The following is a 57,671-nucleotide window of genomic DNA, read 5'->3' on the forward strand; positions in this document are numbered from 1 at the left end:
TGGTACTGGTAATATTGCTGGGGTTGCTTATGCAGTGTATCTTGGCGGTCCGGCTGCCTTATTTTGGATGCTAGTAACTGCTTTTATTGGTATGACAACCAAGTTTGTGGAGGTAACATTATCTCATAAGTATAGGGAGACTGCTGAAGATGGTTCAATTTCTGGAGGGCCCATGTATTTCATGAAAAAGCGACTGGATATAAAAATGCCTTCAGGAAAGGTGGTGAAAACGGGTAAGCTGATGGCGATTATTTTTGCTGTGGCAACTGTATTATCTTCGTTTGGAACAGGAAGTTTACCGCAAATTAATAGTATCTCCAATTCGATAAATTCTACGTTTGGCGTTCCTCATATGATTACTGGTATTGTTCTGGCAGTTTTATTGGCTATCATTATTATTGGTGGAATAAAGCGAATTGCTCAGGTTACTTCTAAGTTAGTTCCTACAATGGCTGTTATTTATTTTTTAGGTGCTATTGCAGTTATATTATACAACTATGATAATGTAATTCCTTCTATTGTTTCTGTTTTTGCAGATGTTTTTACAGGCTCTGCCGCTACAGGAGGTTTTTTAGGAGCAACTATTGCTTTTGCGTTTAATAGGGGAGTTAATAGAGGATTGTTTTCCAATGAGGCGGGTCAGGGTTCAGCACCAATTGCGCATTCTGCAGCACGAGCACACGAGCCTGTTTCTGAGGGGTTAGTAGCTTTGTTAGAGCCTTTTATCGATACAATTGTGATATGTTCAATTACTGGTCTTACCTTGCTGGCTTCTGGTGTGTGGAGTGAAAAGTTTCAAAATACTTTTCAGCGTTCAGACATGCAAATTGTAAATGGTATTTATGATGATACAAACGATAAGGATAGACTAACTCTAGGAAATCATATCAATGATGTTTCTTCTATTGCATTGTTCTCGGGGCAATTAAATATTGAAGAAGGTGAAATCAAATCTGATATTTCTATTTTACATTCTAGATCTTTAGCAGAAAATATAAAGGTGTATTCCGGAAAAGAATTATTTACAGGAAATTTAAGTGTAAAGGATGGAGTGGTTGAAAACAATAAAAAAATAAGTTTTCAAGGAAAATCATTAGTACATAGTGCTCCGCTAACCACTATTGCCTTTACTAAAAGTTGGTTTGGTGATTTTGGTAAGTATATTGTATCTGTAGGTTTGCTTTTATTTGCCTTTTCTACTGCTATTTCTTGGTCGTACTATGGAAGTAGAGCCATCATATTCTTATTTGGAGTAAAAGGGGTTAAATATTACCGTATTGTGTATGTGCTAGGGTTTTTCTTGGCCTCGTTTACGGATACTACAATTATTTGGACTCTTTCAGGTATTACTATAGCCTTAATGACCATTCCTAATCTAATTGGAATATTTGCGTTGCATGGAGAGATGAAAAGTGAAGTTGGTAAATTTTGGAAGGAATATGCCAAGCGATTTCCAAAGGAAAAATTACCGCTTTTCCATAAAGATAAGTAGTAAGGTGTGGATAATATGTAAACAAAACATAATACATGATGAGTGTTTTGTAATTATGATGTTTTTCTTTACATTATCTTTCTTTTTGCTTATGTTTGTATTGCTTCCTTGTAATTTAGTAAGGAGCATCGCAAAAGCTAGTAACAATGAAAAGTCTTAATCTATATTTGATACTGTTGTTCTGTTTTATAATAGGAAGTGGAGTTGATGCTAATTCTCAGGAATTATCTAAAGACGAGATAGAGCGGGCTTTTGTAGAAATAGATTTTAATACGATATACTATCCCGAAAAGGCAAAACAGCAATTTGATTCTATTAGAGGTGTTTTGACGAGTGACAAGCAATCTGAATATATTGGCTATATTAATTTTTTGACGGCAGAGATGCTGTTTAAAGATTTAAAAGTGGATTCTAGTTTGTTGTTGGTGGAGTCGTCTATTGGCATGTTTACATCTCAGGATAATCGGGTTTGGTTAGCTAAATGTCAACATTTATTAGGTCGAATTGCTGAAGCAACTGGTTTGATGGAGCAGGCTAAAATAAATTATTATGAGGCGATTAATTTATCTGATGAAACAAATGGCTGGGTTGGAAGTGCTTATATAGGAATTGCTAGGTGTAAGAGGGTGTTAGGTGAGTTATTTATGGAGGATCTTACCTTAGGGATTAAGTATATGTCAGAGTCTGATAGGAGGGAGTTTGTTCTGTATGCTAGGCTCATAAAAGAAATATTTAATCTAGGTGCGCAGGGTGCTCCTGATAGGTTGGGAGAAGTTGCGGACGAATACCTTGCTCTTGAAATGTATGATAGAGTTGCAAGTGTTTATAAAATGATTGCAAGTAGTTATAATATCCAGTCTGAGTTTGATTCTGCTCACGAGTATTGTGATAGAGCTATAGGATTGTGTGAGGTGAATGAGACTGGAGGTATGATACTTCCTGCTTTATATCAGTTTAAAGGAGTGTTGTATTTTAGGCAATCTAGGTTAAATGTTGCTGGGGTTTATTTTGAGAGATCTCTTAAGATGTATGAGATTAATAATCAACCTAATAGGATGTTGTATGCATATAATTATATACATCAAATAGATGTTGCTAAAGGTAATTATAAAAGAGCTTATCGGAATTTGCAGGAATATAATGATCTTGTTGAGAAAACGACATCGTCTGAGAAGGTTAGGATGGCTAAGGTGTTAGAGATTAATAATAAGGTGGCGCTTATGAAGGGGCAGTTGGCTCAGTTGAAGACTGAAAAAAAAGCCAGTGAATTTATGTTGTATCTAGTTTTAGTGATTACTATTGTTGTTTTGCTAGGGGTGGGTGTATATATATATCTATATCAGAAAAGTAAAAAAGCGAAAATTGAGGAACTAAATAAAGAGTTTCATAATTTACTGATAGGTATTGGTGAAAAGCAGTTGTTGGAGCATAGGTTAAATAGTAGTCAAAATCTATCAAGAAAGGATAGGAAGGAACTTAGTTTTGTTGATAGTTCCGGATTGTCGGTGGCTAGTGAAGGGGGTATCGGTGATAGTTTTGATAGTTGTTATATGGAGACGATTAATTTGTTTACAGACTCTTTTCCTCAGCTTACGAAAACTGAGGTGCGCTATTCGGTAATGATTTGTTTAAGGTTGCCTATTGAGGTGATAGCAAAAGTTCAAAACGTTCAGCCTGCTTCTATAAGGAAAGCGAAGCAGCGTATTCGGACAAAATTAGATGTAAAAGATAGTTTGGAGGATTATTTACAGGAATTCAGAGAACGTCAAATTTCTAGCCTAGCAGTTTAGTGTTGGTTGTGTGGAACATAATAATGATTTGCAGATTGTTCGATATCGATCACTTTTAGATGTATTCTTTAGTATTATGTTTTGTTCTGGATTGAGTTGTTTTTTAAGCTCATTTTTTTTGAGCTTGTAAAATGTTGTGCCATAGCGTTATGGATTTTGTCACGCTTTTGTCACGCCTAAAATTCGTATTTTTTTACCTCTCCTTAGATATTTGTGATAAACAATTCAAAAACAACGTTTATCATGAAAACTTCAAAATTATTTTTTGCAATTATAACAGTGTCTGTAATTTTTTCATTTTCGAATATAAATGCTAATGAAAAAAAGGATTTAATCGAATTTGAGAAGAGTAGTGTTGTGAAAGAAGACCCTATTATTATAATGATGGGCGAAAGTAAGGTTGTAAAAGAAGATCCTATTATTATAATGATGGGCGAGTAGGTTATATATGTGTTATTTTTAAAGATATTAATATGGTAACTGTTTCGGTATATGGAGATATAGTTGAGGTGGATTTAAACAGATTCATTACCATTGAAGATGTAATAGATTCAGTAAAGGAATATGCGGATGAGTCAAATACTCTACCGTCGAGCCATTTATTAGTTATAAATGCTACTAATTGTAGAACTAATATTGGACTTAAAGATTTAGCTAGGTTAGACCAGGTAAACGAATTGCTAAGTGAAAAATTTGAATTGCTTAAAGTGGCGGTGTTAATAAATGACCCCATGTATACTGCAATTTGCATGATATATCAAAAGTTGATTAAATCAAACCATTATCATTTTCAGGTATTTTCTACAAGAGGTGCCGCGCATAGATGGTTAAAAAGATAGTTTAGAAAGAAAATAGGTTGCTAAATATTCTTGTTGAAAATAGAGGCATTGAAAAAAATTGCGCTGATTCCCAAATTGTTGCAGTCCGTATGCCGCCTATTACTAAACAAGATGTAAGTCCGTCATGATATTTTATCTGGCGGACTTTTTACAATGTATAAAAATATGTTTGTTACATTATCGAAGGTGTTAATGTAAGGTTGTTGAGTTTGAATAGTTTTATTGCTGGTTTTTTTAATGAAGAAAAAAAACTAACTTTATATTCAATCGTTAAAATTTTGGTTTATCGAATGAGGAAAATAGGAGAGAACTATATAATCCAATATAAATTTGTAAATGATTTCAACTTAATTGTTGAAAAACATATTGGTTATGTGCAATTGGATGTTTTAAAAGATTCGATTAAATTATTGAGTTCTAAAAAGGAGTTTTCAATTAATGCCAATTATTTAATTGATCTGAGAGAGTCTGGTTTTAGTATGAATATTGATAAGGTTAAGGAATTTGTGAATTTTTTGGATGAAAACTACAGTGGTGCATTAGAGAATAGAATTGCCATGATTGCTGATGAATCGGACCAGGTAGCTATGGCTACGCTCTTTAAAATGTTACAGCCTAGAACTTCAAGAAATGTACATGTTTTTTCAACTTTAGAATATGCTCTTTTATGGCTTAATGTTGATTTAGAAGAACGTAGAATGGAGCAGATTATTGAATCTGCCAATTCGCTGGTCAAGTGTTAATTGTTCTAAACTTCTTTACATCTCCTGCGTCTGATAATACTCTAATAAGTCAGTAAGTTTTTCGCTTGATAACTGAAGCCCACCTTTTCTATTTCTTATTACCCAAAGCTTTTTATGATTGATGATTAATTCTTCCAGTTCTTGGGCGAGTTTTTTTCTTGTTTCACTATCTATATTTTCAGTAGCGTAATTTTCTGCTTCAAGTCTTGCTAATCCTAAGTTGATTCCATGTATGGCTAGATTGGCGGCTTGTTTTAATTCTTCCAATATTACTTCTGCTTTATACCCTTTAGGTTCTGATGAATCCAATAATTCTAAAGCTAATTTTATTTCTTTTTTGGCCTTTAATAGGTTTTCACTAGTTAGCATTTTCGTTTGGTAATGGCCTTTCATAGTCCATCTGTAACGCCTAAGCATTAAATGAAAAGCGTTTGCATTGCCTTCTTGAATATCGCATGCTAGATAAGCATTTCCCAATTTTAATAAGGCCTCCGAAAGTTTGTCGGTTTTATCTTCAAAAATATAGTTGGATAAAACAGGTGCTAATTTAGCAGTCGGATTACTTTCGCTATTCCATGAATAAGCTGATCCAACTGCCATGGCAGGATAACATACCGAAAGAGGTTGCCAGTGCCCCCAGTCGCCCCAATTGGTGTTAAGATAGCCTTTGGCTTTATTGGTGCTACCGTAAACGGCAGCTTGTTTTAAATTAATGAATGCATCTTTGTTTCGTCCAATTTCAGAACGCCATGTGGAAGTTCCAGGGCAAACATAAAAATCAAGCCCTGCATCTTTGAATTTAGGAAGGTTTTCTTGGAAAGGATAAGTGCTTTCGTAGCCCCAAACCATAGCTGTCATATTTTTAGGGATTTCCGAAATGAGCTCAGAGTGATTTAGGATGATGTCTCCCCAAAACTGCGCTTTTTTGCCATTGATATTGGCTTCTGAATTAAGCTTTTTTACATAGTCAAGATATACATTTCCAACGCCTTGCTTTTTACATGTTTTTTTTGACAGACCATTACCTAATTCAACAGTTTCATCACATCCTATATTAAAATATTCGCTACTGAAGTTGGGTAGTAGTTCGGTGTACAATTCCTTCATTAAGTCAAACGATTCGGGGTTTAAAGGATTTAGACTATGCCTGCTTCTTGTTCCCCATTTGGTATCGCAATCGGTTGGGCATTCTGCTAAATGAAGATATTCATCGTGTTTTAACCAGTTTTCCATATGTCCAAATGAATTCTGATTAGGCACTAAATCGATGAATTTAGCTTTGCAATACGCGTCAATTTGTGTAATTTCTTTAGGTGTCATCGGACTAGCCTCTTCCCAAACTTTTTTATGGTTTTGATAGGCGAATGTGTGTTCTGTGTATAGTTGGAATTCATTGATTTTCCAAGAAGCCAACAAGTCTATAATATGATAAAGTGTTTCCATGGTTGGAACCTTATCTCGGCTAATATCCAACATGTAACCGCGTCTCTCAAAATCTGGCCAATCATTAATGGTTAAGCAAGGAGTTGCTTGTCCTGTTTCTTGGCTGTATTTGATAATTTGAAGTAATGTTTGCTTTCCGTAATAAAGGGCAGCTTCATCTTTACCAGTAATAGTAATATTAGTTGAGTCAATAGTTAGTTTATATTGCTGTAGATGAGTTAAGGTGCTATCAATGGAAAGCTTGAAGGTATTATTTGTTAATGGTGATGAGAGTACTTTTAATTCGCCTTTAATATTAAAAGCCAATGATTTTTTTATAACCGAATAGAATTCGTTCGATGAGAATGTTGCGCCTTGTACTTCGTTGAAGTTGCCTGTGGCATATTTTACCTCTTTAGGCGCAGGAAATAAATAATCGTTTAACTCTTGTGCTTGAACTGAAATGCAAATAAAAAGAAGTATAGATAATGTGGCAAATATTCTCATCTTAATTGAATGTTAGATTGTAAGTAAACCTAATTGTTTTAACTGTTGTAATGTATAGCTTTTCCAGAAAATCGTAAAATCTCCAAGCTCATTTTTTTCAAATTCTTTTTGTGTATCTGCTATGGTTGGCTGAAGGACTTGGCTGATGGAACATTTACCCAATAGCTCTATAATCCACTGCCCTAATGATTCCTTCGTGTTTATGATTTCTGTGCTTTCTCGCAAATGAAAGATTAATTCGCACATCTTCGTTGATTTACCTTTTTTCTTTTTGGAATAAAGTCGCAGACTAGGAAGGTTTTCAGTCCATATAAGTTTTCTATTGGGCGAGTTATCCTCCTCGATTACGCTGATACTATTGTGTATTAAATCGTAAGGGATCTTTGTTCTAGGGATTTTAAAATCAAACCAGTCCTGTAAAGGAAGGTCGAAGCCAACATCTAGCATGTAATTGTATAACGATTTTTTTAACCCTTCGCTATATAAATGATGAGAAGCACCAGTTGAGTCAATATGTTCAAGGTCGTTATTGGCAAAGGAATTGGTTTCAGGATTTTTGGCTTCCACCTGGAACTTTTCTGGATTTTGTCCCACTGGACTATGAGCAGTCATAGCAAATTGGTGCCAAAAGCCAGAATTTACAATCTGGTTTTCAAATAATTGCCTAACAACTTCAAGCGAGTCAATGGTTTCTTGGTCTGTTTGAGTAGGGAACCCATACATTAAATACGCATGAGTTAAAATGCCTGCGCTGGTTAGGTTTTTACAAACCTGTGCAACCTTTTCAACACTTACCCCTTTGTTGATGAGGGATAAAATTCGGTTAGAGGCTACTTCTAAACCTCCTGAAACAGCTATGCATCCTGATTTTTTAAGTAAGGTGCAAACATCTGATGTAAAACTACTTTCAAATCGAATGTTAGTCCACCAAGTAAAGTTTAGTTTTCGTTTAATCAATTCTTTGGCTAACGCAATCATTAAGGCTGGAGGAGCTGCTTCATCTACGAAATGAAAGCCAGATTGGCCTGTTTGTTCGTAAATGGTTTCCATTTTATTGCATAGCACTTTTGCTGTTACAGGCTCGAAGCGAGCTATATAATCGAGCGTTGTATCGCAAAAAGTACACCTACCCCAATAGCATCCATGAGCCATGGTTAATTTATTCCAAAAACCATCACTCCACAATCGATGCATGGGGTTAGTTATTTCTATAAAAGAAAGGTAATTATCTACTTTTATGTTGTTATAGCTAGGGCTTATTTCTTGTTTTAGGGAGATATCCTTACTGCTAGAGTTGTCGATATATTCAACTTTGTTATCCGCTTTTATTAAAGTGCGTTTTAATGGTCGGCTATTGTCGCTGATGTGCTCTATCAGGTTCAATAATGGTGTTTCTCCGTCATCTAAAGTAATATAATCAATGAACTCAAAAATACGTGTGTCAGATAAAGAGCGGAGTTCTGTATTGGCATAACCACCTCCCATGCAAATTTTAATGTTGGGATAATTGCCTTTTAAATACTGTCCGCATTTTAATGCTGAAAACAAATTACCAGGAAAGGGCACCGTGATGGCTACGATGCTTGGTTGTTCTTGCTGAATGCAATCATCAATAATTTTGTGTTGATGCTGAATGATGAGTGAGTCCTCTTTTAGAACCTCCTCATAAATTGGAGTGAAACTAAAAGCTGAAGAGCTAAGTCTCTCAGCATATCTGCTAAATCCAAAGTGTGGGTCAATAGTTTCAACAATAAAATCGGATAAATCTTCTAATAATAGTGTGGCTAGATGCCGAGCTTTATCTCTAATTCCCATGTTGCCAAAACTCCAATCTAAATCTTCAGCTTGAGAAAAACGAGAAGCTTTGGGCAAATAGGCATCTGAGCAAATTCGGTAAGCCAAGGTCTCATCATTTCCCTTAAGAAAAAGGATGACGTCATCAATCACTTCAATATATGAATCTTTTAGGGCTTGTATCCTTTGGCTGTTATCTGAAAGTTCTTGAATATTTAGTGCTTGGTTAAATATTTCATTCAATCCATGGCTCGAGAATATTTTCAGAATTACTTCAAGGCCCAGATCAATTTGATAAGAAGGGATTTCTTTATGTTCTAGAAAACCCTTAAGATATGTGGTAGCAGGGTATGGCGTATTAAGTTGGGTAAAAGGCGGAGTTATTAAAAGTACTTTAGCGCTCAATGTTTCTGATTTTATAATGTGTTGCAAAAGTACTAAAAATGTCCACTAAGTAATTGTAAAAATACTGGAAGAAAATATGGTATGTTTTTAAGAGGAGTTATTAAATATATGTTTTCTAATTATTTGCTATATAATTCTTGCATCTTTCAATAAAATCATCGAATTTCACGCATCTAATTTCAAAATAACCGACTTTAATTTAATGAAAAAGATATTGACCATCTGGAGGTATTCTAGTACCTGTGTTTTTCTATTGTTATGCTTATCGATTGTATTTATCTCTTGTGAAGAGGTTCAAGAAAAACGACCTGTTGTAAAAACCGAATCTCCCATAGTTAAGGATGTGGCTTTGTATGGAGAATATGTAGGGCGTGTTAAGGCATACCGACATGTAGAGGTGAGAGCACGTGTTGAGGGCTTTTTAGAGAAGAGACTTTTCTCTGAAGGTAAGAAAGTGCAAGATAAAGAAGTACTTTTCATAATAGACCCTTCACAGTATGAGGCTAGGTTAAATGCATCTCGCGCTAAGCTTAAGCAGTCAAGGGCCGCAGCAGCTAAAGCTCAAAGAGATGTAGATCGATTGCAGCCATTATATGAACAAAATGCGGCTAGTAGGCAAGATTTGGATAATGCAATTTCGGCCTTAGAATTAGAAGAGGCGAGTATTGCGATAAGCGCCGCAGAGCTTCAGCAATCGGAGTTGGAGTTAAGTTTTACAAAAGTGAGATCGCCATTAAATGGATATGTTGGAGAACGTGAGGCTGATATAGGTGCTTTAGTTGGTGGATCCGGAATTTCTTTGTTAACGACCGTTTTTCAGGCAGATACAGTGTTTATAAGTTTTAGTCTTACAGCTCTGGATTACCTAAGAAGCAAGCAAAGAAATGTAGATATATCGCAATCGGATAGTACAAGAAAATGGAAACCAACTATTACGGTTACTTTGGCAGATAATTCGGAGTATCCAATTAAAGGTATAGTTGATTTTACGAATCCTGAGGTGGATACGGAAACAGGTACTTTTGAAGTAAGAGCAGAGTTAGCTAATCCGGATATGGCTCTGTTACCTGGCCAGTTTACCAAAGTTAAACTATTATTAGATGTAGTTGAGTCCGCTCTAGTTGTTCCACGTAAATCTTTAATCATTGAAGATGGAGGTGCATATATTTATGTGATGCGATCGGATAGTATAGCAGAAAAAAGATTTGTGGAAATTGGGCAGGATTTTGATAATGAAATTATTATTGAGCGTGGATTAATTGCTCATGATAAAATAGTTATTGAAGGTCAGCATAAATTGTCACCTGGCATTAAAATGTTGCCAGTAGCTGAAGGGGATACGATTTATCAAACAAAAAATGAGGAGGAGAATAAATGAAGCCAGGTTATTTTATAGATAGGCCTGTGTTGTCTATGGTATTGTCCATACTTATTGTTTTAATTGGAATAATTTCGGTTTATATATTGCCCGTGGATCAATATCCACAAATAACACCACCTTTGGTTCGTGTTAAGGCTAACTATTCAGGAGCCAGCGCTGTAACAGTTGCTGAGGCTATTGCAACACCCATTGAGCAGGAGTTGAATGGTACTCCTGATATGATTTACATGGAATCTAGTTGTACCAATTCTGGCGGTTTAACTATTAATGCAACTTTTGAAGTGGGTACGGATCCTGCCATTGCGGCGGTAGAAATTCAAAATAGGGTTAAGCTCGCGGAATCTCGTTTACCTGCAGAAGTAGTGCAAAATGGAGTAGAGGTAGAAAGACAAGCGGCAGGGCAATTAATGACTGTAAGCCTTACATCTTCGGATACAAAATTTGATGAGATTTACTTAAGTAACTTTGCCACCATTAATATATTAGATATTCTTAGACGAGTGCCTGGTGTTGGTCGAGTTTCTAATGTGGGTAGTCGATATTATTCTATGCGTATTTGGGTGTACCCAGATAGGTTGGCGGGTTACGGATTGACTATTGCTGATCTGCAAAGTTCTATTAAGGATCAAAATAGAGAGTCGGCAGCTGGAGAATTAGGACTTCAGCCCAATAACAGCATTGATATAACTATCCCAATTTCAACAGCGGGTAGACTTTCTTCAGTGGAGGAATTTGAAAAAATTGTTTTAAGAGCTAATTCTGATGGAAGTATTATTCGTTTGAGAGATGTAGCTAGAGTTAGCCTTGAGGCATCTAGTTATAATCAAGAATCGGGTTTTGATAATAAGAATGCAGCGATTTTAGCTATTTACCTTTTGCCTGGTGCAAATGCACTTGAGGTAGGAGATAATATTAAAGCTGCGATGAAGGATATTAGTGCAACCTTCCCAAAAGGAATTGATTATCATATCCCGTTTGATATGACCAATTACATTTCTACTTCTATCAAGGAAGTGTATGTTACTTTGTTTCAGGCTTTGTTACTTGTGATTATAGTGGTTTTCTTGTCCTTACAGAATTGGAGAGCCACTTTAATACCTATTATTGCTGTTCCAATTTCACTTATTGGAACATTTGGTGTGATGCTGGCGCTAGGGTTCTCTATTAATATGTTAACGCTTTTAGGATTGATTCTGGCCATTGGTATTGTGGTGGATGATGCTATTGTGGTAGTTGAAAATGTGGAACGTCTGATGGAGGAGAAAAAGATTCAAGCGCGTGAAGCAACGCATTTGGCTATGAAAGAATTGTCAGGAGCCTTAGTGGCAACTTCTTTAGTATTGGCTGCGGTTTTTGTTCCAGTAAGTTTTTTAGGCGGAATATCAGGAGAGTTATATAAGCAGTTTTCGGTTACTATTGTTGTTTCTGTATTACTATCTACCGTGGTTGCACTAACGCTTAGTCCAGCTATGTGTGCTATTGTGCTAAAACCTTCATCTGGTAAAGAAAATATTGTTTTTAGAAAAATAAACGAGTGGCTAAATATTGGGAATAAAAAGTATGTAGGCTACATAAGCGCATCGGTTGCTTGGCCTAAAAGGGTATTGGCTGGTTTTGGTTTGGTTTTAGTCGCTGTATTTGTGTTGGCTACCATTGTACCAGAAAGCTTTATTCCTGAAGAGGATCAAGGGCAGTTTACGGTAGAAATCGACTTGCCTGAAGGAGCAACCTTGCAACGCACTGCTGAAGTGGCTAAAAGAGCGGTTGATTTTCTTTTATCGGTACCTGGAGTTCGAACTGTTGAGCAAGTAGTGGGTACTAGTCCCCGCTTAGGAAGTAGTCAAGCACGCGCCAAATTAACTGTATTGCTAGATGATTGGGATGAAAGAGGAAGTGATGAATTATCAGTGAATGGTATTATTGAGCAGGTAAGAGAAGAATTTTATCGATATCCTGAAGCTCGGATATTTCTATCAAAACCACCATTGATTCCTGGTTTAGGAGAGTCGGGTGGAGTAGAACTTCAATTACAGGCACGCTCAGGAGCTTCATTTGATAACTTAGTGGATGCGGTGGATACCTTGTTGTTTTATGCCAATCAAGCGCCAGAATTGCAAGGTGTTTCGGCAAATATTCAGCCCAATGTACCTCAATTGTTTTTTGATGTAGATAAGGATGCGGCTATGTTTTTAGGTATTCCTTTATCAGATATATTTTCATCTATGAAAGCATATTTAGGCGCTTTGTATGTCAATGACTTTAATATGTTTAACCGTGTTTATAAGGTGAATATTCAGGCGGACGAAAATTATAGGATGTCCCAAGGAAACTTAAATATGTTTTTTGTGAAAGCCAAGAATGGTTCTATGGTGCCAATTACTGCTATTGGTTCTGCGGAGTATCAAACAGGACCTGGTGGTATCAAACGTTTTAACATGTTTAATACTACCGTGGTGAGAGCAGAAGCAGCATCTGGTTATAGTTCTGGTCAGGCTATGTTAGTTTTAGAGGACTTGATAAATAACAAACTTCCTGAAAATATGGCATATGAGTGGAGTGGAATATCTTATCAAGAGAAGCAAGCTGGTGGACAAACGGGGTATGTGATGATTCTAGTGGTTTTGTTTGTTTTTCTATTTCTAGCGGCTCAATACGAAAGCTGGTATATTCCAGCGTCGGTTATGTTATCTCTTCCGGTGGCTGTGTTAGGTGCGTTTATGGGCGTTTGGGTAGTGGGTTTAAGTAATGATATTTACTTTCAGATTGGATTAGTTACCTTAATCGGTTTATCCGCAAAAAATGCCATTTTAATTGTTGAAGTGGCTAAGCAAGAAGTAGAAAATGGAGTGGATGTTGTGAATGCTGCAGTCACTGCTGCCTCCCTTAGGTTTCGTCCTATTGTAATGACTTCTTTAGCCTTTGTATTGGGAATGCTTCCGCTTGTTTTTGCTTCAGGGCCAGGCTCGGCCAGTCGTCACTCAATTGGAACGGGCGTATTTTTCGGAATGTTGTTTTCAATTACTTTAGGAATTGTAATTGTTCCATTCTTTTTTGTCGTCATCAATAAATCAATTCATTTTGTCAAACAGAAATCAAAACAATAGTATGCAATTCAAAAAAATATTTATTGGCTCATTGCTGGTTTTGTTGTGCATAAATGCTTGTAAAGTTGGTAAGAAATATCAAACACCCGAATTAGATATTCCTAATCAGGTTTCTTTTTCTCAAGCCAATGATTCATTAACTATTGCCGATGTTGAATGGTACGAAATGTTTAATGATACTGTTTTAATCAACTATATTGAGCTAGCCCTGGCAAATAACCAAGATGTTAGAATTGCAGCTGCACGTATTCGCGAAGCAATGGCATTGAAAAGAATGTCAGAGGCTCCTTTGGTACCTAGTTTAGATTTATATGCTGAAAGTAATAGGGAGCAAGTAGAAGGGGATGATTTAGACATAGAGCATGTTGCGAGGTTCGAATTGAGTTGGGAGTTAGATTTATGGGGGAATATAAGATGGGGGAGAGAGGCTTCTATAGCGGAGTATTTTAGTACTGTGGAGGCACATAGAGCAGTTAAAATGGCTTTAATTTCAAGTGTTGCTAAAGCCTATTTCGAATTAATAGCCTCTAAAAGAGAGTTGGAGATTGTGAAAGAAACAGGTCGTGCTAGACGGGAAGGCGTTCATATAGCAGAATTGCGATATAAAGGCGGCCTCACATCAGAAACTTCCCTAATGCAGGCCAAGGTTGAGTTTGCTAAAACCATGTCGCTTATACCGAGTGTTGAGCGGGATATTTCTTTAACTAGAAATAGCTTAGCGAAGCTCTTAGGGCAAATGCCTCAGGAGGAGATGGTCAGTTTAAGCCTTTATCATCAAAAGCAAGGTGCTAAAATTCCAGTAGGTATGCCTTCCTATGTTTTAAAGCGTAGGCCTGATATTAAGCAAGCAGAACAATCGTTAATCATCGCAAATGCCAATGTAGGAGTTGCTTATACAGATATGTTCCCTAAAATAACGCTTACTGCCAAATATGGAAATGAGAGTGAATCATTTGAAGAACTGTTAAAAAGTCCTTATAGCTATCTGGCAGGTAGCTTATTGGCTCCTGTCTTCTCGGGCGGAGCCAGAAGAGCAAAGTTAAAGGCTCAGAAAGCAGTTCTTGATCAAGCTTTACTTGAATATGAAAAAGTGATTATAACTGCTTTTCAGGAAACAGATAATGCCATTTTAACCTTTCGTAAGGCGAAAGAGATTAAAGAGTTGAGGATTGATTTAGAGAAGTCTGCTGAGAATTATTTAGAATTGGCTCAGATACAATATATAAATGGTGCTATTAATTATTTAGATCTCCTAGATGCGCAAAGGTTTTTATTTGATGCGGAGGTTTCGTTGAATGAAGCTGTTTTAAATGAGCTACTATCTTATGTTTATTTATATAAAACTTTAGGTGGTGGATGGAATAGTTAATATTGATAAATGGCAGGATTGCTCTTTTTGTAATCTTTCTAAATTATTAAGAAATAATAAATTAATATAGAAAGTAAACTATAATAATTTTGATTAGATGTAATCTTTTCTATTTTTGCATAGCGTTCTGAAAAAGAAATGTAGATATCTAAGAAAAGTGTGTTTTTTAGGTAGTATGTACTTAAAATTAAGAGCGTTTGTGCTGAAAGAGGTGCTATTTTATATGGGGATATAAAATAGTATAAACAAGATTTGATGTGTTGTGGTCTTGTGTTTTTTTAGTGAATACATATTGTTTGATGTGAGAATCAAGTTCGAATTGGAAAAATGTTTTAATGAAACCTTTTAAAATGGTTTTCGTTAACTGTTGACAAATGACCAATTCTAAACCATGAATTAACAGTTTGGTTTGATTAAACTTAAAAGTTAACGAAGGAAACGAACAAACGAAGTTGCTTAAATTGAAATTAATTTTGGGGAAAATTAATTGAAAACAGAAACAACAAATCGTACTATGATTATTACAATGAACAATTAAGATTTTTATAACACAACACAAAACACAGCATGTTAAAATTTATTTTCTTATCAGTTTTAGTTTGGGGAGTAGCTATACTACAGGTATCAGCTCAAGGGGGAAAGACTTGTGTGGAAGCGACTACTGCAAATCAAGGAATAAATATTAGTAACAACTCCATGGGCGAGCAGTGGTTTAAATACACTGCTACTACCAACGGAAAAGTAATCGTCTCTTCTTGCGGGCAAACAACTGCCGATACTTACGTTGAAATATTTGATGGATGTAATTTAGAAGCCTTTACTTTTAGTAATGACTTTTGCGATAAGCAATCAGAAGTTTGTTTTGAAGTGATTAGTGGACTTACCTATTGGATCTGTTGGAAAGATTCATATACATTACAAACGTATGAGTGGTTTTTAACTGAAGAAAGTAAGAATCAAGGCGAGTTTTGTAGTAATCCTATGAGTATTGGATCGGGAAACTTATCAAACATTATTCAAGAAAATACTTATAAGTGGTTCGAGTTTACAGCATCTCGTAATGGTAAAATTACTGTTCAAGCAAATAGTACAGATTGTAAAATTGCAGTATTTAATGATTGTAGTACTTCTTCAACTTTAAATAATGATGAAAATTGGAATCCAAGTATTACTGCTTTTGAAGGACAAACCGGTCAGTCATATTTAATTGCTATCCGTAATTCGTCTTCTAATACAAATGTAGGATGGAGTATTACAGAAAGTAACTGGGAATTAGGAGAGCGTTGTGCTGAGCCAATAGATGTACATAGTTTAGATAATTTACCAATTAACCATGATTCTGGTACCGATAAGTGGTATAGATTTATTGCTTTAAGAGATGGTGATATTACAATTACATCAGCAAATGCTACAACAGAAGATACATATTTAGAGGTTTATGAGGGTTGTGGTTCAGGAAAAGTTGCATTTAGCGATGATGCAGTTGGTATGCAGTCCGAATTAGTTCTTTCGGTTAAAGCTAACAAAGCATATTACATTAAGTGGGATAATATATTTCAACCAAAGCAATATGCGTGGAGCTTAAAATCAGGAGATACTACTACGGAAGATCCAGAAATAGAAAATTCTAATATTGGTATCTACCCAAATCCATCAACAGGTCCAGTAAATATAGATTTAAGAGGGTTTAATTCTGAAATGGTAACTGTAAAAGTATTAAGCCTAACAGGTACACCTATTAAAATCTTAAAGTTAACTGGTGGTGAAAGTACTCCTTTTAATTTATCCGATTTAGAAGCAGGAATGTATCAAATAGTATTAGATGATTTAGTATCAAGAAAAGTAGTGAAGTTTTTAAAACAATAATATAACCGTACACATTTTGAAGGGTGCACCCAGAAAACTCCAAGTAAGTTTTCTAGGGTGCATTTTTTTTGTCTTTAAATTTGTTCTACATGGTTTTCAAACCTTTCTGCTGGTTTGAATTTAATACTAAAAATAGGATTCGTTACAACTTCTTAATAAATCTTAAAATATGTAGAACTATTTAGGTTTATAGCTGTTTGGTCTGTTGGAAAAATATTTGATATAGTAACAGCTTGAGAATAATCAGTAGTATATAGTTATCTGTAATTCATATAATCTTATTTGACGCGGAATTAAATCTATTTTAGATCTGAATAATGGCGTTTCATCCTCTTAATTTAAATATTTGAAAGGATTGCCATTAGTTTTAAGATATCTAATCAATAGGATTTGTAGATGCTTTTTTATTCATCTAATAATGCCATATATTTTAAGGGGTAAATATCCGATATAAAAAATATGCATTTTAGAATTGCTTTTTGTAAAAGAAGCTTTAAATTGGGTGACGTTTTTAGACGATAAAAGAAAGACTCCAGGATTAGATGGTATGATGATTGGCCAAGGATACAATTGGTCATTTTAGGGAAAGGAATCGTTCTCAAGCGATTATTATTTTTTTTGAATAACATCTTTAATTATAAGTAGATTAAAGTTAACTATAAATAAGTATCATGCAATCAAAACTTCAGGAACTTACGGATAAGCTCTATTCCGATGGCATACAGAAAGCCAACGAAGAGGCGGATTCCATCATTACAAAGGCCAAGCAAGAGGCCGAAAGGATAGTTGAAGAGGCACAGAAAAAAGCCGCTGATAAAGTTGAAGAAGCAGAAAAACAAGCCGCTGAAACCAAGAGGAATGTAGAAGCAGAAATTAAACTAGCTTCACAGCAAGCCATTTCTTCTTTGCGTCAGAAAATAGGTAACAGTATTACGGTTGCTGTGTCGGAACCAACTTTAAAAGAAGTTTTTTCAGATAAGGATTATGTACAGTCTTTAATTAGTAAGCTAGTTGAAGGTTGGGGAAAAACAGGGAACTTTGATATTAACGTGGTTCTTCCTGAATCTGAAAAAGCAGAACTAGACAAAAAAATTGAAAAAAGCTTTGCTGCCGAAATCAATAAAGGATTATCATTTGAGTTTGATGCAGCTGTAAAAGCTGGGTTTAAAGTTGGGCCTTCGGATGGAAGTTATGTAATAAGCTTTACGGAGGGTGATTTCCAGAACTTCTTTAAATCATTCTTGCGCCCTAAAACAAATCAATTATTATTTGAAGCGTAAAAGGCATGGCAAAAAACTATTACTGTCTGGTTGCCGGTTTACCTGATTTATTATTAGGTGATAAAAAAGTGGCGTTTAATTCTATTGCACTGAAAGATATGTTGCAAGAAGAATTGAATACGCGTGACTTTAGTATGGCGCAAGCACTGTATTTGCCTTTCGATCATTACAACCTCATTAACTTATTGTTTCAACAACATAAAGAGTTTGACCCAAGAGGGAATTACCTCTCACTGGAGTTAGAATCTTTAACAGATAAAAAAGAGCTTGAAGCAATAGAAGGAAGCGACTTTCCTACTTATTTAATTGACTTCTGTAAGCAAATATTATTTGCAGAAGAGCCAATTGAAAAAGTGGATGCAGAGGTAATTTTGTTTAAAATGTATTCGGATTTCTTAACAGGTTTTTCCAATACGTTTTTATGCGAGTATCTTCAGTTTGAAATTAACCAGAAAAACATATTCACAGCGCTTACAGGTCGTAAGTTTGATATGGAGTTTGAAAAAGAGTTAATTGGAGATGGAGAGGTAGTAGAGGCTTTAGTAAAAAGCCGATCGAGAGACTTTGGCTTGGCCAATGAACTAGAGTATACTGAACCCTTAATTCAGATATACGAAGAAGAAAATATTTTGGAACGTGAACTTAAAATTGATCGTTTAAAATGGAACTATCTAGATGAAAGTACATTCTTTAACTACTTTACGGTAGAAAGAGTATTGGCTTTTGTTTATAAATTATTGATAGTTGAACGATGGATTGCCTTAGATGAAGAAGAAGGCAAAAAGATGTTCCAAAAATTATTGAGCGAATTGGAAAGCAGTTACGAATTTCCTGAAGAATATAAATTACGCCATGGAAAGAAAAAATAAAACCACCGGTGTTGTTGCCGGTATTATTGCCAACCTTGTAATTGTAGAGGTTGAAGGTCCTGTGGCCCAAAACGAAATTTGTTTTATTCAGCATCCAGAAAGTAACCTGATGGCTGAGGTAATTAAAATTTTGGGTAAAAATGTTTATGTACAGGTCTTTGAGAGCACCCGTGGATTAAAGATTGGAACCAAGGTGGAATTTGAAGGTCACTTATTAGAAGTGACGTTAGGGCCTGGAATCCTCTCAAGAAACTACGATGGTCTTCAAAACGATTTAGATAAGATGGATGGTGTATTTCTGAAAAGAGGAGATTACACCGATCCGTTAAATAGAGAGAAAAAGTGGGACTGGACGCCGATTGCCAAAGCTGGTGAAGAGGTAAGTGCAGGTTCTTGGTTAGGCGAAGTTCCTGAAAACGGAATGCCACACCGTATTATGGTTCCTTTTAAATTTGAGGGAAAGTATACCGTAAAAAGTGTGGTTGAAGCTGGAGCTTATACCGTTGATAATGTGATTGCCACGGTAACCGATAAAGAAGGTAATGACATTGACTTAACCATGGTTCAAAAATGGCCTGTTAAAATGGCTGTTAAAGCTTATAACGAAAAACCACGTCCTTTTAAATTATTAGAGACAGGTATTCGTACCATGGATACGCTTAATCCAATAGCAGAAGGAGGAACTGGATTTATCCCTGGACCTTTCGGAACTGGAAAAACAGTATTACAGCATGCCATTTCTAAATATGCAGAGGCGGATATTGTAATTATTGCAGCTTGTGGTGAACGTGCTAACGAGGTGGTAGAAATCTTTACCGAATTTCCAGAGTTGGAGGATCCGCGTACAGGTCGCAAGTTAATTGAGCGTACTACTATTATTGCCAACACTTCTAACATGCCAGTTGCGGCACGTGAAGCATCTGTATATACTGCCATGACATTGGGTGAGTATTATCGCTCGATGGGACTTAGGGTGTTACTAATGGCCGATTCAACATCGCGTTGGGCGCAAGCACTTCGTGAAATGAGTAACCGTTTAGAGGAACTTCCTGGGCCTGATGCCTTCCCGATGGATTTAACGGCAATTATTACTAGTTTCTATGCACGCGCTGGATTCGTATACTTAAATAATGGTGAATCTGGTTCTATTACTTTTATCGGAACAGTATCACCAGCAGGAGGTAACTTAAAAGAGCCTGTAACAGAATCTACACGTAAAGCAGCACGTTGTTTTTATGGTCTAAACCAAGAGCGTGCCGATAGTAAGCGTTATCCAGCCATCGATCCTATTGATAGTTACTCAAAGTATTTAGAGTATCCTGAATTGGTGGAGTATTTAACCAAGAATATCAGTGAAGATTGGCTTGATAAAGTGATGCATACCAAAACATTATTATTGCGTGGTCGCGAGGCTCAGGAGCAAATTAATATTTTGGGTGATGATGGTGTTCCTTTGGAATTTCATGAACGTTTCTGGAATTCGGAACTGATTGATGGTGTTATTCTTCAGCAAGATTCTTTTGATAAAATTGATGCCAACTGTCCGTTAGATCGTCAAAAATATATGCTTGAAAAGGTTTTAGATATCACTGAAAAGAAATTTAGTTTCGATTCTTTCGAAGATGTGAATGGTTTCTTTAAGCGTATCATCAACGAATTAAAGCAAATGAATTATTCGGAGTGGAATTCGGATAAATTTAAAGCATATGAGAGCGAACTGGAAACGATTATGAAAGAACGCTTAAATTAATTTGGAAACTATGGAAACTCAAGCATTTCAAAAAGTATATACTAAGATATTGAACCTGACCAAGGCAACGGTTACACTCAAAGCTACTGATGTTGGTAATGAGGAAATGGCAATGGTACATGGCCGTATGGGACAGGTAGTAAAGATCATGGGCGATGAGGTTATTCTTCAGGTTTTTGCCGGTACAGAAGGTATTCCGACAAATGCCGAAGTGGTATTTTTGGGTCATTCGCCTCAATTAAAAGTTGGAGATCAGTTAGCGGGTCGTTTTTTCAATGCTTTTGGAGATCCTATTGATGGAGGTCCAGATGTAGAAGGACGAATTATCGAAACAGGTGGTCCTTCTGTGAACCCCGTTCGTAGAAAGCAACCATCTGACCTTATTGCAACGGGTATTGCTGGTATCGACTTAAATAACTCACTGGTAACAGGACAAAAAATTCCATTTTTTGCCGATCCAGATCAGCCTTACAACCAGGTAATGGCTAATGTGGCATTAAGAGCCGAAGCTGATAAAATTATACTAGGAGGTATGGGATTATCTAACGATGATTACCTATATTTTAAAAATGTATTTGATAACGCAGGAGCGTTGGATCGTATTGTAAGTTTTGTAAACACTACGGATGATCCACCAGTAGAGCGATTATTGATTCCTGATATGGCACTTTCTGCAGCCGAATATTTCGCTGAGGAAAAGCAACAAAAAGTGTTGGTTCTTTTAACCGATATGACTTTGTTTGCTGATGCTTTATCTATTGTTTCGAATCGTATGGATCAGATACCTTCTAAGGATAGTATGCCGGGTTCATTATATTCAGATTTAGCACGTATCTACGAAAAAGCGGTGCAGTTCCCTCATGGTGGTTCAATAACCATTATTGCGGTGACCACACTTAATGGTGGAGATATTACACACGCTATTCCTGATAATACGGGTTATATTACAGAAGGGCAGTTGTTCTTACGTATGGATTCTGATGTAGGTAAAGTAATTGTAGATCCATTCCGAAGTTTATCTCGTTTGAAGCAGTTGGTTATCGGAAAGCAAACACGCGAAGATCATCCTCAGGTGATGAATGCCGCGATTCGTTTATACGCCGATGCTGCCAATGCAAAAACCAAGCAGGATAATGGTTTTGATTTAACGGATTATGATGAGCGTACGCTGAAGTTTGCAAGGGCGTATTCAGAACAGATTCTGGCCGTTGATATTAATATCGATACAGAAAAGATGTTAGATACTACTTGGGAATTATTTCAAGATAACTTTGCTCGTGAAGAAGTGGTAGTGCGTCAGGAATTTGTAGATAAATACTGGAAAAAATAAGTACTAAGTTTAAAGTTAAAAGTACAAATGCTTTCAACTTTAAAACTTTAGTAACTTTCAACTTAAGAATATGGCCTTAAAGTTTCAATATAACAAAACCTCTCAGCAGCAGATGGATAAGCAGCTCAAAGTACGAGTGCGAGCTTTGCCTACGCTTCAAAATAAAGAAGCGGCGTTGCGTATTGAGGTGAAAAGAGCAAAAAAACGAGCCGATGAGCTCGGGCACGAACTTGAAACCAAAACGGCTGATTTAGATAAAATATCAAGATTGTGGGGCGAATTTGACCAGCAAGCCATTTCTATTGAAGATGTGGTGCTGGAAAGCAAAAAAATTGCAGGTGTTCAAACCCCAGTACTAGTAGATGTTGTATTTAAAAAAGAGCCGTTTGCACTTTTTAGTAAGCCTGTATGGTTTTTAGACGGAGTTAAAATTATTGAAAGTCTGGCAAAAATAGCCATCGAGCGCGAGGTCTTCCTCCGTAAAATGGTATTGTTAGATGTAGCCCGTAAAAAAACTACGCAAAAGGTTAACTTATACGAAAAGGTTCAAATACCCGGTTTTAAAGATGCCATCAGAAAGATTAAACGATTCCTTGAGGATGAGGAGAACCTTTCTAAGTCGGCACAAAAAATCGTAAAAACGCGTCAACAGTTACAAAAAGAAAAGGAGGTTGAATCATGATTGAATCGATGAAGAAATTCTCGTTACTGATTTACCACGCCGAATATGCCAATATCCTGGATAAATTAAGGAGCCTTGGAGTGTTACATGTTGAAATGGGCGAAAGTGAATTGAGCACAGAGAATAGTGCTAAACTCACTAAAATAAATCATCTGAAAGGCTTAATGCAGGAGATGGATTCTCGCAGAAGCGAAGATGAGGTTGAACCTATAATTACAGATGGAGATGAGTTGATAAAGCTGATTGAAGACAATAATCATGAAGACAATAGGCTGACTCAAGAAATCTTCTCCCTAGAAAAGGAAAAAGAAAGCATTTCGCCTTGGGGTAATTTTAACCCGGAAAGTATTGAAGGAATTAAAAATGCGGGTTATCAAATTCAGTTTTTAATTTGTGATGAAAAAAACTGGGATGAGCAATGGCGTGATGTGGCAGATATTGAATTGGTGAATCAGGAAAATGGTGAGATGTTTATGCTCGCTATTTCTAAGGGTGATAAATTATCACATGCCAATTTAGATGAAGTAAAACTAGAGCAACCTCTTTCATATTTTGAAAAACTAATTCAAGATAAAAAGGATGAGTTGGCTAAAGTTGAAAAGCAATTAGATGATCTAAGTTTGTATGCTAACAAAGTATTGAAGCAAAGCATCAGTCAGTTGCAAACAGAAATAGACTACTCTAAAGTTTATGGTAGTGGCGAAAAAGTAGTTGACGATAAGTTGGTTGTTTTAAGCGGTTGGGTACCAACAAAAGGGCACGAAGACTTTGAAAAGGAATTGGAAACAGAAGCGGTTGTTTATACCATGGATGCGCCAACACCTGAGGATTCGATGCCTATCAAACTAAAGAATAGCAAATTTGCTCGTCTGTTTGAATCTATTGGAGAGTTATATACTTTACCAAATCACAAAGAGCTGGATTTAACACCATTCTTTGCACCATTCTATATGTTATTCTTCGGTTTCTGTTTAGGAGATGCCGGTTATGGATTACTGATAGTATTAGGTACTTTGTTTGGATTAACAAAAGCAAAGCCAAAGGTAAAACCCTTGTTGTGGTTAGGATTTTTCCTTGGAGTTTCTACTACTATTATGGGAATTCTAGGGGGAACATTCTTTGGAGTAATGTTTGGTTTAGATGCTGACGGACAACCTTTACAACATGTAGCTTGGTTGCACAATTATCAACAATGGGTACTGAATACCGATAACTTAATGATTCTTTCGTTAGTATTGGGTTATATTCAAGTCATCTTTGGAATGATACTGAAATCAGTGAACTTAGCTAGAGTATATGGATTTAAGTATTCTATATCTCAAATTGGATGGACTATCATCGTTGCTATCGCTATTCCTGCTTATGGTTTAGGAATGCAAGAAATGATAGACGCTGGTTTGGCAAATCAAATTGCTATAGCTGCTGCTGTTATTGGAGGTATACCTGCCTTATTGTACAATTCACCAGGTAAAAATATTCTATTGAATTTTGGAACTGGATTGTGGGATACTTATGGTATGGCTTCTGGTTTATTGGGTGATGTACTCTCGTACATTCGTTTATTTGCCTTAGGATTATCCAGTGCTATTTTAGGTAGCGTGTTTAACTCTTTGGCAATGGATTTAAGTCCTGATACAATCATTTTAAGGCAATTAGTAATGGTGTTGATTTTAGCCTTTGGGCATAGCTTAAATATCTTTATGGCCTTGTTAGGGTCGTTTGTACATCCATTGCGATTAACATTTGTAGAGTTTTATAAAAATGCCGGTTTTGAAGGTGGCGGCCATAAATACGAACCCTTCTCATCAAAGTAAATAAACAATTTTTAAAATAATAAAATCTTAAAAAAATAGAAATTATGGAACCAATCGTTTTAGCTTATATTGGAATCGGATTAATGGTAGGTTTATCGGGTATCGGTAGTATTTATGGAGTGTCAATTAGTGGTAACGCTGCTATTGGAGCCATGAAAAAAGATGCTTCTTCATTCGGTAACTATATGGTACTTTCTGCACTACCTAGTACGCAGGGTCTTTATGGTTTCGTTGGATTCTTCGTTATGAGTGCTTTATTAAGCGGAACTGTTGATTGGACAGTTGCGGCTGGAGTATTTGGTGCTGGTTTAGCGATGGGACTTGCTGGTTTATTTTCAGGTATTCGTCAGGGACAGGTTTGTGCTAGCGGTATTGCTGCTATCGGTTCTGGACATAAAGTATTTGCAAACACTATGATTTTGGGTGTGTTTCCTGAGCTTTATGCTATCCTTGGATTACTTGTTGTTATCTTAATTAACAATGGTTTAATTGGATAGTTAAAATATACATTTACAGTTAGATATAGAACCGATGGCGACAGTCATCGGTTTTTTTATTTTATAAAGTGAAGGGGTTAATGTTCTCATGTTTTTAGCCAGCCTGTAACGCTACTCCGCGATACATTTGACAAAAGAACTTCGTGAGGTAATTCGTTACTTTTGAAAAAAACACATTTCTTATTTTCGGGAGATATCAATTGAATACCACTTTCTTGATATACTTTAAGTTCGCCACCGTCTGCAGTTGTCCACCCTTCGTTTAAATACATAATCATTGTAAAAACTCTACGATCATCTGATTTAAACTGATCGATATGTTTCTGATAAAAAGTCCCTTTTTCGTATAAAGCATAATGAAATTCATGACTTTTGATTCCTGTATAACAAGTGTTATTTAAATACTTAACAAAGGAATCTATTAAATCAAAAAACTCATTCTCATAGATGTTGTCATGAGCTCTGTCTAACCAGAAAATTTTATCGCTCCTGATCTCCTTGTTATAATTAAGTAGACGATCATTGCCAATGCCAGCTGTTATTAAATCTTCATTTTTATATAAGTTTAATAAGTTCGACTTTAGGTGAGAAGCTAATTCTGTACTCAAAAAATCATTTGATATACCTACACGCTTTTCTAAAAAACATGAGATGATTTCTTCAAAATTTGAATGCATTAGTTAAGTGCAAAAACTAATGAAAAGTGGCTAGCGTTGCTTTGTAGTTTCATGAATTATCTTTTTAGATAAAGACAATTCGTTTTAAGGCAAAGAGGCTTTAAGTTTAGGTTATAAACTTAGACTAAATAAACGAAGAAGTAGGATAATGCTGAGTTTATTTATGTAGCAAGCTTTATTTCTGTCTAGCTAAGGGTAATTCAAAGCTAAATGTCGACCCTTTACCTATTTCACTTGAAGCTGTAATTGTTCCTTTGTGTCTTTCAACAAACTCTTTACAAATTAATAACCCTAATCCAGAGCCTTTTTCTTGCTCGGTGCCAGGGCTGGTTACATTAGAGGATAAAGTGAATAATTCTCTCATGATCTCCTCACTAATGCCTATTCCATTGTCACTTACATTAATAGTTACAAAACCATTGGATTGATCTTGGTTATTGCTGATTTCAATGCTTCCTCCGATATGTGTGAACTTTATTGCGTTAGAAATTAGGTTTCGCAGTATAGTACTTACCATGTTTTTATCGGCATTAACTATTAGTTCAGAATTTACCTGGTTTGTAATTTCAATGTGTTTTTGTATATGAAGATCTTGGATAGAACATAGAGATTCCGTAATAAGATCTAATAAGTTTAGGTTTTCTGGCGAAAAACTAATGTTATTTCGTTCTGAGTTGGACCAGATAAGCAGATTTTCTAGAAGGTTGTGACTATTGTGTAAGCCATCTTTTAGTGTTCTGATATATTTAATTTTATCCTCCTCAGAATGATTATCGTAATCTCCAATGAGTATTTCGGATAAACCCAATAAGGAGTTAAAAGGAGATCTTAAATCATGAGCAATGATAGAGAAAAACTTATCTTTAGTGGCTACCACTTCTTTAAGCTCATAATTTACGCTCTTTAAATTTTCTGTACGTTTGCTCACCTCTTGTTCAAGAATTTCATTCTGCTTTTTTACAATTCTTTCATTTTCTCTCAAGCTGTCCATTAATTGCTGTTGAGCAGTTATTTTTTCTCTCTCTCGCCTATTGTTTTCCCATTCTGTTCGTTTAGATAATAAGAAGGATAAGATGAGTGCCTCCATTAAAGTAGCTAATGCGACATGACTTAATCCAAAAATATACTTAGGCGAACCTGTTTGAATATAAATGGCTTCCGTAACAACGAGTATAAAATAAATTAAATACGCTAAGGCAAAATAATAACCTAACCTGTTTCCTTTTCGTCCTACCAATAAACCTAAATAGCCCATCAGGAAAAAGGAAATCATAGCATGAATAGTATTTACTAATAGGGCTGTACTTGTAGGTAATGCGAATCGGATAAAAATATAAGCGTAAAAGTAAATGATGATGTATTTTACAATGCCATAGGTCTTGGGTATATACTTTTTTGCATCAATAAAAAACACACAATAGGTGGTTTGTACAGCTACTCCAACGGTTGGAATAAATACATACCAGAACATCAAATCTACTTTAGGTATTAGGTAGATAATGAAGCCATCCAACACGAATAATGCATAACAACTATATAATATAACCACCAATGCATAAAATAGATACATCCTGTCACGTAGGGAAAAGAAAAAGAACAAGTTTGTGATAATTACAAATAGCATCATCCCTAAATAGATACCATAAGATATTTTTTGGTGGTAGCTATTAATTGAATGCTCTGATTTTTCTAGAATTTTAATAGGTAGGGGGTGAGTATTTGAAAGTACTCTTAAATAATATTCTCTTTCTCCTTTGGGGAGGGAATAAACTTGAAAATGATGTTTTATATCTCTTTCATCAACAGGAGTGTGATATCCTATTTTTGAATGAGTTACTTTGCCCGAATCATTATAGTAATAGAGTTCACATACCGAAGGGCCTGCTGTGGCTATTTCCAATACCAAGTCTTTGTTAGTATTGTTTTTAAGTTCAAATTTTAACCAGTAGATAGTTTCTGTGAAACCGAAGTTTATAATCTCAGAATTAGACTTCTTATACTTCGACCAGAAAGCAGGTGAGCTTGCTTCGTTAAAAGAAAGTTCTCCATCTTTATCTTTCATAATTTCTATAGCCTTACCAATGTTAATCTCCTTACTCTGAGATTGCCAGTCGATTGGTGTAGCTATAACATTAATAGACAATAGTATTATTAATAATGCTATGCTCTTCATTAAAAGGTTTAAATTGCATCTCTAAGATAGTACGCTCAATTGAATAATAAAATCAATTAGGCGCTTATTTACGCGATTAGTAAATATATCAGGTGCGTCATGTCGACTTATAATGCTTAAGTTGCTTGTTTATCAGTAACTAAGCACTAAACAAGAAGGCGTAAAATTTGTTCAGTTTAACTTTGTGTTAGTTATGAAATATTATAAATAGATATAATCATAGACGCTAGACAAGAAGAGTATTGCGTTTTAGCTACCTGATCATGTTATACCAATTTCAATTTAAAGTGATGGATAAGAATTTAAAGCATTAAGGATTTAGACAATGCATAAAATTGTGTCATAGCCATAGCTACGATGAAATTTTATAACGAGGTATTAATTCTTAATGGTCAAATTATGTCAATCATTTTGAGTTGATATTGGTATTAGTGATTAAAAATATCATGGTCGATATATTATGAATTAAACCTTCTTATTTTAAGTGATTTTATTTTAGTTTGTACTCATTATATAAAATCTCTAACTCATTGAATAAATTATGACTGAACTGTTGTTGATTGTCTTGGCTATTATAATATTGGTATTCATTATACGTCGTTATAAGCAACCCACTTGGATAATGCCAGAAAAAGACTTTCCCCCTACTTGGAGAACTATTTTATGTGAAAAGGTAAATTATTACAATCACCTTTCGAAGGAAGAAAAAAGGCAGTTTGAGCATAGAGTGCAGGAGTTTCTGTTAAACTGTAAAATTACAGGTGTAGATGTTGAGGTGGATATAACAGATAAGCTATTGGTGGCTTCGAGTGCCATTATTCCCATTTTTAAAATAAGCAATTGGCGTTATTTAAATTTAAACGAGGTGTTGTTATATCCAGGTATGTTTAATGAAAAGTTAGAAACATCGGGTGAAGACCGCCGAATTATGGGTATGGTGGGTTCTGGTTATATGGAAGGCAAAATGATACTCTCCAAGCCAGCTTTACATCATGGTTTTTCTAATGCCTCGGATAAAAAGAATACAGCCATACATGAGTTCGTACATTTAATAGACAAGTTAGACGGGAGTACTGATGGAGTTCCTTCTTTGCTATTAGAAAATCAGTATGCCATTCCTTGGCTCGACCTAATTAATAGAAAGATTGAGGAGATTTATGAAAAGGATTCGGATATTAATCCGTATGGAGGAACCAATAAGCAGGAGTTTTTTGCGGTGGCCAGCGAGTACTTTTTTGAGCGTCCAAAGTTGTTAAAACAAAAGCATCCTGAGTTGTATCAATTATTGGAAGAAATCTTTCAGCAGGATTTATCCACAAAAGACTTGACGAAGACCAAAACTCGCTCTGGCAGAAATAGTCCTTGCCCATGTGGAAGCGGACTAAAGTTTAAAAAGTGTTGTGGGAAAATAGGTTAGTATTCTGCAAAGTATTTTGTGTGATATAATTAGTGTTTTTTATTACAGACTATTAATTACCTTTAGTAAAATCTTAATTTTTATGAAAAGAATAATCCTACTATTAGCAATAATTTTAACTTACTCTTGTACCAATAATTCGGCGAGTTTTTCTTTGAAAGAAGATGTTGTTTTAAATGATTATTATACGCAGAAAGAAATTGTTACACTGGAGGAATTAATAAGGTATGCAGACGATGCCATGTTAAAAGTAACCGGTGAAAAGGATATTGTTACTGCGTATAGAAGCTACTTTGCTACCTATAGTGCTGCATGGAACGAAAAGAATGGTAGGATGGATTCTAAGCCTCCAATCCCTGAGCAAGAAAAATATGCTTTCTTAAAAAGTTTAAATCCGGATGTGATTGGTTCAATATGGCGCTTTAATCAATCGCATAAACTTATTTACGATAAAAGAAGCGATACTACTTTTGTAAACTTTACAGGTATTACTACTTTGGATGAGGTTATGTATGGTTCATTTACGGAGTATTTGAAGGAGTTAGGTGAGGGAGATGAGTATTATAAAGAATATTCAAAGAGTTTAGAACAAATGGGTGCACTTCCTGCTGCTATAGCTATTTATTATGCTAGAAATAATCGTAAGTTTGATTTAGAAGTTCCACATAACAGATTATTTGCAGCCATTTTTGTAATAGGTATTGAGGATAATATTTATACCAAATTGGATAGGTATTACGAGACCACAAAAAATGATTGAGAATAGATAGTAAAGTGCTACCAACTTATAAGTTAGTCTTCCTGTTTTTAATATTTAGTTATTGTATTAGATGGTACAAATCTCAATAGTAATATCGTCATTAATATTGTTTTTAATAGATTCGGTTTGCAGTGTTTCTGCAATTATACTCAGCTTTACATAATGCCTGACGTAGTGATAAAAATAAAGGATTTACATGAAAAGCAAGTAAATCCTTTATAGTATTTACTTTGAATCAATCTCTGATATACATATATTTTTAAAAGCCACTTTCACCTCATTTTTCCGATGGATTTGCAACGCAATTTTACCGTTCATACCCACATTATACTTGGTGTGAGTATCATCATCTAAAATGCCAGTGCCATCATAATCAGTAGTAAGAAGGTCGTTAATGTATACTTTTATTCGCGTTCCATTGGCCACAATGGTCATTCTGTTCCAGGGCCCCCAAGTCTCAGGATTCTCTTCGGTTTTTAAAAAGTAATCAGGAGTAGCCATGCTTTCGTTTACCCATTCGCCAATAGGCAGATTAGGATAGAGCCAGCGTTTGTTATCGCGCGTTTCGTCCCATATCATTCCGCATCGCCAAATGGGTTCGGGCGAAATATCTACTTGTGGACCATCGAGCCAGTTGGCTTTTTCATCGTAATTACTTCTAAACTGAATACCGCTATTGCCCTTTGCTCCTTTGCAAATTTTGTATTCTAATCGTAAGATAAAATCATTGTAAGTACTATCGCTCATCAACCACATGTACTCGTGCTCTTTGTCGCCGACAGAGTTGGCCAGAATGGCTCCATTATCTACCTTAAAATATTCTTTTTGTGCATCTTCTTTCATGGTTTTAACGTGCCAGCCATTTAAATCTTTACCATTAAAAAGCGAGGTCCATTGATTATTTTCAATTAATTCAGCTAGAGCAATATCTGCTTTAACATCTTCAGTAATCTTATTCCAATCCATCACTCTTGTTCGGGCTAGCATTTGAGGTTTGTAATTGGCCGACATTATTTCGGCGTATTGTTTCCAGTGTTCTAATCCTTCTTTTAAAAATACAGAAGCAGGTTTACCTTTTTGTGGATGACTTTGGATATTAAATTGCAATACTATTCCAGCTCTTATTTTAGCAGCATAGTAATTTCCTAAATGCGCAAACGATTCTATATCATCTATAGTAGCCTGCATTTCTTTATCGCCAGAAACAGTGTTTAAATGATTGATAATAGCTAAAGTTTGTTTGCTATAATGCTCCAACGAATCAGCCCATTGTATAGGTGTGATACCTGTTATTGTTTTAAGTTGGATGGATTTGTTTACAAACTCAGGAATGGTTAGAATACCCGAAGCTTCCATGGTTGGGCAGTGGATAAAATCATACACTGTATTAAAACCTTTGCGACAGTCAATACAACCTTCTACAGCCCAATGATAATCCCAATCGCGCCAATGAAACTGATTGACTAATGGTACTATTTTAGAAGATGTCTGCCACGCTTTCAATAACTTTTGCTCATCTAATGAAGGAAATTTAGTGCCCAATACTTTTTCGAAATGCTTATTGCTTAAGGTATTGTTGTAGCCCAATCGCCCCCAGAGCATAAACTTAAACCAATGCTTCTCTATTTCAAGTTTTCCTGCTAAAGCTTCATTTTTATCGATATGTTCGCGCCCCCAAACGTAACCATCCGAACCCATATGGTAACCAGCGGTAATCTGCTCAGGAGGCAGGTTCGCTAAAAACTCTCGCACATAATCAGGGTCGCCCCATCGCAAATGAAAAATATCGTCGTTACGCAAATTCCACCAGCTTTTCCAACCTTTTTCTTTTAAAACTTCAATGTATTTATTGGCAAAAGGAGGTTTTGTAGAGGAATATAATCTGGCTTTGGCATATTTAAAGCTTAAGGTTAAAGAATCGGGATAATGAGGTGCAAAATCATTTTCTATTTTATCCATTCCGCTTAACCAAACCCGATGAATCATTTCTATGTTTCTGTCAGGCTGAATCTCTTTGGCATCTTTTACTCCTTGAGCATAAGTTTTAGCTAGCCATTTTTCACGGTCGTATTCATCATCTCGGTCTTCCATGTTTTCACTAGGAGTTACTCCAATTCCGGCTAAATCAGGGTAAGTCAGAATAAATTCTTTTACACAAGCCCGTAAGTATTTAATGCCTTTTTCATTGTCCTGGTCGTTATTGATTTGGTATTTGCCACCCACATTGCCCAGTTTCTGTTTCTGACCAAAATACCTGGTTTCTGAGGGTGGAGCTACGCTATTTAAATTGATGTTCCAGGTGATAAAATATATTTTTATGCCTCTGTTTTTAGCATAAGTCATTACATCTTGCCAAAACTTAATCTTATCATCGATGCTAATTTCTCGAACTACTTTTAAGTTATCAGCCACAATCTTACTTAAGTTCATGGGGTCACCCCAAACCCCTTCTTTATGAACAGGTTTTATGCTAGGAACACAAACATCATTCAGGGCAATTTCTGGATATTCATCTAGTTTAATCATGCTCGGAAATGGGTGAGGATTCCATAGAGTTAGTGTATTGTACCTATAGCGAGCCATGTCATCAAAAAAAGCAGTCCAAAATTCCATGTTCCACATTTCGTTGATGTTCTTGAGCGCTGCATCGCCCGTGTCATCGTAACTTGGCGTACGGGCATCGAGGGGGATATTAAATTTAATACCCCTGTTTTTTATAAATGACGTTCCTTTTTTCGATTTAAGCTCATCTATGTTTTGGGTCAGGTTAATCTGTTCAGCCAACTCAAGTAGTCCATACATTATACCGATTGGAGAGCCTCCTGAAACTTCTGTTTTTTTGCCACAATCGATGACATAATCTTGTGGTTCTAATGCTGGATTAAGATGAATATTAACTGTTAAATTATTGAGATGTTGTTTTGTGTAAGATTTTTCAACTTCAGTAATGCCAAATTCTATCAAGGGCGAATCCACTGTTTTAATAATTTTTATAGTTGATTTTTTCTTGGCGTTTAATGTTAACGTTAAAGTCAGGCAAATGAGTAGTAGAGTGTTTTTCATTGATTCAATATTTATCACATTAAGCTTATTTTAAAGGAGATTAAAGATATCTTTTTGCCTACTAATAAAGGTGACATTTTCATGTTTTTAAGGGGTTCATTTATCCAACCTTCTCATAATATTGTTGGTTGGGTAGCTTTTGAATACGTTTTGAGTTGCCTGGTAGTTTAGGGGCTTCATTATTTATCTCAGAAAGGAGTAATTCTAAAAAAGGTAGCATTCTTTTTAAGCCTCCTGCGTTAATGATAAAATTCCATAAGCCTTCAAATTTTTTCCATCCTCCCTTATAAAACAAATGCTTCATTTGGTGTTTTATGGTATCATGAGAAAATGATGCTTTAAAAACATTGTTCCATTTATAAAACTCTTTATAAGCCCAATGATAACCATGCTCCAGTTCTTGATTGCTTAGCTGTTTTGATTGGTAAACTACATGACGGGTGTCGTACAAATCCCAGTTGTTGGTAATTATTCTACCTTCTTTTTCTAAATTTTGATATAGTCTGGTTCCTGGGTAAGGAGTAAGAATATGGTATGTGGACGTGGTAATGGCATTATTTACACCCCAATCTACGGTTCGCTTAAACACATCTTTATTATCGTTGTCTAGTCCAAAAACAAAGCTACCGTTAATCATAATGCCCAAGTCGTGCAGGCGTTTTACGGCTTTCTCGTAATTTAATTTAAGGTTCTGACTTTTATTACTTTGTTGAAGGTTTTTCGGCGAGAAGGTTTCAAAACCTACAAATACACTCCGTAATCCAGCTTGAGCTGCTTTCTCAATTAAATCGCCTTCTAAAATAGATTTAACTGTTGCGGCACCCTGAAAAACACGATTCATTCCTCGCATACCCTCAAAAAGTTCAGCGGCTAACTTAGGATTTCCTAGCAAATGGTCATCTAAAAAGTAGAGGTGTTTTCCTTTAAGTTTAGAAATCTCCGGAAGGATTTCATCAACGCGTTGGGTGTAAAAAGATTTACCTCCTTTAAAAAAGGCATCTTTATAGCAAAAATCGCAATGATGCGGACAACCTCTTGACATCACAATAGAATTTGGGACTAAGTATTTTTCGCGTTTAATTAAATCACGACGAATCGGAGGTTGATTTTGAATGGTTCTGCCTACAGTAGAGGTGTAAGTGGGTTTTGGTTTTTTTGCTTTAAAGTCCTTAATAAAAGCTGGAAATGTTTGTTCTCCTGGACCAATGAAAATGGTATCCGCATAAGGCCTTGCCTCATGGGGTAAACTGCTTACATGTAAACCTCCCAAAGCAACGTAAACTCCTTTGTTTTTATATTGTTGAGCGATATTGTAAGCACGGTATGCATTTGTGATGTATACTTGAATAATAACCAAGTCGGGTAAGTCATCTAGATTCAATTTTTCTACATGCTGGTCTTGTAAGTCTATTTCATCATTTTTATCTAAATAAGCAGCTAGCGTTGCCAAACCTAATGGAGGAAATAAAGAATATTTTATAGGTCTGAAAAAAGGACTTTTAGCTTCGGTAAGAGACGGAAGTATTAATTTTACTTTCATAAGTTCTGTATTTATGGTGGTTAATTCTTAGTATTTAAGATATTCTGAGCTAATAAGGTCTCAGTCCAATGTTGAGTGAGAGAAGCATTGTCGCAGGTAACATTAACTACGCTAAAAGCATTTTTACCTTTAACGCTTGCCAAGCGCCATTGTAGCTGACTTGTGGTATTCAACTTTCCGTTGCTATACCACCAGCATGAATATAAGGGAGGCTGTCCTGTTTTGTGTAGCTCAAACTGATATACTGTATGCATGCCAATTTTTTTCTCCGTTTCGTTTTTAATTTTATACCCACTGGCTTTCCAACAGATGAAGGGGTTATGATCGGAACCCAGCATAAAAGCTGGCGGTTTTACATAAACGATGGCCGATTCGTTTTGTAATTTGATGACACCATCTTTACTTTCTTCTTTATCAAAACCAGTAATACATATTTGGGCTTTTTTAAAATTTGGCTTTAGGCTATTTTCATGTATGTTCCAACTTCCTATAATTAATAGTGGAGCTATTGCAAGGCTTAGGTAATGTTGTTCTTTATATTTTACGGTTTTAGTTTTAACGATTTTATAATGACGTTTACTTTTGGCACCGATGAATAATAAAGGAATACAACAGTTGACGACAAACATAAGCAAGCCAATTACTTCGTGAAGTGCGGTGCCTGGCATGGCCTTAAGAAATACTGTAAGAACAATGCGGCTTAGGTTGGCCAATACAATGAGTAAAAAGGCTATCAGAATAACCGAGATTGTAAAATATAACTTCGGACGTCTTTTTAGTTTAGACGCAAAAAACGATATGGTGAAAATGGCAAATACCAAAGCTGAAGAAATCATATTTAGACCTAAGCATTCTGGAGCAACTGTAAATTCAATATTGTTGATGTAAATACAGTTGCCGGATACGCTTAAACTGTCAACTATTGGCTTCAGGATTTCTCCAGCCAAAGCTGTTAGCTTTAATCGCAATGGAAAACTAAATATGCTTAACAGGTACTTCACAGCTGGTGTGCATATGACGGCTAAGCCTATGGTTAGGAGGGTAGGCTTGTAAGCAGATATAACTAAGCTAGTGATAATGGCCATACATACGCCAAAAAATAACAAGCTATAAACATGGGTAATATAAAATGTAATTAAGATAAGGCAGCTTAAAAAGAACAAAGGCATCACGCTAGTATATCCTCCCGTTTTGCTTAAGGTAAACGGAAGGATGATAAAGAATAAGATTTGGCTAAATTGTAATCCTCCAAACTCATTAAACTTTGGAATAGCTAAAATGCACACGCTTATGGCTGCTAAAATACCTAAGTATTGTTTTTTATTTATAGCCGATGCCTTTGTTATTAGTGCTTCTATTCTAAAGAATTTAGTCACTTTACCAAGTAGTTGAAAGCAAATGCTTAGTGCTATTATGCGAATAAATTTCATCATAATTATTGAATGAATACGATTATTTTTAAGACTATTTAGAGTCTGTCCATAAAGTCGAACTTTTTCGGAGCTTAAAATATAAAGTTCAAATACAAGGCTTGTGAAGTCATAAAAAAACAAGGAGTTTACTTTTCGTAAATGACTGTTTTTATGACAAACATAACGTAGTAGTTGACTTTATAAATAAGCTCTATTTGAATCTCCAGTAGACTAAGCACAAAACAGCCCCCAACGTAATTATTAAGGCCCATTCGTGTGGTTCAGGTACAGCGCCGGAGTCCTGTAGATTGGCATTTTTAAGACTGTTTTTATTTTCTTTGATGTCAAAGCGTTCGTAGTCGTGCAGTGTTTCCAAAACGATAAGGCTTGATACAGGAGTAACGATAAAAGCCTCGTTACATAAGTTGTATACAGACTCTGGGATGTCAGCATCTTTAAGCATAAATAAATGTCCAGCTTCCTTCATCACCTTATGGTAATTATATATCCTTAGCAAATGAGAGGGTGCTTCCTTATATGAATTTTCTGGGTAATCCTGTAGTTGTTTTATTGTCATCCCCGACATAGGTATATTGACCGTATTATCTGCATTAATATACGGTTTGAACCAAGTTTCAGGAGTAGGTTCTGAAACCAATTCATGCAAGTTTTTATTTTGACAATCTAGAAGTTTAAACTGCTGGAGTGTACTGATGAAAGGTGACTTTTTTCCTTCGAGAACGATGGTCGCAATGGGTGTTGTTGTTTGCTCTTGTAAAGTTATTAGTTGGTCGTGAAACTTCGAGTTTTTTAATTCGCTTGGAATAGGAGAGTTTTCACTTCCTTTAGTTATAAATAAGGCTGTTTTAGGGTTTTTAATTTCATAAATCGGAAATAATGAAAATGACTGGTGAAGTGCCTTTTTCGTATATGAAATGTAGTTCTCTGGTTTCAACTGTCTAAATCCATCATGGTACATAAATACAGGAATGCCTTGTGCAGATTTAATGATGCTTTCAATTTCATTTTTATTCCATGCATGATTAATATCTAAATAAATAGCAGATGGCTTAAAATTATTGCTTTTATGTTTTATGTCTTGCAATTGGAAACTTTGCTGGTTAAAAGAAAAAGGTGTTTCCGAAAGAGGAAAGACATCTAAAGAGCAAGTCCAGCTATCCAATGCTTTTCCATCATAAATATACTGTTGAGGAAGTGCTTCTTTAAAACCCCACGGTAAGTTTGTATCTGTCCGTTCACCTAAAATTTTAACATGAACCATTTCTTTAGCACCTCGGTTGTTGGGGCCTTGTACCTTTGTGCTGTTAAAAACGAGTTGATCGTTCTTTACTGTTAGGGGTGCGGTTATTCCTATCTTAACTCTTCGAGCCTCTTTTGGGGTACAAGGAAATATTGTAGCAGTCAGTCGATTTCCTTCTTGCCAATGCAATACAACAGGGTCGCGTCTTTCCTTGCCAACGATGGTTTTGTAAGCATTAGTGGCTTTTTTGCGGGTTGTTAATCGCGATTTTTCTTCTTTACCATTTATCCAAAGCGAAAGCGATGAGGCTACAGCTCCTTCTGGTAAATAAAAAGTGAATAATGCTTCTTCCTGGCTCCATTCATTTTTACTGCTGTTTTCAATCCATAAGGTTTTTTCCATATAAGCCATCCTATATGCAGGATATATTCGAACATCGCTTAGCTCTTTGCTTACTTTGAGGTTTTTGCCCGACCAAAGCTTTTCGTACGTATAATGGCGATTATCTGAAATTGAAGATAATATTTGTACCTGTTCTTTGTTACTTAAGTTTAACGCCTGAGTGAATAGAGCTGCAGTCGCAACTAAGGGGTCGTGAACCCTAACTTCGGAGAATGAACCTTGATTAAAATCAAAACTCCACCATTCATTAAAGCCTTCGTACAAAAAGTTTTGACCAATTATTCTTTCGCTCCAATAGGGCGATGTACAATTTTTAGCGTAAGATACCCATTCAGGAAAATCGCTTTCTTCACTTAATATTAATTCTTTTTGAGCTTGTTGAATTCCCCTGTTGTGATAATTATATATAGAAACGTAAATCAACACGAAAGCTGCAGCTGCACCAAAACCGATACCTACCGTTTTACTATTAATATTAAAGTTTCGGGGGCGGCAAGTAATTATCAATGTCCAAATTATTAGCATGGCTGGAATTAGCAGATGCACAGATAAACCTAGAAGAATTAGTCCAATAAATGCAATGGGAGTGTAGGGTAAAAGTACTATGGCATAATAACCGAATAATAATAATCCGATACCAAGTGTAAAAGATGTGGCATGTTTAACCCATGGTTTAAGTGTTGAATCAATTGCTGCTAAGCAGAATGCAAATAGAGTTATGGGTAATAAAATTTTAATCCATAAAGGTGTGATGGCAAATACGTGTATATCCTTGTTTAAAGTAAAACAGCTTACCATCATTAAGGATAATACAATATGCCAGTTTAGTTTTCGAAGCCCTTTTTTAAACAGTTTAGCTCCTTTGGGCCTATCTGCAAATGATAAAAGAAAATAGACAATACCAATTGGGTAGTTTAATAGTGCAGCTCCTTCGAGTGTACTTCTGGTATTAGGTACATAATGAAAAATAACCATGGATATGGCCAGTAAGCAAAAACCTAAAATTTGGATGGGTGTTAATTTAGTTTTCATGATATGTTTGTTTAAAAGTACTTTGAAATACAAAGTGTATGTATAAAAATAAAACCAGCTGTATATAACTGATTTAATATCTAATAGTTATTGTTGTCAATTTATTGATGGCTGTTCATTGCTTACTTCATTCCTTTAATTAAATTATTTAAGCCATCAATATGTTTCTGAAACGATAATCGTCCTAGTTCGGTGGCTGTGTATGTGGTTTGCGGTTTTCGACCAACAAACTGTTTGTGTACCTCAATGAGTTCGTTCTTTTCCAACGCTTTAATGTGGCTTGCCAGGTTACCATCAGATGCTTCGAGATGTTCTTTCAGTGTGTTAAAATCCACACGGTCGTTCACCATTAAAATAGCCATGATACCCAAGCGTAACCTGCTCTCAAAAAGCTTGCTTATGTTGTCAATGATACCCATGCTATTCTCTCTCGTATTTAAGGTACATTACGGCACCGTAAATTATATGTAAAACGCCAAAACCAAATAGCCAAAATATAATTCCATAACCAATAAATAAGCTACTTATCAGTCCTAAAAATATTTCAGAAACACCCAAATATCTTATTTCTCGATGCGTATACCTACTGGCATTTAGTAAAGCCAATCCATAAAAAATTAGAGTGGAGGAGGCTAGTAAATAAAGCTCGCCGTAATATGCTAAAATAAGACAAAAGAAGCCACCCGTTGTCAAAGGAATAAATAGGTTAATGAGGAAATATTTAGTAGATGTATCCCATATTTTTAAGCCTTTCTTCTGGCTGTTTTTATAAGTGAAAATAAAAGCAGATACAATGGCTAAAACCAAGGTTACCAATGCAATTATGGCTACAGTTATAAATTTCTCTGAGAAAATATTTAATGATAGAAAGTACTCTGTTACACCAACGGTATGCGCAAAAGAACCATCACCTAAATACCACCAAGTGTACAAACCACAAATAATGGCAATAATCCCTGCCGAAATACCTGATAATCCACTTAAAGATAAACATCGGCTCGAACGTTCCATTAATGAACGTATTTCTGATAAATGATTTAATTGCTCTTTGGTATCCATAATGAGTTGTTAAAAGTACTTTGAAATACAAAGTATGTGAATTTATTTTATCCTTGCAAATATTTTATTAATTTTTAAGTCATATATTTATGGTATTGTTTTGTAAATCTACTTTATTATTAGAGGTTTTAGGCTATTTTTTATGTTTGTATATTTCACATATATAGTTGTTTGTGTGTTGAATGAATGGCCAGTTACAAAAAACTACAAACTATTGTAATCAGGTATTTACAAAAATCACTTCTTTTGCTTAAATTTGAATAAATGGTGACCGTTCGAGGTGTTATCATTGGAAATCGCATATGACTTACAAAAAATATAAGTGATGGACTTAACGGGAAAATGGAGCTTTAAGGAGGATTTTTCTTTTGGCAAAGATGAAGGAGAGGCTGTTTTGGTGCAGGCAGGTACACGTGTATACGGAATTTTAGATTTTACAGAAAGGATTGAGGATGAAACTCCTTTTAAGGTAAAATGCCATTTGGAGGGAACTTATGAGGAAGATACGGTAAAGTTGGATGTAGTTGATTTTGAGATAATGTCTTCGCAACAAATAGAATATTTTCCAGAATCCAGAGAGGGTGTTATAAATGCTAATGGACAAATTGTTGGGTCAAGCGAGGACGAACAAGGAGTTTGTGGGGTTTTTGTGATGGAGAAAGTTTGAGGTTAGCGCAAAGGGTGTTATTTTTGATGATCAGAATAAATTAATTTCATGGTGATGGAAGAAGAGTTTAAGAACGTATTTGTTTTAGGTCTTAAGGATGATGTAAAAGTTGAAAAAACAGGTCAAAAGGTTTTCTATAAGGATAAATTAGTACACCAATCTCTGGTTAAAGCTAAAAATCATAAACATGGCTATTATCAGATTTCTGTAGGCGGAAAACGTATTTATGTGCACCGCCTTGTGGCCGAGGCTTTTGTGCGTAATCCAAAGCCCATATCTTATAAGTTTGTTATTCATATCAATGGCGATTCAACCGATAATGCTTATTCAAATTTGCAATGGGGCGATAAAGCCATGGTATCAGATAATAGAAAAGTAGTTTATGGTGAAAGTTTTAGAGGTCATTCTACCATCTCCTATGATGATGCTCTGTTGATAGCCAAGCGTCTGGATAATGGTGAGTTTGCCAAAGATATATGTCAAGAATATGGTGTTTCGGAAATGAGTATTGCGCGTATCAGAAAACGTTATTGCACCCAAAAAACTAAAAGTATAAGATACCCCAAGGAAATAAAAAGCAATGTATTGCGCTTGTGCGAAAAACACGACCCTGCGCATGTAGCTAAAATTACCAACATTCCTTATCACACCGTTTGGCGATGGGTGAAAAAAGCAGAAAAGTAATAGCTTTTGCGATGCTTTTATTTATTTAAATTTCCTTTTTTTATCAACCGTATAGGTGTTTATAAATTAAGTTGGTGTACATTGAATCTACCGGTTGATTCATATATTATGTATTACGAAATAATAGCAAATAAATACTTCAAAAATCGAAACCCTTTTAAATTTTTCTACGTATAAACTTTAAAAGCCTATAAGGTAATTGAAAATGTTCGTTATCAGGCACTTCTATCTACGGCATGTATTGTGTCGGTTATATTTAAAGTATTGCTTATTGATGTAAATTTCAGGCTATGAAAAATGTATTGATTTTAACAGATTTTTCAAACACTGCCCGAAATGCCGCTCTTTACGCCTTAAAGATGTTTAAGGATGATGATGTAGAATTCAACTTACTTAATGCATATGATTTAGAATTCAGTGGAAGCCCATATGTAATGCAAGTGAAGGAAGAGATGGCTTACGAAAGCGAAAAAGGCCTAAAGCAAGAGAAGACTCTACTTAAACGCATTTTTCCTCAGGCAGATGTACAAACACTTTCCGGTTTCGGATCTCTTATCGATGTAGTTCACCAATTTATTCAAAAAAATCATCCCGACCTTACTGTGCTAGGCTGTAGAGGCGAATCTGCGTTAGAAAACTTTTTGTTGGGCTCTAATGCTTACGAAGTAATAAAAAGCATTAAAGCACCTATTTTGGTGGTTCCTAAAAGTGCTGAATTTAGGAAACCAGAAAAAATTGTATTTGCAACTGACTTAAAAGATATTGCAAAGGATGAGGTGATGAACCCTGTTCGTGATATTGTAGATCGCTATCGTTCATCATTAATGTTTGTTAATGTATTAGATGATGAATATGTAAACCGTTTAGATGCTGAAAACAAAATTGCTACTCACTTTCCTAATATCGATCTTAGTTTCAATTTTATTGAAGGCGATGATGTAAGCAAGAGCATAAATAGGTTTATGGATGATAATGATGCGGAAATGGTAGCCATGGTTAGGCACGACGTAGGTTTCTTCGATCGTATTTTCCACCCAAGTATTACAAAGCAAATGGTGCTTCATCCAGAACATCCTATGCTTATTTTACATGATGAGCTAGAGTAAAAATTTTACCTAATATGAGTTACCCGTTTGTTTTTAGTACAAGCGGGTTTTTTTACGCTATCACAGGCTCATTCTTAACCTTAATTACCCATGAGATAATAAGCCCCCTAAAAAAATATCATATTATCATCCAGTAGTATCCTTCATTTTTACTTCTTTGTAATATTGATTTAAATTTACATTCAGATAAAAATATTTGGTTAAGAGGTTATTTGGATAGTTAATTATAGGTTTTGCAAAATATGAATAATCAATAGCCTAAGCAGAACCTACATTTACAATGGTTTATGAGATTTATTTTTAAATATATATTAACAGGTAGTTGGCTGGTGTTTGGCTTTCTTTTAATATCTCAATGTTCTTATGTTCAAGGGCAAAATTATAATTTTGAGAGTCTTACTACACGTCAAGGTTTATCTCAGAACGATGTAAACTGTGTTTTTCAAGATTCAAGAGGTTTTTTATGGATTGGTACAAATGATGGCTTAAATAGGTACGATGGATACGAATGTAAAATCTATCGGGTTGACCCCTTATCTGACCAAGGCATTTCTAGTAATCTTATTTTTGATATTGCAGAGGATGCGCAGGGTAATTTATGGTTGGGAACTTCCGATGAAGGCATATGTATGTTTGATGTTAAAAAAGAAACCTTTACTGTTATTAAGAACTCGGCTGATCAGCCAGCATTGCTTGCCACAAATATTATAGCAACCGTTGTTCCTACTTCAGATGGTAAAGTTTGGGTGGGTGGGCCAAAAGGAATTGATATATTATCATTAGATAGTGATACAACTACAGTAAAGCATTTATCATTTTTAGATTTTACCTCATTTAAAAAAGGTGATATCACAAAAATTATAGAAGATGACCTGGGACGAATTTGGGTTGGTACTTTAAAAGGTTTGTATGTTATATCTGTTAATAGTGAAAAATTAGAAGTTTTTACTCTGAACGCGTCCAGTTATGTAAGGGATTTTATTATAGATAACCATGAGTTATATGTGGCTTATTTACATGGTATTTTTAAGTTAGAGATTAATTGGCCTAGTTTAAGAAGAGTAAAAACAACCCCACTAAATAGTTTAAATGCTGGATCAATTATTAAGGACAAAATTGGAGATATTTATGCAGGTACATTACAGGGAATGTTTTGGTTAAAGAAGAGCGATAAGGACAATGTATATAATCAACCTGTTTTATTGCGCGATAAATCCACAGATGCCTCACTTAATAGTAAGGTAAAATCCTTGTGTGAAGATAAGTTTGGTAATGTTTGGATGGGTACTAGTGGTGGCGGAGTTAAGAAATATAATAGAAACCGTCAGAAATTTAGGCATTACAACAAAACAGATAATGTAGGCAGCCTTTCGTATAATAAGGTGAGAGCTATAAGTGAAGATAGTCAAGGAAACTTATGGATTGGAACCGATAATGGAGGAGTTAGTTTTTTAAGTCACAAGGATAAAAATAATTACGAGTCAGGATTTAAAACAATAGACGTTAATGCCGGCGAAGAGGATAAAAGTGCGATTTCTATTAGTGATATTGGAGAAAATGGCCAGCCTGAAATTATTGTTGGTACAGGCTATCCTAGTGTGGTGCAATTATTAGGCTTTGAAGATGGTGAAGTCGTGCAGAAAGAAAATACTATTCTTTCTAAAATTGACAATGAGCCATTTGCTATTGTAAAGGGTGCAAACAAAGATGTGTGGGTTGGAACCTACGGTAAAACTGGTTTGTATAGGTATGTGCGCAACGAAAGTGCTGAGGAGTTAATTACATATTTAGCTGATGGAAAAGAAGGTAGTATTTCTTCGAGTAATATACGTAGCCTTTTGTTAGATGCAACAGGTAATTTATGGGTAGGAACGGATAAAGGATTAAACTTTTTAAGTAAACTGGAGCAATTAAAAAGTGAACCTAAATTTAAGGTTTATAAAAAGGAAAAGAACAATTCTCATTCATTAAGCCATAACTATATATTACCTATTTTTCAATCCTATAACGGTACTATTTGGATAGGAACCATGGGAGGTGGACTCAATAAACTTATTCATCACGACAATCCGGACTCCATTAAATTTGAAAGAATAACTTCTAAAGATGGTTTGCCCAATGATGTGGTAAAGGGGATTTTAGAAGATGATAATGGGCATTTATGGATATCTTCTAACCGAGGAATTACGCAATATAATCCACAAGAAAATTCCTTTTCTAACTTTGATATTAATGATGGCTTGCAAGATTATGAATTTGGAGAATTAGCTTGTTGCCGAAGAGCTGATGGCGAAATGTTATTTGGAGGAGTGAACGGAATAAATGCTTTTTATCCCCAAAATATAATTAAAGATACAAGTACTCCTGATGTGGTTTTAACAGATTTTCAAATCCTAAACCATCCAGTCAATCCTGGGGAAATCCTGCGAGGTCGAGTGGTGTTGAATCAGGTGATTGATAAAACTGAGTCAGTTAAACTAAAATATGCCGAGAATAGTTTTTCTATTCGTTTTGCCTCTTTGCATTTTTTAGCACCCAATAAAAATCAATATAAATACAAGTTAGAAGGTTTTGATGCGGAGTGGGTAAAGAAAAATGCTGACGATAGGATTGCCAAGTACACTAATCTAAAACCTGGTGATTATAGCTTTCAATTATTGGCTTCAAATAGTGATGGAGTTTGGACCACTGAGCCAAAGGTGCTTCATATTAAAATAACTCCTCCATGGTATTTAAGTCAGATAGCGCAAATTGCTTATATTATAGTTATTGTATTGTTGTTAATGGTTTTTCGAAGGTACTCATTGATTAGGGTGAAATTAAAAAACAACCTACTGATGGAGCATTTCGAAACCGAGAAGATAAAAGAACTATCGCAGATGAAACTGCAGTTTTTCACCAATATCTCGCACGAATTCAGAACTCCTTTAACTTTGATTATTGGTCCGCTAGAAAAATTAATGCAAAAAGGGGAGGTTTTGAGTAAATCCAGAATAGCAGCAAGTTATGCGCTAATGCATCGTAATGCAGGTATCTTACTAAAGCTAATTAATCAACTGATTGATTTTAGAAAGCATGAGCAAGGTAAGCTGAGGCTGCAGATATCTAAATATGACATGTCTGCTTTTCTTCAGGGAATGTTTACTTCGTTTAAAGAGATGGCTGAGTTAAAGCATATTGATTTCGTGTTTTCAGGCGAAAAAGATAAGCTCGAAATGTGGTTTGATGAGGATAAGATGGAACGTATTATGTATAACCTTTTGTCCAACGCTTTTAAGTTTACGCCAGAAAATGGTAGGGTCGAAGTCATATTGAATTCAGATGAAGCTAATGATGTTTTAATTACGGTAAAGGATACAGGCGTAGGTATACCCAAAAAAATGCAGAAGCATATATTTGAACGTTTTTATCAGGTTAAGCAAACAACCGTTGGAGGAGCTGGTATTGGACTGTCTTTTATTAAAGGTTTGGTTGATCTACATCAAGGTGAGCTTACTTTTATTAGCGAAGAGGGAGAGGGAACGTCTTTTATTCTTAAATTAAAAAAAGGAAATAAGCATTTCAACCAACATCAAATTATTAATATAGAGAAGCAACATAAACTACAAGATGTTCTTGAGGTAGAGGAAGGAACTATCTTGATACAAGAAATCACAGAGGAAGAAGAGTCCGTTAATAAGGAGACGATATTGGTGGTTGAAGATAATTTAGAATTACGATCGTTTATCAAAGAGTCACTTACTGATGATTATAAAGTGTTGTTGGCTAGCCATGGAAAAGAAGGCTTAGAACAGTTGTTAAATAATGAAGTTGATCTGGTTGTTAGTGATGTGATGATGCCTGAGATGAATGGTTTCGAATTATGCCAAAGCATCAAAAAGAAAGAAGATATCAGTCATATTCCTATTGTTTTATTGACCGCAAAATCGGAAGATGAAAGTCGAATTAAAAGTTATAAGGTGGGAGCGGATGCTTATGTTTCTAAACCATTTAGTGTTTTTGTATTGCACGCTCGAATCAAAAACTTAATAGAGTCAAGGAACTTGTTAAGGCGGAAATTAGAGAATTCGGTTTCTATAGAACCTTCTGCGGTTACAACTACCTCTATGGATGCTCAGTTCTTGAAGCGAGTTATTCGTATTGTGGATGAGAATATTCCGAATCCAGAGTTTACAGTAGAGCAGTTGGCTCATGATTATGGTATGTCACAAGTGGTGTTTCACAAAAAAATAAAAGGTTTAACAGGGCAAACTCCTAAGGTTTTTATCAGAGGTATGCGTCTTAAAAGAGCTGCGCAATTATTAGCTATGGATAAGTACACAATTAGTGATGTAACTTATGAGGTAGGTTTTTCGGACCTAAAATATTTTAGAAATTGCTTTAAAGATAAGTTTGGATTATTACCTAAAGAGTATGCTAAGCAAAACAGAGCAAATAAAGAAGAATGATATATGTTGCTGTAATGTGTTTGTAATCAGAGTGAAAAATTTAGAGCTATAAAAATTACCCCAATTCGTATAAATTAATTTCCCCCTTTAAAAATATCTCCCCTAAATATGAATGGCTAAACTCCGAAGCTAAAAGTTGTACTTAATATCTTTGTTAGTATTAAAAGTGAAGAAAATTTCGAAGGCAAATTAACTAAATACAAATAGAGATGATAAGATTTTTTAAGGCAATTTTGCTTATGCTAATATTGCCATTTATTGTAGAAGGCAATAATCCATTAGTGAAGCATTTATATACTGCAGATCCTACAGCGCGAGTAATGAATGGAAAGTTATATGTATTTCCTTCGTGCGATATTAAATGTGCCGAAGGAGAAGGAAACAATGGTTTTTGTATGCCGTTCTACCATGCTTTCTCAAGCGAAAATATGTTTGATTGGACAGACCATGGAAGAATAATTGACCAGAACGATGTGCAGTGGGGAAAGAAAAATAGCTATGGTATGTGGGCGCCCGATTGTATTGAGAAAGATGGCAAATATTACTACTACTTTCCGGGAATGCCCGAAGATAGCTCTGCTTTTAGACGTATAGGCGTTGCGATAGCAAAATCGCCAGAAGGTCCTTACAAGTTAGAGAAAGACTATATGAAAGGTGTGTCTGGTATCGATCCCAATGTTTTTATTGATGATGATGGTCAAGCATATTTATATTATGGAGGAGGTGAAAAACTTCAGGTAGTTAAATTAAAGGATGATATGAAAACCATAGATGGCGAAGTGAAAACCATTATGGGTTTACCTGCAAAATATAAAGAAGGTCCGTTTATGTTTAAACGAAATGGGGTGTATTACTTTACCTTCCCTCATTCGCCAAGCGGGTCAGAAGAGTTGGCTTATGCTATAGGAACATCTCCGATGGGGCCATTTGAGTATAAAGGTTTGTTTATGCAAAGATGGACCGATCATTGCTGGACAAATCATCATTCGGTAGTTGAATATAAGGGACAATGGATTGTGTTTTATCATCATCATGATATCAGTAAAGATGAACACCTCAGGTCGATGTGTGCCGATTATTTAAATTTTAATGCTGATGGAACCATTCAGGAAGTTATTCCAAGCCTACGTGGAATTGGAATTTGCCCAGCAAGTAATAAAATACAAGTGGATAGATATACTGATATTCATAAGGCGCAAGCTAATCTGATGAGTGATCAAGAAGAACCTAATTGGCAAGTGGACTATATAGAAAATGGAGGTTGGGTAAAGTATGATAGAGTAGATTTTAGTAAAAAGAAATATACTAAAGTAACTGCTAGAGTTGCTTGTGATGCGCAAGGTGGAGTATTGGAGATTCGTCAAGGTGGTCATTGGGGCAAATTGATTGCATCTATTCCTGTTAAATCAACTGAAGCTTGGAATAACTGGACCGAGGTAGAGGCTGAGTTGCAAACTAGCATGCAAGGCGTACAAAATATAACATGCGTTTTTAAAGGAGATAAAGGGTATTTATATAATCTGGATTGGATCCAGTTCAGATAGTATTTTGAGGTACTAAAGAGTTGTAGTTATTATTTAGTAATAATTGCAAAATTATAAAATGGCTAAAAGAGGATTGTTGAGTAATATAAAACTCAATAATCCTCTTTTTTTTATTCTTATAAAGTAGTTTGTAATATAAATTAACACAATTGGTCAACCAATTGCTTGTTCTATTGGATGTGATATTTTTTTTAATTTAGTTTAATGTGTCTATATCCATTGTACAGTATGGTTTGTGTTGATTTATTGTTGCTTCCATGTTATTCTTGTATTGTAAAAAAATAGTCTTAAAATTTGTTAATAAAAAAATCATTCGTAAATTGGTCAACCAGTAGATGGTAAATCAATGGTTGATATTGCAGAGAAGTTAAGCCCCATCTAAGATTGCAAAGTTTTGGTTGAAAAAAAACCAATTATAAGACATTAAGACTTAAAGAATAGATAGTTAGATGAGATATTTTAATACATACATTTTAATAGTTGTTGGATGTTTGGTTTTTTCTTTATCAAATGCCACAAATTATTCTGTTTCGTCTGCTTTTGATATCGAAAATGTATTAAATGATATTCAGCCAGGAGATACTATTAAAATGACTTCGGGTAATTGGGTGAATGAAAATATAGTTTTTGAAGGACAGGGAACAGAAACAAATCCTATAGTACTTATTCCAGCATTTAAAAATAAAGTAATATTGTCGGGTACGTCTTCTTTAAGAGTTGCTGGAAGCTACTTAGAAGTAAACGGTCTACAATTTGTTGACGGTTATTCAACTTCAGGAGCAGTAATTGAGTTTAGAAATGGTTCTTCAAAATTAGCCAATAATTGTAGGTTAACCAACACTAGTATTGTTGATTATAATCCTACGGATAAAGACGAAGATTATAAATGGGTTTCTGTTTATGGAAAAAACAATAGAATAGATCATTGCGAATTTTCAGGTAAACAGCACTCCGGAACTACTCTGGTAGTTTGGTTAAATGACGAACCTAATTATACGCAAATTGATTATAATTACTTTGGCGCTAGACCAGATTTGGGGTACAATGGAGGCGAGACCATAAGGATTGGGACAAGTTCTAATAGCATGAAAGAATCTCGCGCTATTGTAGAGTATAATCTTTTTGAAGAATGCGATGGCGAAATTGAAATTATCTCTAATAAGTCGTGCTTTAATACTTATCGTTACAACACTTTTAACAATTGCGACGGATGTTTAACATTGCGTCATGGTAACGATTGTTCGGTTTATAGTAATTTCTTTTTGGGAGATAACAAGTCATCTGGTGGAGTTAGAGTAATTGGTGAAAGACATCAGGTATACAATAATTATTTTGATGGCTTAAAGGGAGATGGATACCGATCGGCTATCTGCATCATGAATGGAGTTCCAAACTCACCATTAAACCGATATTTTCAGGTTAAGGATGCTGTTATTGTCAATAATACGATGGTTAATTGCAAAGTGCCATTAACTGTGGGAGCAGGTAAAGATTCAGAAAAAAGCTTAGCTCCTTTAGACTGTACCTTTGCGAACAATGTGATGGATAAAACAAGTGGCAGCCAGAATGTTGAATTTGATGATCAGCCTACAAATATGACATGGTTAGGTAACGTGATGAATGCTGAGGCTGATGATGAAGAGGTTTCGGAGGGCTTTGTTTTTGCAGATCCCCAGTTAGCGTTAGTTGAAGGATTGTATCGTCCTGCGGCATCGAGTATTGTAATCAATGCAAGTCAAGGAAGCTTCCCTCAAATACAATCAGATATCGATGGCCAAGAAAGAGAAGGTGATAAGGATGCTGGATGCGATGAGTTGAGTGATGCCCCAATTATAAATAAACCATTAGATAAATCGGAAGTAGGTCCATATTTTGGTCAAGATGATGATGTTTCTGTAGTTAATACTAGAGCTGCACTACAGGCAGATATGGTAAAATGTTATATTAAAAATAATGTGATTTCTGTATTAGTGCAAGAAACTAAGTTTTTACCACTTCAATATCAACTATTCGACCTTACAGGAAAAGCCCTAAATGCAGGAGAAATATTGAGTTTAAAAACTCAAATAAATACGAATGGAACAAATAGAATACTGTTGGCTCATTTTAAATCAGGTCAAAAGTATTATCAGTCATATAAACTATTGCAAAATAGTTCTGAATAAGAATCTTATAATTAGCTTTTTACAATTTAAACTAAAAATTATGAAAATGAAAAAAAATCGTTGGTTGCTAACAAAAGGATTGCTCTTTTTCGGTATCTGAATTTCAAGGATTCAGGTGTTGTTACTATTCATTGAAGCTGTGTATATGTAACTAGGCAATTCTGTATGATGGATATTATACCATTATAAATAAAGAAGTTATCTTAAATAACAGTTTCTATTTCTAGATGAGAGTTTTAAAATAATTATAGGTAAATTTGGTCGACCAATTATTGGAGCGACAATTGAAAAAATACAAATAACATATGGAACTATTAGAAAATTTTAAAGCAATAGAAGTAGAGACACCTGTAGATAAGATCATTAGGCAAATAAGAGAGTTGATTATTTCTGGATACTTGAATCCTGGAGATCGATTACCATCGGAAAGAAAGTTATCTGAAAAATTAGGTGTTGGAAGAACTTACATTCGTGATGCCATAAAAAAATTGGAATTCGTAGGTATCTTAAATACTTTGCCGCAAAGTGGTGTAGTGGTTAACGGCGTAGACATTGCAGCCATGGAAGGCTTGTTCTCTAATATCATGAAAATTGAGAAGCCCGACTTTTTCTCTTTGGTAGAATCAAGGGTAATGATGGAAAAATTTGCAATTCAACAAGCAGCTATTCGCAGAACAGATGAAGATATTGTTGCCATACAGGAAGCGTTAGATAAATATAATGCACGTGTTGAAAAAGGACTTCCTGCAGAAAATGAGGATTTTATATTCCATTTAAGAATTGCGGAGGCTAGTCATAACTCGGTAATTAAAACCATGATGTTAATTATACTACCCGATATCATGAAAATTTATATCACAGAGAAAGTTTGTAGCGCCGAACGAAAAGTAAAACGAGTTGAAGAGCATAATGCTATTCTTCAGGCGATTAAAGATGGAGATGGAGATGAAGCTGTAAAACATATGCTAGACCATCTGCATGATGTAGTTGAATTTAGTAAAGAAAAATAATAACCTAAAGCTGTTTAATAAATAATGAAAGTTGATTCAGGATAAAAAAAATTAGTGCGCCGAAACGCACTAATTCACCAAGTGCAATACAAGTCCCTTATTACTAATTAACAAACTCATTCATCTCGACAATATATGAGCTTGTACCGGGGGTGTATTGTCTACAAAGCTAATAAAAATCTAATTGTTATAATTCCAAAGAGATAAAACAAGCATAGATTAAAGTGTACTGTCCCTATACCCAGATCATTGACATATAGACGCTAAACGCTGTTTTATAGAATCTTGGAAAAAATTATAATCAAATGAAAAGAAAAATTCTATTTACATTATTATTATGTACCGGATTATTCACTCATGTATTTGCGCAAACATATACAGGTACAGTGACCGATGCCGGTGACGGATCTCCTCTAATAGGAGTAAATGTGGTTGAAAAAGGAACCACGAACGGAACCATTACCAATATTGATGGTAATTATTCTTTAAAAACGCAAGGCGAAAATGCTGTGCTTGTATTCTCATTTATTGGATATACTCCCCAAGAAATACTATCGACTAACCAATCCGTGATTAATGTTGTGCTGGAAGCTGACGTTGAAGGATTAGAGGAAGTTGTTGTTGTTGGCTACGGGGTTCAGAAAAAATCTCACCTAACAGGAGCTATTTCGAAAGTTAAAAATGAAAAATTAGATCAAGTAGTTGTTGCAAGGGTAGATGATGCTTTGATTGGTCAAGTTTCGGGTGTTAATATTCAGGCCACTTCGGCTGAGGCTGGTGCCGCTCCAACAATTACTATTAGAGGTTTCGGATCAATAACAGCTGACTCAGGACCAGCAGTTGTAGTGGATGGTATTGTGGTTGATGCTAGTTTTCTTGGAAACCTAGATATGAATGATATAGAATCTTTTGAGGTATTAAAAGATGCTGCTTCTGCTGCAATTTATGGTAGTGAAGGGTCTAATGGGGTAATAATGATTACGACAAAGACTGGAAAAGAAGGAAAAACAAAACTAACGTATAACACTTTTACAGGATATAAATCGGCTTTTGATAGTGATGACTATAAAAAGAATCTATCTGAGTGGTCAGCTAAAGAATTAGCTGCAACAGGTCAAATTTCAGAGGCTACTCAATATGCACAAAAAATAGTAGATGTAACTGGTATTGACAGAGATTGGCAGGATGTTTTCTTTAACGGAGGAATTATCACCAGCCACTCATTAGCAGCCAGTGGAGGTACAGAAGATACAAAGTTTTCTGCTTCATTAAGATATCTAAATGATGAAGGTGTTGTTTTAACAGATAACTACAGACTGTTTTCAGCAAAAGCAAAAATTGATAGTAAATTAGGAAAGAAATTGAAATTTGGATTAAGCATAACACCTTCTTATTCAAAAAGAAGAGCGCTGCCTACTTCTATACATAATCCAATAAGACAATCACCTTGGTTGCCTATTTATCATACAGATGAAACATTACAATTTATAAATAGAGATGCTTACCCTAATGTAGGTGTAGGAGATTATTTTTATGAGAATCATTTAGTTGAATTAGATTTGGATGGTAATGGTAGCGATAGTAGACCACGAACTACTGGTGATTCAAACCCTTATGCTCAATATGCAGAAAGAGAGCATTATGAGTATAATACCAAAGTATTAGGTTCTACTTATTTGAGTTATAAAATTATGGATGGACTTATAGCTAAGACATCTTTAGGGGTAACTTTAGAACAACGAAAAAGAACAAGGTGGGATGGAACAAAACACCATGCATCAGGAAGTAGTAGAGCACAATATTTATTGAATAATAGATTTAGAACCAGGATAATCTCTGATAATACTTTCTCATACAACAAACTGTTTGGTGATCATGAGATTAGTGCTTTGGCCGGTGTAACTATCCAAAGAAGAAATGAAGAAACGAGTCAGATTGTAGGTACAGGATATACCAACGATTTACTTAAAAACCTGCAAGGAGCAACTACTGTTGTTTCAGAGGGAGAGTACAATATTGAAAAGAATAAAATAGGATACTTTGGTAGAGTCTCTTATGCTTATGCTAATAAGTACCTATTTAATGCATCGTTTAGACGTGATGGTAGTTCAGTTTTTGGAGTGCAATCTAAGTGGGGTAATTTCCCGGCAGCATCTATGGGATGGAATATGCATAATGAAAGTTTTTTGAGTGATAACGATATACTGAGCAAATTAAAGCTTAGAGTTAGTTATGGTCTTACAGGTTCCGAAAACTTTAATGTAGGAGACGATTTAGTTAACGCTTGGCCTTATTTAGCACAATTAGATAATACCAATGCAATTACTGATGGTGGTATTTCTACAGGAGTTTCTCCTAAAAATATTGCTAATCTATTATTACAATGGGAAGCATCTGAAGAATTTAACCCAGGTTTAGATTTCGGATTTTTAAATAACAGAATCTCAGGTTCAGTAGATTATTATATCAGAACCAGCGATCAGTTATTGCTTAATAATCCAGTGTCGTACGTTACTGGGTTTAATAGTGGTATTGTAAATTTAGGGAAAGTAGAAAATAGTGGTTGGGAATTTGAATTAAGAACTAAAAATATTTCGAAAGAAAACTTTTATTGGAATACTATTCTTATTGCTTCTACTAACAGAAACAAACTGCTTGATTATGGAGAATCTGATGGTGCCTTAACAGAAGATGGATTTAACAGAGGTTCTCAATGGATAAATTCTGTAGGTAATCCAATATCTTCTTTTTATGGATATGTTGTAGATGAAAGTAAGGAATTGTCTGATGAATATTGGGACTCCCCGTGGCTTCCTATTAATGGAATTTCAGAAGATGTTATTGTTAAAGATTTAAATGGTGATGGTTTAATTACCGATGAGGATAAAACGATATTAGGAGACCCATATCCTGAAATTAATTGGAGTGTAACTAACGAATTCAGATATAAAAACATAGATCTATCCTTTATGTTCCAAGGTAGTCAGGGAGCCGAAGTGAAAAATATTGGAGACCAATACTTTTTCTCTCACTGGAACGGAGCTACTACCGATGAGCAAGCTGTTGTAGATGCAGGAGTCATTTCTGATGCCTCTTTCCTTAAGCCAAGAATTCATACTAATGATGTTGTTATGAGTGCAGGTTATATTTCATTGAGAAATGTAAATATTGGCTATACTTTTTCTGATAATACATTATCAAAAATAGGAATAGAATCATTAAGGCTTTATGCAACAGGCCAGAATTTACTGTACTTCACTTCAGATGATTATCATGGTTTTAACCCAGAGTTTATCGAAACGGCTAACGGAAATTCACCTCAATCGTATGGAGCTCAAAGAGCAGGTACACCATTATTTAGAACCTACTCAGTTGGTTTAAACGTTACTTTTTAATCAAAAAATATTAGATCATGAAATATATAAAACTTTTAATTTTTGCTATCACGGGAGCCTTATTAGTTTCTTGTGATACAGATGAGTTTTTAAATCCTCTACCAGACTCTGTTATTGTTGCTGAAAGTTTTTTTCAATCAGACGATGATGTTTTAGCTGGGATAATTGGGATTTATGATGCTGTGCAAGGTGTTAATGAAAATACAGAATCAAGTACTGTAAGATTCAATAGAGGAGTACAATTAGAGTACCTTTTAACAGAACACCGATCTGATAATACTAGAAGTAAAACGCTAGAAGGTTCAAGAGCCGATTTTCACCGATATATAGTTGAGCCTGAAAATATCCAATCGGAGGATTATTGGCAATCTATGTATGAGATTATTTTTAGAGCAAATAATGTTTTAAAATATGTGAATAAGGCCGATGCCACAAACATTAATAAATATACTGCAGAAGCTAAATTTTTAAGAGCATATGCATATTTTAACTTGGTAAGATTGTATGGTGCTGTACCATTAGTAACGGCAATTGTAGGTCCGAATGAAAAAGAACTGCTTTTTACCAGAGTGGCTGTAGAAACAGTCTACGAGCAAATTGTATCAGATTTACAAGCTGGGGTTGATTATCTTGATAACACACATAAATCCAGAGCTTCTAAAGTAGCAGCTCAAGCAATGTTAGCTAAAGTATACCTAACGCTAGCTACACCAAACTATGGTGGTGCAAAAGATTTATGCGAGGATATTATTACTACTGGAGGTTTAGGTTTAGAAGATAATTTTAGTGATGTGTTTTATAATGAGTTGAATAACGAAATTATTTTTGCTATTCAATACTTGTCAGGAAACCCAGAAGAAAGCCAAGGTTTTTCATCAGAATTTACCTCTTATAAACGTCAAGGAAGACAGGATGGACTGAATATAGTAAATCCTAATCTTGCGGAGGATTTTATCGCAAACGGAGGTAATAGAACGGCTGTTTCTTATGCTGCTTTTGGACCAGATGCTGACCTCCCTATACCTGAAAACGCAGAGGTAATTAAATTTTTACCAGACGGATCTGATATTTCTGACCCGAACCTTCCAACATATGGTGGTGCTCCTGCAAATGCTGGTAACGACTGGATTATTTTACGTTATTCCGATGTACTATTAATGCACGCAGAGGCTATTATGGCAGGTGGAAATACATCCGATGATAGTGCTATAGATTCTTATATGAAAGTTAAGGTTAGAGCGGGATTTGATGCAGTAGCAGATCGACCTGCTGTTTTAACAGTTGATGCTTTATTGCTCGAAAGAAGAGTAGAGTTGGCTTTTGAAAACCATCGTTTCTTTGATTTACTGCGCTTAGGAGTAGCACATGAAGTGTTAGGTGCTCACGCTGAAGAAATGGGATATACGAGTTATAATATCAGAAGATTATTATTACCAATTCCAGCCAGGGAAATTAACTTAAGTGATGGTATTTTGACTCAAAATCCTCAATAATAATTTATAAGCATTAAGATTATGAAAAATCAAATAAATATTTTCAAAAACACCATGAAGGTGGTGTGGTTCATATCGGTAGTGTTTTTATCGGTAAGTTGTGAAAAAGCTTTTGAGTTTGAGTTACCAGAAGCCGGTTCTAAAGAGGATACTAGTTTACCAGTTGCTAGCTTTGCTTATATTCCAAATGCAGAGAATTTCAAAACCATAGAGTTTAATAATCTGTCAACGGAGTCTATTAAATATCTATGGGACTTTGGAGGAGGAAATACCTCAACAGATAAAGATCCTAGTTATACTTTTGAAGCAGGTGAAGGTTCTTATCCTGTAACGTTGACTGCTCTTGATGGTAATGAAGCATCAAATACGGTAACCATAGATGTTGAAGTAGTAGATAAATTTGTGCCTATTCCGGTAACAATTTTAAATGGTGATTTTGATGGTGGTTCTTCCGATTGGAAATTTGCTTCTTTTACAGGAGGAAATACAAATCCATTTAACTCTAGTTCTGATGGATCATTTACAAATTATGATGGAACAGATAATGGAGCTAAAACAAAAGGAGCCAAATGGACTAAATCAACTTCTGCAGGTGCTTACTTAACTTCTAACACAAGATATGCTTACCAAGCAATTATTGTATCTCCTTCTAATGTAGATCGTGATGTAAAATATATTCTGGAATATGAATATGCTATTAAAACACCGGCAGAACAGGCAGGGGTTGCACCAGGAGGTAATAGGATAATTTCTGAAGTTTTAGATGGTCACTTTGAAGATGGAGCAGATGCCGTTGCAAGCACTCCTATTAGTCAATTTATTGGATCTGAGGCAAAGGGTAAAACATCTCATACATTGGTGGAACAAGAATTTATTGCCAATGCTAGTGGAGAAGTTTCTATCATGTTTTATGCTGTCACTGATGTGGATTTATACTTAGATAATGTTAAAGTTTATCCAGCTGATTAATTTGGATGAGAATTATAACGATAAAACACAAATGATTATGAATTTATTAAAAAAAGGAATATTTACCTTATTTATAATAGGTCTTATAGCATCATGTGAAGTGGATAAAGAGATTAATCCATCGGATGAAGATGCTGTAGGGAAAGGGCTTACAGAGATTACTTTTTCAAGCTTTGAGGCTGCTTCAGGTCCCGACGAGAATGGATTAGAAGATGGTACCTATTTTACCGTAGTACCTTTAGCTATCGGAGTTACATCTTACTCTGTTGACTTTGGAAATGGAGAAACACCTGTAACTATTGGAGCAGGGGAGTCAGCTTCTTACGACTATCCCAACGAAGTTAAAGAAGCTACCTATACGATAACCGTAGTTGCTAAAGCTGATGGTTTAGAAAGTGTTACTAAAACAGAAGATATACTAGTTGAGCATGAAGTTACAGCTGTAATGTCTGCTCCTGAT

Annotated in this window: 39 protein-coding genes (2 of these 39 cut by a window edge); 29 read left to right on the forward strand and 10 right to left on the reverse strand. The window is 35.3% G+C overall.

Annotation, left to right across the window (positions count from 1 at the left end; all coding sequences use genetic code 11):
- The 5 genes from A8L32_RS06085 to A8L32_RS06105 form a co-directional block, all read left to right on the forward strand.
- Nucleotides 1-1,492: the 3' portion of an alanine/glycine:cation symporter family protein gene (locus tag A8L32_RS06085; RefSeq protein WP_066628972.1), read on the forward strand. 233 nt of this gene lie to the left of the window's left edge; 1,492 of the gene's 1,725 nt are visible here — the last part of the coding sequence; its start codon lies beyond the left edge, outside the window; its stop codon occupies nt 1,490-1,492.
- Between the two features lie 146 nt (nt 1,493-1,638).
- Nucleotides 1,639-3,282, forward strand: a complete 1,644-nt coding sequence (locus A8L32_RS06090; protein ID WP_066628975.1) for a hypothetical protein — start codon at nt 1,639-1,641, stop codon at nt 3,280-3,282.
- A 243-nt stretch (nt 3,283-3,525) separates the two neighbouring features.
- Nucleotides 3,526-3,723: a hypothetical protein gene (locus tag A8L32_RS06095; RefSeq protein WP_066628978.1), complete on the forward strand. Its 198-nt coding sequence runs from the start codon at nt 3,526-3,528 to the stop codon at nt 3,721-3,723.
- A 32-nt stretch (nt 3,724-3,755) separates the two neighbouring features.
- Nucleotides 3,756-4,121 (forward strand): hypothetical protein, encoded by a 366-nt coding sequence (locus tag A8L32_RS06100; RefSeq protein ID WP_066628981.1) that lies wholly within the window; start codon nt 3,756-3,758, stop codon nt 4,119-4,121.
- A 290-nt stretch (nt 4,122-4,411) separates the two neighbouring features.
- Nucleotides 4,412-4,864, forward strand: a complete 453-nt coding sequence (locus A8L32_RS06105) for a hypothetical protein (protein ID WP_075590204.1) — start codon at nt 4,412-4,414, stop codon at nt 4,862-4,864.
- A gap of 15 nt (nt 4,865-4,879) precedes the next feature.
- Here the strand turns inward: A8L32_RS06105 and A8L32_RS06110 are convergent, their stop codons facing one another.
- The gene (locus tag A8L32_RS06110; RefSeq protein WP_066628987.1) at nt 4,880-6,793 is read right to left on the reverse strand and encodes a beta-N-acetylhexosaminidase; all 1,914 of its coding nucleotides are present in this window, start codon (nt 6,791-6,793) and stop codon (nt 4,880-4,882) included.
- A gap of 12 nt (nt 6,794-6,805) precedes the next feature.
- Nucleotides 6,806-8,992 (reverse strand): B12-binding domain-containing radical SAM protein, encoded by a 2,187-nt coding sequence (locus tag A8L32_RS06115; protein ID WP_066628990.1) that lies wholly within the window; start codon nt 8,990-8,992, stop codon nt 6,806-6,808.
- A gap of 202 nt (nt 8,993-9,194) precedes the next feature.
- Between A8L32_RS06115 and A8L32_RS06120 the strand changes: the two genes are divergently transcribed.
- The 11 genes from A8L32_RS06120 (at nt 9,195) to A8L32_RS06170 (ending at nt 24,934) form a co-directional block, all read left to right on the forward strand.
- Complete coding sequence (locus A8L32_RS06120) at nt 9,195-10,370, forward strand: efflux RND transporter periplasmic adaptor subunit (RefSeq protein WP_083631203.1); 1,176 nt, start codon at nt 9,195-9,197, stop codon at nt 10,368-10,370.
- Nucleotides 10,367-13,477, forward strand: a complete 3,111-nt coding sequence (locus A8L32_RS06125; RefSeq protein ID WP_066628992.1) for an efflux RND transporter permease subunit — start codon at nt 10,367-10,369, stop codon at nt 13,475-13,477. The genes A8L32_RS06120 and A8L32_RS06125 overlap by 4 nt, the downstream gene beginning before the upstream one ends.
- Before the next feature lies 1 nt (nt 13,478).
- Complete coding sequence (locus A8L32_RS06130; protein WP_066628995.1) at nt 13,479-14,846, forward strand: efflux transporter outer membrane subunit; 1,368 nt, start codon at nt 13,479-13,481, stop codon at nt 14,844-14,846.
- 567 nt (nt 14,847-15,413) lie between these two features.
- On the forward strand, nt 15,414-16,712 hold the full coding sequence (locus tag A8L32_RS06135; RefSeq protein WP_066628998.1) for a T9SS type A sorting domain-containing protein: 1,299 nt from the start codon (nt 15,414-15,416) through the stop codon (nt 16,710-16,712).
- A gap of 671 nt (nt 16,713-17,383) precedes the next feature.
- Nucleotides 17,384-17,992, forward strand: a complete 609-nt coding sequence (locus A8L32_RS06140) for a V-type ATP synthase subunit E family protein (protein WP_066629005.1) — start codon at nt 17,384-17,386, stop codon at nt 17,990-17,992.
- A 5-nt stretch (nt 17,993-17,997) separates the two neighbouring features.
- On the forward strand, nt 17,998-18,861 hold the full coding sequence (locus A8L32_RS06145; protein ID WP_066629008.1) for a DUF2764 family protein: 864 nt from the start codon (nt 17,998-18,000) through the stop codon (nt 18,859-18,861).
- Complete coding sequence (locus A8L32_RS06150; protein ID WP_066629010.1) at nt 18,845-20,611, forward strand: V-type ATP synthase subunit A; 1,767 nt, start codon at nt 18,845-18,847, stop codon at nt 20,609-20,611. The genes A8L32_RS06145 and A8L32_RS06150 overlap by 17 nt, the downstream gene beginning before the upstream one ends.
- 10 nt (nt 20,612-20,621) lie before the next feature.
- On the forward strand, nt 20,622-21,941 hold the full coding sequence (locus tag A8L32_RS06155) for a V-type ATP synthase subunit B (RefSeq protein WP_066629013.1): 1,320 nt from the start codon (nt 20,622-20,624) through the stop codon (nt 21,939-21,941).
- Nucleotides 21,942-22,011: 70 nt separating this feature from the next.
- Nucleotides 22,012-22,623, forward strand: coding sequence for a V-type ATP synthase subunit D (locus A8L32_RS06160; protein WP_066629016.1), 612 nt, complete (start codon nt 22,012-22,014; stop codon nt 22,621-22,623).
- A gap of 8 nt (nt 22,624-22,631) precedes the next feature.
- Entirely contained in the window at nt 22,632-24,437 is a 1,806-nt protein-coding gene (locus A8L32_RS06165; protein ID WP_158027203.1) for a V-type ATP synthase subunit I, read from the forward strand.
- Between the two features lie 44 nt (nt 24,438-24,481).
- Nucleotides 24,482-24,934 carry a V-type ATP synthase subunit K gene (locus tag A8L32_RS06170; protein WP_066629022.1) on the forward strand — a complete coding sequence of 151 codons (453 nt, stop codon included), beginning with the start codon at nt 24,482-24,484 and terminating at the stop codon, nt 24,932-24,934.
- A gap of 86 nt (nt 24,935-25,020) precedes the next feature.
- On the opposite strand, the gene A8L32_RS06175 is transcribed toward A8L32_RS06170, so the two are convergent.
- Together A8L32_RS06175 and A8L32_RS06180 are read right to left on the reverse strand one after the other, a co-directional pair.
- A complete protein-coding gene (locus tag A8L32_RS06175) occupies nt 25,021-25,611 on the reverse strand; it encodes a 2OG-Fe(II) oxygenase (RefSeq protein WP_066629025.1) in 591 nt (196 codons plus the stop codon).
- 175 nt (nt 25,612-25,786) lie between these two features.
- On the reverse strand, nt 25,787-27,784 hold the full coding sequence (locus A8L32_RS06180; protein WP_066629028.1) for a sensor histidine kinase: 1,998 nt from the start codon (nt 27,782-27,784) through the stop codon (nt 25,787-25,789).
- Between the two features lie 541 nt (nt 27,785-28,325).
- Here A8L32_RS06180 and A8L32_RS06185 point away from each other — a divergent pair.
- Entirely contained in the window at nt 28,326-29,201 is an 876-nt protein-coding gene (locus A8L32_RS06185) for a M90 family metallopeptidase (RefSeq protein ID WP_066629031.1), read from the forward strand.
- An 82-nt stretch (nt 29,202-29,283) separates the two neighbouring features.
- Nucleotides 29,284-29,961 carry a hypothetical protein gene (locus A8L32_RS06190; RefSeq protein WP_066629033.1) on the forward strand — a complete coding sequence of 226 codons (678 nt, stop codon included), beginning with the start codon at nt 29,284-29,286 and terminating at the stop codon, nt 29,959-29,961.
- Between the two features lie 225 nt (nt 29,962-30,186).
- On the opposite strand, the gene A8L32_RS06195 is transcribed toward A8L32_RS06190, so the two are convergent.
- From A8L32_RS06195 to A8L32_RS06220, 6 genes are all read right to left on the reverse strand, one after another.
- Nucleotides 30,187-33,024, reverse strand: coding sequence for a 3-keto-disaccharide hydrolase (locus A8L32_RS06195; protein ID WP_066629035.1), 2,838 nt, complete (start codon nt 33,022-33,024; stop codon nt 30,187-30,189).
- 100 nt (nt 33,025-33,124) lie between these two features.
- The gene (locus tag A8L32_RS06200) at nt 33,125-34,564 is read right to left on the reverse strand and encodes a B12-binding domain-containing radical SAM protein (RefSeq protein WP_066629037.1); all 1,440 of its coding nucleotides are present in this window, start codon (nt 34,562-34,564) and stop codon (nt 33,125-33,127) included.
- Nucleotides 34,565-34,584: 20 nt separating this feature from the next.
- A complete protein-coding gene (gene xrtN, locus A8L32_RS06205; protein WP_066629039.1) occupies nt 34,585-35,997 on the reverse strand; it encodes an exosortase N in 1,413 nt (470 codons plus the stop codon).
- 190 nt (nt 35,998-36,187) lie between these two features.
- Nucleotides 36,188-38,671 (reverse strand): XrtN system VIT domain-containing protein, encoded by a 2,484-nt coding sequence (locus A8L32_RS06210; protein WP_066629042.1) that lies wholly within the window; start codon nt 38,669-38,671, stop codon nt 36,188-36,190.
- A 122-nt stretch (nt 38,672-38,793) separates the two neighbouring features.
- Nucleotides 38,794-39,090, reverse strand: a complete 297-nt coding sequence (locus tag A8L32_RS06215) for a winged helix-turn-helix domain-containing protein (protein WP_066629045.1) — start codon at nt 39,088-39,090, stop codon at nt 38,794-38,796.
- Nucleotide 39,091: 1 nt separating this feature from the next.
- A complete protein-coding gene (locus tag A8L32_RS06220; RefSeq protein WP_066629048.1) occupies nt 39,092-39,730 on the reverse strand; it encodes a hypothetical protein in 639 nt (212 codons plus the stop codon).
- Nucleotides 39,731-40,055: 325 nt separating this feature from the next.
- Between A8L32_RS06220 and A8L32_RS06225 the strand changes: the two genes are divergently transcribed.
- The 11 genes from A8L32_RS06225 to A8L32_RS06275 all read left to right on the forward strand — a co-directional run.
- On the forward strand, nt 40,056-40,397 hold the full coding sequence (locus tag A8L32_RS06225; protein WP_066629051.1) for a hypothetical protein: 342 nt from the start codon (nt 40,056-40,058) through the stop codon (nt 40,395-40,397).
- A 54-nt stretch (nt 40,398-40,451) separates the two neighbouring features.
- Nucleotides 40,452-41,081, forward strand: coding sequence for an HNH endonuclease (locus tag A8L32_RS06230; protein WP_158027204.1), 630 nt, complete (start codon nt 40,452-40,454; stop codon nt 41,079-41,081).
- A gap of 290 nt (nt 41,082-41,371) precedes the next feature.
- The gene (locus A8L32_RS06235) at nt 41,372-42,187 is read left to right on the forward strand and encodes a universal stress protein (RefSeq protein WP_066629055.1); all 816 of its coding nucleotides are present in this window, start codon (nt 41,372-41,374) and stop codon (nt 42,185-42,187) included.
- Nucleotides 42,188-42,474: 287 nt separating this feature from the next.
- Complete coding sequence (locus tag A8L32_RS06240; protein ID WP_066629056.1) at nt 42,475-46,635, forward strand: hybrid sensor histidine kinase/response regulator transcription factor; 4,161 nt, start codon at nt 42,475-42,477, stop codon at nt 46,633-46,635.
- A gap of 209 nt (nt 46,636-46,844) precedes the next feature.
- Nucleotides 46,845-48,179 carry a family 43 glycosylhydrolase gene (locus A8L32_RS06245; protein WP_083631204.1) on the forward strand — a complete coding sequence of 445 codons (1,335 nt, stop codon included), beginning with the start codon at nt 46,845-46,847 and terminating at the stop codon, nt 48,177-48,179.
- A gap of 449 nt (nt 48,180-48,628) precedes the next feature.
- Entirely contained in the window at nt 48,629-50,344 is a 1,716-nt protein-coding gene (locus A8L32_RS06250; RefSeq protein ID WP_066629057.1) for a polysaccharide lyase 6 family protein, read from the forward strand.
- A 305-nt stretch (nt 50,345-50,649) separates the two neighbouring features.
- Nucleotides 50,650-51,354, forward strand: coding sequence for a FadR/GntR family transcriptional regulator (locus tag A8L32_RS06255; RefSeq protein ID WP_066629058.1), 705 nt, complete (start codon nt 50,650-50,652; stop codon nt 51,352-51,354).
- A 305-nt stretch (nt 51,355-51,659) separates the two neighbouring features.
- A complete protein-coding gene (locus A8L32_RS06260; RefSeq protein ID WP_066629059.1) occupies nt 51,660-54,749 on the forward strand; it encodes a SusC/RagA family TonB-linked outer membrane protein in 3,090 nt (1,029 codons plus the stop codon).
- A 17-nt stretch (nt 54,750-54,766) separates the two neighbouring features.
- Entirely contained in the window at nt 54,767-56,242 is a 1,476-nt protein-coding gene (locus A8L32_RS06265; RefSeq protein WP_066629061.1) for a RagB/SusD family nutrient uptake outer membrane protein, read from the forward strand.
- A 21-nt stretch (nt 56,243-56,263) separates the two neighbouring features.
- On the forward strand, nt 56,264-57,211 hold the full coding sequence (locus A8L32_RS06270; protein ID WP_066629063.1) for a PKD domain-containing protein: 948 nt from the start codon (nt 56,264-56,266) through the stop codon (nt 57,209-57,211).
- A gap of 37 nt (nt 57,212-57,248) precedes the next feature.
- Nucleotides 57,249-57,671: the 5' portion of a PKD domain-containing protein gene (locus A8L32_RS06275; RefSeq protein WP_143525029.1), read on the forward strand. It continues 1,065 nt past the right edge of the window; 423 of the gene's 1,488 nt are visible here — the first part of the coding sequence; its start codon is at nt 57,249-57,251; its stop codon lies off the right edge, out of view.

The organism is Labilibacter marinus (assembly GCF_001659685.2).
GTDB lineage: Bacteria > Bacteroidota > Bacteroidia > Bacteroidales > Marinilabiliaceae > Saccharicrinis > Saccharicrinis marinus.

Coding starts and splice junctions, on each gene's coding strand:
- A8L32_RS06175 (WP_066629025.1), bottom strand. CDS start 25,611: ATGCATTCAAATTTTGAAGAAATCATCTCATGTTTTTTAGAAAAGCGT.
- A8L32_RS06260 (WP_066629059.1), top strand. CDS start 51,660: ATGAAAAGAAAAATTCTATTTACATTATTATTATGTACCGGATTATTC.
- A8L32_RS06240 (WP_066629056.1), top strand. CDS start 42,475: ATGAGATTTATTTTTAAATATATATTAACAGGTAGTTGGCTGGTGTTT.
- A8L32_RS06150 (WP_066629010.1), top strand. CDS start 18,845: ATGGAAAGAAAAAATAAAACCACCGGTGTTGTTGCCGGTATTATTGCC.
- A8L32_RS06165 (WP_158027203.1), top strand. CDS start 22,632: ATGAAGAAATTCTCGTTACTGATTTACCACGCCGAATATGCCAATATC.
- A8L32_RS06110 (WP_066628987.1), bottom strand. CDS start 6,793: ATGAGAATATTTGCCACATTATCTATACTTCTTTTTATTTGCATTTCA.
- A8L32_RS06155 (WP_066629013.1), top strand. CDS start 20,622: ATGGAAACTCAAGCATTTCAAAAAGTATATACTAAGATATTGAACCTG.
- A8L32_RS06185 (WP_066629031.1), top strand. CDS start 28,326: ATGACTGAACTGTTGTTGATTGTCTTGGCTATTATAATATTGGTATTC.
- A8L32_RS06125 (WP_066628992.1), top strand. CDS start 10,367: ATGAAGCCAGGTTATTTTATAGATAGGCCTGTGTTGTCTATGGTATTG.
- A8L32_RS06135 (WP_066628998.1), top strand. CDS start 15,414: ATGTTAAAATTTATTTTCTTATCAGTTTTAGTTTGGGGAGTAGCTATA.
- A8L32_RS06100 (WP_066628981.1), top strand. CDS start 3,756: ATGGTAACTGTTTCGGTATATGGAGATATAGTTGAGGTGGATTTAAAC.
- A8L32_RS06270 (WP_066629063.1), top strand. CDS start 56,264: ATGAAAAATCAAATAAATATTTTCAAAAACACCATGAAGGTGGTGTGG.
- xrtN (WP_066629039.1), bottom strand. CDS start 35,997: ATGATGAAATTTATTCGCATAATAGCACTAAGCATTTGCTTTCAACTA.
- A8L32_RS06230 (WP_158027204.1), top strand. CDS start 40,452: ATGGAAGAAGAGTTTAAGAACGTATTTGTTTTAGGTCTTAAGGATGAT.
- A8L32_RS06170 (WP_066629022.1), top strand. CDS start 24,482: ATGGAACCAATCGTTTTAGCTTATATTGGAATCGGATTAATGGTAGGT.
- A8L32_RS06145 (WP_066629008.1), top strand. CDS start 17,998: ATGGCAAAAAACTATTACTGTCTGGTTGCCGGTTTACCTGATTTATTA.
- A8L32_RS06195 (WP_066629035.1), bottom strand. CDS start 33,024: ATGAAAAACACTCTACTACTCATTTGCCTGACTTTAACGTTAACATTA.
- A8L32_RS06130 (WP_066628995.1), top strand. CDS start 13,479: ATGCAATTCAAAAAAATATTTATTGGCTCATTGCTGGTTTTGTTGTGC.
- A8L32_RS06220 (WP_066629048.1), bottom strand. CDS start 39,730: ATGGATACCAAAGAGCAATTAAATCATTTATCAGAAATACGTTCATTA.
- A8L32_RS06255 (WP_066629058.1), top strand. CDS start 50,650: ATGGAACTATTAGAAAATTTTAAAGCAATAGAAGTAGAGACACCTGTA.
- A8L32_RS06215 (WP_066629045.1), bottom strand. CDS start 39,090: ATGGGTATCATTGACAACATAAGCAAGCTTTTTGAGAGCAGGTTACGC.
- A8L32_RS06250 (WP_066629057.1), top strand. CDS start 48,629: ATGAGATATTTTAATACATACATTTTAATAGTTGTTGGATGTTTGGTT.
- A8L32_RS06120 (WP_083631203.1), top strand. CDS start 9,195: ATGAAAAAGATATTGACCATCTGGAGGTATTCTAGTACCTGTGTTTTT.
- A8L32_RS06160 (WP_066629016.1), top strand. CDS start 22,012: ATGGCCTTAAAGTTTCAATATAACAAAACCTCTCAGCAGCAGATGGAT.
- A8L32_RS06190 (WP_066629033.1), top strand. CDS start 29,284: ATGAAAAGAATAATCCTACTATTAGCAATAATTTTAACTTACTCTTGT.
- A8L32_RS06265 (WP_066629061.1), top strand. CDS start 54,767: ATGAAATATATAAAACTTTTAATTTTTGCTATCACGGGAGCCTTATTA.
- A8L32_RS06225 (WP_066629051.1), top strand. CDS start 40,056: ATGGACTTAACGGGAAAATGGAGCTTTAAGGAGGATTTTTCTTTTGGC.
- A8L32_RS06090 (WP_066628975.1), top strand. CDS start 1,639: ATGAAAAGTCTTAATCTATATTTGATACTGTTGTTCTGTTTTATAATA.
- A8L32_RS06245 (WP_083631204.1), top strand. CDS start 46,845: ATGATAAGATTTTTTAAGGCAATTTTGCTTATGCTAATATTGCCATTT.
- A8L32_RS06140 (WP_066629005.1), top strand. CDS start 17,384: ATGCAATCAAAACTTCAGGAACTTACGGATAAGCTCTATTCCGATGGC.
- A8L32_RS06095 (WP_066628978.1), top strand. CDS start 3,526: ATGAAAACTTCAAAATTATTTTTTGCAATTATAACAGTGTCTGTAATT.
- A8L32_RS06105 (WP_075590204.1), top strand. CDS start 4,412: ATGAGGAAAATAGGAGAGAACTATATAATCCAATATAAATTTGTAAAT.
- A8L32_RS06210 (WP_066629042.1), bottom strand. CDS start 38,671: ATGAAAACTAAATTAACACCCATCCAAATTTTAGGTTTTTGCTTACTG.
- A8L32_RS06180 (WP_066629028.1), bottom strand. CDS start 27,784: ATGAAGAGCATAGCATTATTAATAATACTATTGTCTATTAATGTTATA.
- A8L32_RS06235 (WP_066629055.1), top strand. CDS start 41,372: ATGAAAAATGTATTGATTTTAACAGATTTTTCAAACACTGCCCGAAAT.
- A8L32_RS06200 (WP_066629037.1), bottom strand. CDS start 34,564: ATGAAAGTAAAATTAATACTTCCGTCTCTTACCGAAGCTAAAAGTCCT.